This is a genomic window from Methylobacter sp. (assembly GCF_036845245.1).
Lineage (GTDB): Bacteria > Pseudomonadota > Gammaproteobacteria > Methylococcales > Methylomonadaceae > Methylobacter_A.
Genome location: NZ_DAIUEH010000046.1, coordinates 1 through 47,354, shown reverse-complemented (window position 1 = coordinate 47,354; position 47,354 = coordinate 1). Strand labels below are relative to the sequence as shown.

General features: G+C 49.1%; 36 protein-coding genes. 32 read left to right on the top strand and 4 right to left on the bottom strand.

All coding sequences use genetic code 11. The features are described from left to right. Positions 1-14: 14 nt before the first annotated feature. Positions 15-974 (bottom strand): tyrosine-type recombinase/integrase, encoded by a 960-nt coding sequence (locus tag V7051_RS18470; RefSeq protein WP_333877400.1) that lies wholly within the window; start codon positions 972-974, stop codon positions 15-17. Between the two features lie 481 nt (positions 975-1,455). Between V7051_RS18470 and V7051_RS18465 the strand changes: the two genes are divergently transcribed. From V7051_RS18465 to V7051_RS18370, 20 genes are all read left to right on the top strand, one after another. Continuing rightward, positions 1,456-4,425, top strand: a complete 2,970-nt coding sequence (locus V7051_RS18465) for a PAS domain S-box protein (protein ID WP_333877399.1) — start codon at positions 1,456-1,458, stop codon at positions 4,423-4,425. Then, complete coding sequence (locus tag V7051_RS18460) at positions 4,422-4,877, top strand: response regulator (protein ID WP_333877397.1); 456 nt, start codon at positions 4,422-4,424, stop codon at positions 4,875-4,877. The genes V7051_RS18465 and V7051_RS18460 overlap by 4 nt, the downstream gene beginning before the upstream one ends. 8 nt (positions 4,878-4,885) lie before the next feature. Continuing rightward, entirely contained in the window at positions 4,886-7,339 is a 2,454-nt protein-coding gene (locus tag V7051_RS18455; RefSeq protein WP_333877395.1) for an EAL domain-containing protein, read from the top strand. A gap of 884 nt (positions 7,340-8,223) precedes the next feature. After that, entirely contained in the window at positions 8,224-9,456 is a 1,233-nt protein-coding gene (locus tag V7051_RS18450) for an HD-GYP domain-containing protein (RefSeq protein WP_333877393.1), read from the top strand. A 47-nt stretch (positions 9,457-9,503) separates the two neighbouring features. After that, entirely contained in the window at positions 9,504-10,691 is a 1,188-nt protein-coding gene (locus V7051_RS18445) for an HD-GYP domain-containing protein (RefSeq protein WP_333877404.1), read from the top strand. Positions 10,692-10,867: 176 nt separating this feature from the next. After that, the gene (locus V7051_RS18440) at positions 10,868-11,065 is read left to right on the top strand and encodes a hypothetical protein (RefSeq protein ID WP_333877392.1); all 198 of its coding nucleotides are present in this window, start codon (positions 10,868-10,870) and stop codon (positions 11,063-11,065) included. A gap of 82 nt (positions 11,066-11,147) precedes the next feature. Then, positions 11,148-11,972, top strand: coding sequence for a PAS domain-containing protein (locus tag V7051_RS18435; RefSeq protein ID WP_333877390.1), 825 nt, complete (start codon positions 11,148-11,150; stop codon positions 11,970-11,972). A gap of 148 nt (positions 11,973-12,120) precedes the next feature. Continuing rightward, positions 12,121-13,062 carry an HD-GYP domain-containing protein gene (locus V7051_RS18430; RefSeq protein WP_334181166.1) on the top strand — a complete coding sequence of 314 codons (942 nt, stop codon included), beginning with the start codon at positions 12,121-12,123 and terminating at the stop codon, positions 13,060-13,062. Between the two features lie 204 nt (positions 13,063-13,266). Further along, positions 13,267-13,689 carry a GxxExxY protein gene (locus V7051_RS18425; protein ID WP_333877387.1) on the top strand — a complete coding sequence of 141 codons (423 nt, stop codon included), beginning with the start codon at positions 13,267-13,269 and terminating at the stop codon, positions 13,687-13,689. Between the two features lie 306 nt (positions 13,690-13,995). Then, complete coding sequence (locus V7051_RS18420; protein WP_333877385.1) at positions 13,996-16,296, top strand: methyl-accepting chemotaxis protein; 2,301 nt, start codon at positions 13,996-13,998, stop codon at positions 16,294-16,296. A gap of 85 nt (positions 16,297-16,381) precedes the next feature. Continuing rightward, the gene (locus V7051_RS18415; protein WP_333877383.1) at positions 16,382-16,675 is read left to right on the top strand and encodes a hypothetical protein; all 294 of its coding nucleotides are present in this window, start codon (positions 16,382-16,384) and stop codon (positions 16,673-16,675) included. Between the two features lie 62 nt (positions 16,676-16,737). Next, positions 16,738-17,106, top strand: a complete 369-nt coding sequence (locus tag V7051_RS18410; RefSeq protein ID WP_333877381.1) for a LysM peptidoglycan-binding domain-containing protein — start codon at positions 16,738-16,740, stop codon at positions 17,104-17,106. 996 nt (positions 17,107-18,102) lie between these two features. After that, positions 18,103-19,341 carry a chemotaxis protein CheA gene (locus V7051_RS18405; RefSeq protein WP_333877379.1) on the top strand — a complete coding sequence of 413 codons (1,239 nt, stop codon included), beginning with the start codon at positions 18,103-18,105 and terminating at the stop codon, positions 19,339-19,341. Beyond that, a complete protein-coding gene (locus tag V7051_RS18400) occupies positions 19,338-20,171 on the top strand; it encodes a CheR family methyltransferase (protein ID WP_333877378.1) in 834 nt (277 codons plus the stop codon). Before V7051_RS18405 ends, V7051_RS18400 begins: the two co-directional genes overlap by 4 nt. A gap of 3 nt (positions 20,172-20,174) precedes the next feature. After that, positions 20,175-21,227, top strand: coding sequence for a protein-glutamate methylesterase/protein-glutamine glutaminase (locus V7051_RS18395; RefSeq protein WP_333877376.1), 1,053 nt, complete (start codon positions 20,175-20,177; stop codon positions 21,225-21,227). A 378-nt stretch (positions 21,228-21,605) separates the two neighbouring features. Next, positions 21,606-22,154 carry a chemotaxis protein CheW gene (locus tag V7051_RS18390; protein ID WP_333877374.1) on the top strand — a complete coding sequence of 183 codons (549 nt, stop codon included), beginning with the start codon at positions 21,606-21,608 and terminating at the stop codon, positions 22,152-22,154. A gap of 93 nt (positions 22,155-22,247) precedes the next feature. Then, the gene (locus tag V7051_RS18385; protein WP_333877372.1) at positions 22,248-22,994 is read left to right on the top strand and encodes a ParA family protein; all 747 of its coding nucleotides are present in this window, start codon (positions 22,248-22,250) and stop codon (positions 22,992-22,994) included. A 56-nt stretch (positions 22,995-23,050) separates the two neighbouring features. Then, entirely contained in the window at positions 23,051-25,873 is a 2,823-nt protein-coding gene (locus V7051_RS18380) for a methyl-accepting chemotaxis protein (RefSeq protein WP_333877370.1), read from the top strand. Positions 25,874-26,450: 577 nt separating this feature from the next. Next, positions 26,451-26,858: a response regulator gene (locus V7051_RS18375; RefSeq protein ID WP_333877368.1), complete on the top strand. Its 408-nt coding sequence runs from the start codon at positions 26,451-26,453 to the stop codon at positions 26,856-26,858. A gap of 363 nt (positions 26,859-27,221) precedes the next feature. After that, entirely contained in the window at positions 27,222-30,611 is a 3,390-nt protein-coding gene (locus V7051_RS18370) for a chemotaxis protein CheW (protein WP_333877365.1), read from the top strand. A gap of 441 nt (positions 30,612-31,052) precedes the next feature. Here the strand turns inward: V7051_RS18370 and cydX are convergent, their stop codons facing one another. Genes cydX through V7051_RS18350 form a run of 3 tightly spaced genes read right to left on the bottom strand, consistent with a single transcriptional unit; the run spans position 31,053 to position 34,327 of the window. Next, positions 31,053-31,619, bottom strand: a complete 567-nt coding sequence (gene cydX / locus V7051_RS18365) for a cytochrome bd-I oxidase subunit CydX (protein WP_442919671.1) — start codon at positions 31,617-31,619, stop codon at positions 31,053-31,055. Between the two features lie 9 nt (positions 31,620-31,628). After that, entirely contained in the window at positions 31,629-32,768 is a 1,140-nt protein-coding gene (gene cydB, locus V7051_RS18355; protein ID WP_333877364.1) for a cytochrome d ubiquinol oxidase subunit II, read from the bottom strand. Beyond that, on the bottom strand, positions 32,765-34,327 hold the full coding sequence (locus V7051_RS18350) for a cytochrome ubiquinol oxidase subunit I (RefSeq protein ID WP_333877362.1): 1,563 nt from the start codon (positions 34,325-34,327) through the stop codon (positions 32,765-32,767). Before V7051_RS18350 ends, cydB begins: the two co-directional genes overlap by 4 nt. 361 nt (positions 34,328-34,688) lie before the next feature. Between V7051_RS18350 and V7051_RS18345 the strand changes: the two genes are divergently transcribed. The 12 genes from V7051_RS18345 to V7051_RS18290 all read left to right on the top strand — a co-directional run bounded on the left by V7051_RS18345 (position 34,689) and on the right by V7051_RS18290 (position 47,001). Continuing rightward, entirely contained in the window at positions 34,689-35,969 is a 1,281-nt protein-coding gene (locus tag V7051_RS18345; protein WP_333877360.1) for an NAD(P)/FAD-dependent oxidoreductase, read from the top strand. A gap of 1 nt (position 35,970) precedes the next feature. Beyond that, entirely contained in the window at positions 35,971-36,171 is a 201-nt protein-coding gene (locus V7051_RS18340; RefSeq protein ID WP_333877358.1) for a YgaP family membrane protein, read from the top strand. 218 nt (positions 36,172-36,389) lie between these two features. Further along, on the top strand, positions 36,390-37,784 hold the full coding sequence (locus V7051_RS18335; protein WP_333877356.1) for a TolC family protein: 1,395 nt from the start codon (positions 36,390-36,392) through the stop codon (positions 37,782-37,784). A gap of 225 nt (positions 37,785-38,009) precedes the next feature. Next, a complete protein-coding gene (locus V7051_RS18330) occupies positions 38,010-39,092 on the top strand; it encodes an efflux RND transporter periplasmic adaptor subunit (protein ID WP_333877353.1) in 1,083 nt (360 codons plus the stop codon). Continuing rightward, on the top strand, positions 39,092-42,337 hold the full coding sequence (locus tag V7051_RS18325) for an efflux RND transporter permease subunit (RefSeq protein ID WP_333877351.1): 3,246 nt from the start codon (positions 39,092-39,094) through the stop codon (positions 42,335-42,337). The genes V7051_RS18330 and V7051_RS18325 overlap by 1 nt, the downstream gene beginning before the upstream one ends. Positions 42,338-42,766: 429 nt before the next feature. Then, the gene (sdhC, locus tag V7051_RS18320) at positions 42,767-43,159 is read left to right on the top strand and encodes a succinate dehydrogenase, cytochrome b556 subunit (RefSeq protein ID WP_333877349.1); all 393 of its coding nucleotides are present in this window, start codon (positions 42,767-42,769) and stop codon (positions 43,157-43,159) included. Beyond that, entirely contained in the window at positions 43,149-43,529 is a 381-nt protein-coding gene (gene sdhD, locus V7051_RS18315) for a succinate dehydrogenase, hydrophobic membrane anchor protein (protein WP_333877347.1), read from the top strand. Before sdhC ends, sdhD begins: the two co-directional genes overlap by 11 nt. A gap of 3 nt (positions 43,530-43,532) precedes the next feature. Further along, positions 43,533-45,317 (top strand): succinate dehydrogenase flavoprotein subunit, encoded by a 1,785-nt coding sequence (sdhA, locus tag V7051_RS18310; protein ID WP_333877346.1) that lies wholly within the window; start codon positions 43,533-43,535, stop codon positions 45,315-45,317. Positions 45,318-45,338: 21 nt separating this feature from the next. Further along, positions 45,339-45,572, top strand: a complete 234-nt coding sequence (locus V7051_RS18305; RefSeq protein ID WP_333877344.1) for a hypothetical protein — start codon at positions 45,339-45,341, stop codon at positions 45,570-45,572. Beyond that, positions 45,559-45,945, top strand: coding sequence for a type II toxin-antitoxin system VapC family toxin (locus V7051_RS18300; protein ID WP_333877342.1), 387 nt, complete (start codon positions 45,559-45,561; stop codon positions 45,943-45,945). The genes V7051_RS18305 and V7051_RS18300 overlap by 14 nt, the downstream gene beginning before the upstream one ends. Before the next feature lie 37 nt (positions 45,946-45,982). Next, a complete protein-coding gene (locus V7051_RS18295) occupies positions 45,983-46,768 on the top strand; it encodes a succinate dehydrogenase iron-sulfur subunit (protein WP_333877340.1) in 786 nt (261 codons plus the stop codon). Further along, positions 46,768-47,001, top strand: coding sequence for an FAD assembly factor SdhE (locus V7051_RS18290; protein WP_333877338.1), 234 nt, complete (start codon positions 46,768-46,770; stop codon positions 46,999-47,001). The genes V7051_RS18295 and V7051_RS18290 overlap by 1 nt, the downstream gene beginning before the upstream one ends. Positions 47,002-47,354: the final 353 nt, after the last annotated feature.

Below are 47,354 nucleotides of genomic sequence, written 5' to 3'. Positions count from 1 at the left end.
ATAATTCCTAGTTATCACTCCATAAGCACTTTTCTCCTCGGATGCCCCTTACAAATCACCTCCTTCAAACTGTTATCACTCACCTGCGTATAAATCTCGGTAGTAGAAATATTGTTATGCCCAAGCAATTTCTGCACATGTCGGATGTCTACTCCGGCCTCCAGCAGATGAGTAGCTGTACTGTGTCTTAGCATATGCGGGGTGATATGACGCTCCATGCTGGCTTGTTTGGCGCTACGGGCAATGAGTTTACGCAAAAACTGCGGGGATGCCAGATTGCCGTGAGTGGTGATAAGCAAGTGTTTGTCTGTGGGGTTATAACGTGGTCGCAAATGGATGTAAGCTTCAATCAAGCGGGTTAGTTCGGGGTCGTTGATAAATACCCGCCGCTCGCGGTTGCCTTTGCCTGTGATTTTGATAATGGAATCCTGCAAGTCTATATCGTTCAGGAGAATTTGCGTTAGTTCGCCGATGCGCATGCCGGTGTAAAACAATAATTCGACGGTTAGCAAGCATGTGATGTGATTAAATTGTTTGCGACTTAAGTTATCGGTAATACTCTCCACTTCGCCGGGCGTTTTGATTCCCAGCTCGGCCAATGGGGCGATTAGCAAAGATCGCAATTCGTGGGCCGCTAGGCTGCGCGGTAATCGCTTGGGTAATTTGATCGGCGCTTTGAATTTGTGAAAAGGATTGTTCTCCATCAGCTCTTCGCTTTCCAGCCAATGAAACATGGCTTTCAAGCAGGCCATGCGTCGCTTGATGCTGGTTTCTTTAAGGTTCTTTTTGTCGAACAAGTAGGTTAAATAATTGCGCAGTAAATGGCGGTCGCATTCGCTTATGGTGGTTGTTTGTGAGCAAAATGCGGAAAACTCGTCTAGGTCGATGCGATAGGCGCGCAGAGTATGGTCGGAAAGGTTTTTACCGACGCGGCAGTGGGTAAGGAATTCTTCACAGGCACTAGTTATTTTCATTGTTGTTGCTCTTTTTATTAGGGGCATAAAAAACCACACTATGTGAGGTTCTCTGATGGAGTGAATATGAGGTGCTCAAGTATTATTGCTTGAGCGTATAGGACCAACTGAGGGTAATCCTGGGATATTCTTTAGATTAGTATTTTCTCCAAAATGTTGTAATTATAAACTTACGATTTCTTTATTGGTTCGTAATTTAAGGAAAAAGCCTGGTTCAAGTTTTGTTTTATGTCCTTTTTCTTTTTGAAATATATCGGCTTTTTTAATTTGATTCGACTTGCACATGGCAATTTGGCTGCATTTAGAAAACGAGCAATTGAATAAAATTCAGCCGGCCTGATTCTTCGATGAGCGGCATATCCACGACCGCAAAATTTGCAATAAAGGCCAATAAAGTATAAGTTCGATGAAGATATTGAAAAATTCCTGCACTGACTTAGCATGATGTAAAAAACGACAAATGGAAATGGTGGGGACCACTATGAAAGGTAAGTTTTTTAGCTCAAATACAGATCAGCAACATTGGTTGATAATCCGCCAGTTCATTCTGATATGGATGCTGTTGACTCTGGTCTTGGCCATCGCCTTTTGGAGCGTTTATAAAAATCAGGAAGAAGCAATACTGTCCTTCATAGGCGATGAAGAACGGCAGGGTATAAAGATGGCCAGTCAGTCCACCGTCGAAGAATTGCGCATATTGCACAGCGATTTGTTTTATCTAAGAGGTCAGCCGCTGCTGCATGACTGGCTTGAAAGAGAATCCCCCCAAGATCTGGCGCGCTTGAGCGACGATTTGCTTGCCTTCGTCAAATACCGGGAGCTTTATGATCAGGTCCGGTTTTTGGACGAAACAGGGCGGGAAAGGGTTCGTATTAAGTGGAACCAGGGGCAGCCTCTGATTGTACCGGCGAAAGAATTGCGAGATAGGTCCGATCTCTATTTTGTGCAGCAAACGTTGGCCCTGAACAGGGATGAGATCTATATATCCCCGTTCGATCTCAGTATCGAGAACAATGCGATCGAACAGCCGATAAAGCCGGTGATCCGGTTCGGTACGCCGGTGTTCGATCAACAGGGTCAAAAACGCGGCATGATCCTGCTTAACTATCGAGGGCAACGCCTGATTGATCGGCTTCAGGAAATTTCCAATCAAAGCGTCGGCAGCTTATGGTTGCTCAATTCTAAAGGCTATTGGCTGAGCGGCGCCCGCCCTGAAGACGAATGGGGCTTCCTGTATCCGGACCGCAAAAACAGGCTCTTTGCCAATGATTATGGCGAGGCCTGGTCTTCAATCATCGAATACCCCGAACGCTTGCAATTCATGACTAACGGCGATTTATTTACTTACAGCGCGATCTTGCCGAAAGCGGTGCTTGGAGATGTTCCGGAAGGCGTCATTAGCGGTGATGAACGCTGGCTATTAGTCGCTCGTGTACCGGCAGGAACATTGTCAGCAAAAAATGTGATGCAAGTTCGTGTGCTGGCATTCATTGCATTAGCCCTGTTATTAGGCGTGGTCAGCTGGATTATCGCTAACTATCGTGTGCAACGGAAACAGGCCGAAGAAGAGCTGAGCATCAGCGAAGCCCGCTTCCGCGGACTCATCGAATCAGCGCCCGATGCTATTGTCATCGTCAACGAGGATGGAGACATCGTATTGGTCAATGCGCAGGCCGAGAGGTGGTTCGGCTATAGGTGCGAGGAGCTGGTTGGTCAGCCGATCGAGCTGTTGATGCCCGAGCGTTTTCGGGTACTCCACCGGGATTATCGGCAAACTTATATGAATAATCCGATAGTCCGTCCGATGGGCGTCGGCCTGGATCTGTACGGCCGATGTAAGGATGGCGGCGAGTTCCCTGTGGAGATTAACCTAAGCCCGTTGGAAACAATGCACGAAAAGCTCGTGACCAGTATCATCCGTGACATTTCAGCGCGTAAACAAGCGGAAGAGGAGCTTCGTATCAGTGAAGCCCGCTTTCGAGGTTTACTCGAATCGGCGCCCGATGCGATCATTATCGTTAAAGAAGATGGATGCATCGCGTTAGTCAATGCCCAAGTAGAGAAGTGGTTCGGCTATACGCGCGATGAAATGCTCGGTCAGCCGGTTGAAATGTTGGTGCCCGAGCGTTTTCGGGGAAATCACAAGGATTATCGCCAAGCTTATACGTCTAATCCGGTAGTCCGCCCGATGGGCGTCGGCCTGGATTTATACGGCCGACGCAAGAACGGCAGCGAATTGCCGGTAGAGATCAACTTAAGTCCGATGAAGATAGGACAGGAACTTTTCGTCATTAGTATTATTCGGGATAGTACGGCCCGCAAGGAATCCGAGCAGGCGCAGCGCGAGGCGCAAGCCAAGTATCAAGAGTTGGTCAACAATCTACGGGTTGGGATTTATCGGCACACGTCAACGTCGGAAGGATGCTTCCTGGAAGTCAATCCGGCCATAGTTACGATGTTTGAAGCGGAGTCCGCCGAGCAGCTAAAAAGCTACCCAATCGATAATTTGTGTCGGGATCTGCACTGCTGGCGGGATTTTATCAATAAAGTCGAGCAGCAGGGTTTTGCCGATAATGAAGAGATATCGTTGGTTACTCTGAAAGGGCGCGAGTTTTCCGCATCCGTTACCGCCGTTATGAAAAAAGATAGCGCCGGTAATGTTTATTATGACGGCATCATCGAAGATATCAGTGAACGCAAGGAAAACGAACGCCGGATCCAGCAACTGAATTCGGCATTGCGTGATAGGGCCACGGTTCTCGAATCGGTCAACCACGAACTCGAAGCTTTCAGTTATTCTGTTTCCCATGACTTGCGTGCGCCTTTACGAGCAGTAGACGGTTTTAGTCGTATCTTGCTTGATGAATACTCCGACCGGCTGGATGACACGGGCCGTGACCGCTTACAACGGGTTCGCGCCGCCGCTCAGCGCATGGCGACGTTGATTGATGACATGCTTAAATTGTCACGGATCACCCGCTCTGAACTAAAACGTGAAGATATCGATTTGAGTGCGCTGGCCCATGAGGTTATTGATGAACTGCGTAAAGAGGAACCGGATCGAATCGTACAGTGTACGATACAGCCCAACATGACGGTCTGGGGCGATGCCCGGTTATTGCGTATCGTGCTGGATAATCTGCTGGGCAATGCCTGGAAATTTACCGGCAAACGGCCTGATGCGCAGATTGAGCTAGGCCTACAAAGACAGGACGATGAGGCAGTTTATTTCGTGCGCGACAATGGCGCTGGCTTCGATATGGCGTACGCCGAAAAACTGTTCGGCGCTTTCCAGCGCTTGCATGAAACCAGCGAATTTCCCGGTACAGGCATTGGGTTGGCTACCGCACAGCGGATTATTCACAAACATGGCGGGCGCATTTGGGCCGAAAGCGAGGTCGAAAAGGGAGCGACCTTTTATTTTACTGTGGAAGTTCGGGAGGGTTTATGAATAATAAAGTTATTCTTCTGGTAGAAGATAACCCTGATGATGAGGCGCTTACTCTGCATGCTCTTGAGAAGAATAATATCAAGAACGGCTTAGTCGTTGCGCACAACGGCGTTGAGGCGCTCGATTACCTGTTTGGCACGGGAATTTATCAGGGACGTGATGCCCACGATTTGCCGTTAGTGGTATTACTGGATCTGAAACTGCCCAAGATCGACGGTCTCGAAGTATTGCGTCGCATCCGGGACGATGAGCGTACCCAATTGCTGCCGGTTGTCCTGCTGACCTCATCCAATGAAGAGGAGGACCGGCTAAAAGGCTATATGCTCGGCGCCAACAGTTATGTCCGTAAGCCGGTCGACTTCGACGAATTCGTTCGGGCCGCCGGACAGCTCGGGCTTTACTGGATACTGCTCAATCAACCGCCACCCCATTCCTCGGATTTTAAAAAATAGGTGATGTTATGCTGAAGAGGAGCGATACAGAACAGCCATTAAATATACTGATTGTAGAAGACTCTGAAGACGATACGTTATTGTTAGTGGATCAATTGGAGATAGAAGGAGGAAGATCTGTCGATTGGCAGAGAGTGGAGACGGAAAAGGCCTTAATCGAAGCACTGAAACAGCATTGGGATATTGTGCTGTCGGATTATACGATGCCGCACTTAAGTGGTATGCGGGCTCTTGAAGTAGTCAGGCAACACGATCTTGATCTTCCTTTTATTTTTGTGTCGGGTACGATTGGAGAAATAACAGCCGTGAAAGCGATGAAATCCGGCGCCCAGGATTACGTTATGAAAGGAAATCTGTCGCGTCTAATGCCCGCCGTAGAGCGCGAACTTGAAGAAGCCCAGCAGCGCCGGGACCGCCGTCAGGCCGAACAGATGCTGCGCAAGCTGTCCCGGGTCGTGGAGCAGGCGGCCGACAGTGTCATCATTGCCGATCTCAGCGGCCGCATTGAATACGTCAATCCGGCTTTCGAGCGGCTGACCGGCTATGGACGAGCCGAAGCCGTGGGCGGTAAACCGTCCTTGCTGAAATCCGGCAGGCATGATCAGGCTTTTTATCAAGCTATCTGGAAAACGGTAACCAACGGCGAGATATTCAGCGGGACTTTAATCAACCGCAAGAAGGATGGTGAGCTGTTTTATGAGGAGAAAGTCATCACGCCGTTGAAGGACGAGCAGGGGCGGGTGAGCCATTTTGTTTCCACGGGCCGGGATGTCACAGAACGCGTAAAGGCAGAGCAATCGCGCGCTCAGCTGGTCGCTATTCTGGAAGCGACGACTGATTTGGTCGCGATTCTCGATCCCGACGGTTGCCTTCATTATCTCAATAATGCGGGATATCGTTTGCTTGGCCTTGATCCCAAGGTAGATATCAGCAAATTTTGTTTACCGGAACTGTTCCCCGAACGCATAACGCAGCAATTGCAGAGCGAAGCATGGCCTATCGCCTATAGTACGGGCAGCTGGACTGGGGAAACCGCATTGCGGCGTACCGACGAAATAGAAATCCCGGTATCGCAAGTTCTGTTGGTGCATCGCGATGCGGCAGGCAAGGTCGAATACTTGTCTACGATTGCTCGCGATATTTCCGAACGCAAACGTTTTGAAGCCGAATTGCAGCATCAGTCTACCCACGATATTCTGACCGGCCTGCCGAACCGGATCCTGATGATGGATAGATTGGCTGCCGAAATAGAGCGAGCCCGGCACGCCAATAATTCCGTTGCCGTATTGTTTCTGGACATGGATAACTTTAAACGGATCAATGACAGCATGGGGCATACCGTCGGCGATGCCTTGCTCCAGCAGATTGCCGGTAGGCTACAGGCCGCTTTGCGCCCTAACGATACGATTGCCCGCTATGGCGGTGATGAGTTTGTAGTCATAGCGGGTGATTTGCCGCGCTCGGAAAACGTATTAGCCGTATTGCGTAAGATTTATGCCGTTTTTGAGCGACCGATGCTACTCGGTGCGCAGGAAGCCTACATCACCTTTTGCACCGGCATCGCACTCTATCCGCATGATGGTGCCGGCGCCGAAGACTTAATGCGCAATGCGGGTACGGCCATGTACCGGGCCATTATAGCCGGCCATAACCAGTACCGTTTCTATGCGCCGGAGATGAATGCGCGCAGCCATGAATTGCTGACGCTGGAAACCGATCTGCGCCTGGCTTTTAAACGTAATGAGTTTATTGTCTATTACCAGCCTAAGGCGGAGCTTAGCACCGGCCGCATCATTGCGATGGAAGGCCTGATCCGTTGGCAGCATCCGCAACGCGGTCTGATATCACCGGCCGGTTTTGTGTCAATGCTGGAAGAGTCCGGGTTGATCATACCGGTGGGCGAGTGGATATTGAGTCAGGCTTGTGCCGAATTTAAGGAAATGAGTCTTCAAAGTATGCGTATTTCTGTTAATGTCTCGGCCTCCCAATTCAACGATCCGGAACTGCTGAGCAAAGTAAGTCGAATCATGCAGCGAGAAAATATGCCACCGAATACGCTGGAGTTGGAAGTAACCGAGAATATCGTCATGCAAGATCCGGCAGCCGCAGCCGAGACTCTTAAGAAATTACGGTCTCTGGGCGTTCGCATTGCCATCGACGATTTCGGCACCGGCTATTCATCGCTGTCCTATCTTAAGCGTTTCCCTCTGGATGCGCTTAAGATAGACCAGAGCTTTGTACGTGACCTGACCAGCGATACTAATGATGCGGCTATTGTCGAAGCCAGTATTACACTCGGTAAAAAGCTCGGACTCGAAGTCGTTGCTGAAGGCGTCGAAACTAAAGAACAGTTCGAATTCCTGCGCGCCCATGGCTGTGATCTGGCTCAGGGCTACTATGTCAGCCGTCCGTTGTGTAAGACTGAATTGATCGAGCTGTTACGGGAAGAACGGCGCTGGTGAGCTCTGTAGACAATGACATTCAACAACGTTATTCGGTCGGGTTATGGCGATTTTATTGGTTAATAAACGTCCTATTGATTATACGGAAATATCTGGTATATTAAGGCGCCTTAAGTTGATAGGGCTTATTCAGTTGCCGTTATCGGCACACGAATATAATTAGTGCCAAAGGGATGGCGCATACTACTGACCGGTCTTGGTCGTCTTCGGGAAAATGGTAGAGTATTCGTTTAGAAGCCAGCCATAACGCAAGCTTTTCCTCATCTTATGAAGATTCGCAGTAAATTTTCAGCAATTGTTGATTTGTCAATTTAAAACTTAGCATCAAAGACAGATTCTGATAACATCAAAATCATGAAAATCGTTAATGTTCGGAGTTTAATTTAAAGGCAAAGCAACTCTGTCTTATGAAGTTGATGATCTTCAGCCTAGAGCCAATAATCACTGCCCCGTTCAAGCAAACACACATACCAACGGTAAGGGTTTTTCATTGAATCCTCTGCATTTTTCAGCTGACAAAAGGCAGTCCATAACCGGTTTTGTAATATTCGGTTTCTCAAATCTGCGGTAACGGCATTTTTCAAGCCTCACAACAGACCACCACGCATGGCCTCCGTTTTGCTGCCTTTATAGAGTCAAGTCGCCATTGATTTGGATGGAACTTGATTTGCTCACCTGTTTAAAGTCCCGCTTCGCAACAGAATCTATTTGGTAATTATTTAAAGACGCGTGTGGTTTGTGTTCAGAAGCTATTTGTGCGAATTCCTTCATAGCTTGCCTATAGCTTTTTGAGTTAGTCGATATTTAAATAAATACAAAACCGTGATTCTAAATTATACAAATTTATAAACGCTTCTTATAAAGCGGAAGAGGAGGATATTGATATGCCAAAGAGAGAAAATGGAGCAATGAGAATTCATGTCTATGAGCTACGCATAGGTATGTGTGTTTGTCGATTGGAAATGCCCAAGGAGGAATCGCCTGTTCTGTTCTATCGATTTGATATTAAAACCCAAGCAGATATCCAAGCGATTCAATCGGTCTGCGATTATGTACTCATTGACGTTAGCCGACAGAGACAGAATGAATCCGATGTTGTTATCTCGACTGAGAAAAAGACCGTTCCTAAGAAAAGATTAAGCTTTGCTCTTTCGTTCGAGCAATCAGCGCTTACTTATCGGCATGCCGGCAATTTAATTAAATCCGTCATGGATGACATTCGCTTTGGCAACCCATTAAGGGTCAAAGAGATTAAGGAAGCCGCTTCCCAATGCGTTGAGAAGGTGTTGGAAAATTCGGATGCCATGCTATTGCTGACGCAACTTAAACATCAGGATCATTACACGGCGCAACATAGTTTGAATGTGTGTATTTTAGCCATTCTGTTAGGGCGCGAACTGAAGTTTTCTAGCGAAGATCTTAACAGTATTGGTTTGTGCGCTTTATTGCATGACATTGGCAAGACGAAAGTGCCTCTCGAAATACTGAATAAGCCTGGAAAACTGGATGACGACGAACTGGAGATCATGCGCAAACATCCTGAATTCGGCCGGGACATTTTGATGGCTGCTCAGAATATAGTTCATGATGCTGTTGATGTGGCCTATGGACATCACGAGAATTTGTCAGGCACCGGTTATCCCAGAGGTCTCAATAACAACAGGCTGTCAAGCTTTACTAAAATAGTTGCGGTTGTCGATGCTTATGATGCGATTACCAGCGACCGGGTGTACCAAAAAGGCAGGCCACATTTTATGGCGCTGGATATTTTGATTAAAGGTATGAATACCGAGTTTGACGCCGCTTTTGTTATCCAATTTATTAATTGTATTGGTTATTACCCGCAAGGCAATTTGGTTGAATTAAGCAATGGTGAAATTGGCATAGTGGCGGAGCAAAATAAAGACGATCGGCTTAAACCAAAAATCCTTTTAGTTCTTGATAAACATAAAAAAACTGTCAATGAACGAATACTCGATTTGGCATTGGATGTTTCTGACGTTAATGGCGTTCCTTATGAAATCAAAAAAATAGTTCGCCCGGAGGATTACGATTTTGATTTAGTCGGGTTTCATGAAGAAGGCAAATTTACTTGGAATTACCCGGTCATTGTATAAAAAATTAAAAATTAACGGTAACAGAGCTTAGTTTCTAAGTATTGAAAATGACTAAAAAAATTAATGTAAGGCAATTGCGAAAAGGTATGTTTGTTTGTGGTACGGATCGGAAATGGATTGAGATACCCTTTTTTCGCAGAAAATTTCTCATTACATCCGAGGACCAAATAAAGACATTACAAGCATATTGCCGATCCGTTGTTATTGATACTGGAAAAGGCGTTGATGTCATTATTCAACAGGAAGACAGCAAAATAATCGAGCAAGATAACGAAACACCTGTCGATTACGATAATTCCAATCATGGAGATGATTTATATCGAAAAAGCTACGAGCAAAGCCAAACGGTGTTAAATGAGGTTTTGAATGATGTCAGGCTCGGTCGTTGTGTTGATAATCCGAAAGTAAAGGACATAGTACAGGAACTAACAATCAACATTGTAAAAGATAGCCAAGCCATGATTGGACTGATCCGATCCAAAGACAAAAACGACACATTAGCGCGAAAATCAGTCAATGTTTGTATCTTAGCGTTGGCTTTCGGTAAGCATATAGGCGTTCCGAAAGAAAAAATGTATGTGCTGGGTTTGGGAGCGTTATTGCATGACATCGGCATGATACAAATTCCCAACAAAATTTTGTTAAAAAAACAGCCATTGATGCCTGCTGAGCGCGCGATCATGGAAAAGCATACCGAATACGGTCTCGCCGTATTGGCTAAAACGAAGGAAATTCCCGTGGATGTATTAAAAATCGTTCATTCCCATCATGAGCGAATGGATGGCAAGGGCTATCCGCAGAAACTACAAGCCAAGGAAATAGGCTTATTGGTTCGCATGGTAACGATTGTTTCCGTCTATGAAGCACTAACGCGGGAACGTTTTTATACTGAAACCCTGTCGCCTGTTGCGGCATTGAGATATTTATATACGTCAGGAAAAACAGTATTTGATGCCCATCTGGTGAAAAAATTTATCCAGGCACTCGGTATCTATCCATCGGGCTGTGTGGTGGAGCTTAATACCGGAGAACTTGGTATTGTCGTCAATGTCAATCAGGAAGACCGGTTGCGTCCGACATTACGTATGGTTACCAATGCTCAAAAAGAAATTTTTTTGCAAGAGTCTATTGTTGATCTTGCAGAGCCTGCAAATAAAGGCAAAGAAATTATTAAAACTTTGGAAATGGATAATCCTATTATCGAGATATTTATGAAACTTCACGAACAGACCTAAGACGGAGGACGAAGTGATGCCTCCAAATAAAGTGTAGCAGATCAAGCTTTTTTGGATGTCGGGTTGGTTCGAGCCATCACCCAAATAGACGGTATGAACCGACAAATGCCGCCGTGGTAAAACAAACGCAACATAGGCTGGACACATAGAGCAAATTTCAATTGATAGGTGATTTAATGAATACAGATTATTTTTCTTATGGAATGGCGGCACAAAAAGAAACAATGGATTCATCAGACGAATCTAAGGTTAATGTCACAAGAAAAAGCTCGGTAACGGCAATAACTGAATCGGAATTATCGTCGCCGCTTGCGGAGGATGGCGGTGAGTGGGAAGGATTTTATGACAATGGAGATGGTTGGAAAGAGTTTTAATGTTGGCACTATCAGGAATGATAAAAAATAATAATGCACATGCTGTAGCAAATGACGTGACAAACTTTAAATGGAAGTAAATATGCCGGTAACTACTCAGGAAATCAGGATGAATCAGGGAACGCTGTTGGTTAGTCGAACTGACTTGAAAGGAATTATTACTTACGTTAATGATGAATTTGTCAATATCAGCGGTTTTACCCGTGATGAGCTAATAGGCGAAAATCATAATATCGTCCGTCATCCCGATATGCCGCCGGTAGAGTTTAAAGATTTATGGTTGACTATAAAAGCGCTTAGACCCTGGCAGGGACTGATAAAGAATAGAACGAAATTCTCTGGCTATTACTGGGTGGAAACGAATGTAATGCCGGTTTTTAAGAATGGCAAAGTGCATGAATACCTTTCGATCCAGCGTGTTCCAAGCCGGACGAAAGTTGAAAAAGAAAAACTGTTACACGCTTTACTGAATACCGATACAGCGTTCATAAAACCTGCCGCTTTAGCTCCACTGGTTAAAGCAATTAAAAAAACGAGCGTCTGGAAAAGAATGGTAAAAGTATTCGGCAATGCATCCGGCTTAAACCTGAACGAAGCAGCCGGTAATTTTCAGTGTGTTTTATATTCAATAGAAATGGGATCGTATTTGGCCCAAGCCGAAGGCGATGTATCAAAAGCCATGAGGGTTAACCAGAAGCAGGATAAGGTTCATGCCGGAGTCATTGTGGCTAATAATCATTTTGAAATAATTTATATGAACAACAGTCTTTTGGAAACGATTAAGAAAGCATTGAGTAATGTCGATAGTTTCCATAAAGATCCGGCGGGTCAATATCGCCCGTTGACAATCTTAAAGGCACCGTATCCATTAGAACTTCATATTGCGGGTCAAGTCATCAAGTTATAGAGCTGTTTATGATGAAACCGACGGAGTTCAATTCAATAAAGCATCGCCATGATGCGGAGGTAAACGGATGACTGCTCAACAGTCAGAAAAAAGTATTATTCAACGCCGGAGAATGGGAACCGACGGAAATAACCTCTTAAATGAAGTCATGCCAAATAGTAAAAAAATTAATCGATATATCGAACGGTTCAAGGATGATATCAAGCATCTTGACCCGGCGGATCAACGTTTAAAAAAATTGAATATCGATTTTGTCCGAAAATTCTCACGTATTATCGATACGCACCCCGGCATTAAAAGCGGACAGTCGAAGTATATCACGGAAAAAGCCTTGCTGATTGCGACGGTATTAGACATGAGCGCTGACGAGAAGATAGATATTCTTTATGCCGGATTGCTGATACAACTCGGCAAGATAAATTTGTCCGGTAGATTGCTGACAACGCCTTTTTATTCAATGTCTATTGTCGACAAATACCGTTATTTAGGGCATGCGGTAGAGGGGGCGGTTTTATTGCATGGATTAACGCAGTTTAAAGGTGCAATTAGGTTAATCCGGCATCAACACGAACACTATAACGGCCAAGGCTTTCCCGACGGCCTGGCTGAACGCAATATTCCCTTAGGCTCCCGTATTCTCAGTGTGGTCAGTGACTATATCGGCTATCTTGAGGGCTCAATGACTGGTAAGGTCATGTACGCCGATGCCGCGCTCAGTCAATTAATGATCAAGAAAGAAAGTCATTACGATCCTAAAATAGTCGACGTTTTCGCTCATGTGCTCAGGGGCGCAACCGTTGAAGAACTCAAAGAAGCGCGTGAGAAATCTCAGTTACATGCTGTCGTTACTGAGCGATGGAGGAAAGGCCTTGTGCTTGATAGGAAAAATAAGCTCTCAGGTTCCTCCTCAATTGTGGAAATTGCATTGCCGCAACTGAAAGTGGACATGAAGGTCGATAGCATCTTTTTCGGCAGTAAGCCCTATATTAGAAATTGCATTGCGGATCAATCGATCATTGACAACGTCACACTATTAACAAAAAACAAAGGTGTAAATCCCATCATCAAAATTTTCCTGAGCGTGGAATGATGATGCCAATCCGTTCCAAGCAAATTCGTGTTGTTCGATGCATGCGAGGCTCAACCGGTCTACGGCGGAAAGCCCGGCGTATTCTCGCAGGTGAAAAGGGGCAAATCTTTGTTTCATGGACAGAGTCAAAAAAAATTATTAGTTACGCAAAAGATGAGTTTGTTGCTATTAAAGCGCTGCCGATCGTGCGGGAGTGACAGGTTAATGAGCTTTATCCAAGAAAATAATTCACGGCAAGAAAGAATGGGTAGATGGGAAGTGTGGTCTAGAAATGAGTGTAATCAGATACAACGTGCTGTGTTTGACGTGTATCGGCAAATGGGCTGTGGTTTGATGGAAGCTGTCTATCAAGAATGCCTGGAAAAAGAGTTATTAAAACGGGGGATTCCTTTTGTTGCACGCCAAGAATTCAAGCTCTTCTACAAAAACGAGGCCTTACTGCAAACCTATGTGGCCGATTTTATCTGCTATGAATCTATTGTTGTTGAAATTAAAGCACTTTCTACAACAACTGGAGCGCATAAAACCCAAGTATTGAACTATCTGGAAATAACTGGAATGCGTGTGGGATTGTTAATTAATTTTGGAAGTTGTCCGAAAGCTACCATCGAACGGATTGTGCTATGAAGTTTTTTCGTACTTTTTTGATACTTGTCGATTTCGGGCGCAATTGGGTATTTATTCCGTTCGACTTGCAACCATCCGTCAATACGATAGAACACAGATGAACGCAGGTCATTATAAGCATTCAAGAATCAAACTAATTTCCAAGCGTCTGCTGAGAGTACGGTTTTGCCTTCTTGATTATCAATCTGGGGTTTGATCCGCAAACGTAAGTAAATTTTACGCTCACTATTAATCTGGTTTTAATAATAATAAAAAAGAAGATAGCTCATGAAAATCAATATGCCCGTAACGAACCAAGAAATCCTAATGAAAAAAGGGCAATTCCTGGTCTCACGAACCGATTTAAAAGGAATTATTACTTACGTCAATTACGAATTTGTCGCCATCAGCGGTTTTACCCGTGATGAACTGATGGGCTCAAGTCATAATATTGTTCGTCACCCGGATATGCCGGCGGCCGCCTATGAAGATTTATGGCTAACCTTAAAAGCGCTTAGACCCTGGCAGGGGCTGGTAAAAAACAGGACTAAATCCGGCGATTATTACTGGGTCGATGCGAATGTGCTGCCGGTGTTTAAAAACGGCAAGGTCCATGAATATCTTTCGGTTAGACGTGTTCCCAAGCGAGAAAAAATTGAATGGGCGGAGCAGTTATATCTCCAGCTTAATGCGAATAAAGCAAGCCTAAGACCTACCGGTTTAGCCGCCATGTTTAAATCAATCAAGGAAATTGAGCCTTTGAAAAAGATGGCTTTTGCACAAACCGTGCAATTAGCCCCTCTTTTCTACTTGATGTACCAGTTGTTTTCAGCACAGGACTATCCGTTGTTAGCCGGTGTTGCGGCATCGGTCATGGTTTCGTCGCTGATAGGTTTTAAAGTACTCAAAAGCTTCGACGCATTATTAAATAAAACTATCGGTATCTTTTATCGTCTGGCTGAGAAAAGGTTCGGCAATGCGCATGATTTAACCCGGAATGACCTGGTCGGCGATTTTCAGCGCGCCTTGTATTCAATGGAAGTCAATTTGAACCTGGACTTGGCGCAAGCCAATGAAAATGCGGCAAATGCCATGCGGCTTAATCAGGCTTTGGATAAGGTTCATGCCGGCGTCATGGTCGCTAATAATGAGTTAGAAATTATTTATACGAATGACAGTGTTCAAAAAATGTTTAATGAAGCGGAACGCGATATTCATACGCAGTTGCCGAATTTCGTTGCCGATAAACTTCTGGGCGCAAATATCGACAGTTTTCATACGGATCCCGCGCATCAGCGTCGCTTGTTGGCAAACTTAAAAGAACCGTATCGTGCAGATCTTCGGATTGCGGGTCAATATATGACGGTTATTGCCAGCCCCGTTATTAACGCCGATGGCGAACGCATCGGTTTTGTTGCCGAGTGGCAAAATAAAACCCATGAGGTTTTAATCGAGCAGGAAATCGAACAATTAGTGCAGGATGTTAAAGCCGGCGATCTGAGCACCCGTATCGACATGGCCGATAAACAAGGCTTCGCCAAAATATTGTCATCCGGAATCAACGAATTAACCGATGTTATTGAAAGTGTATTTAGCGACGTTAACAGGGTGATGGAAAGCATGGCTGAAGGTGATTTAACGAGGCCCATCACTAATGACTATCAGGGTGTTTATGCTGAATGTAAAGATAATATCAACGGTACCCTGGCAAAGTTGAGCACATTTATTGTTCAAATCAGAGATGTGGCTGATTTTATAGCGACTTCATCAGAGGAAATGGCAACCGGCAATAACAATCTTTCCAGTCGTGCCGAGCAACAGGCGGCGAGTCTTGAACAAACCGCCGCCAGTATGGAAGAGCTGGCCAGCACTGTAAAAAACAATTCCCAGAAAACGATTCAAGCAACAGAGTTTGTTAATTTAGCGACGCAAATGGCTCAAAAAGGTAGCGGGGTTGTTAAATCGGCAATCGAGGCCATGTTGGACATTAATGCGAGCAGTAATAACATTGCTGAAATTATCGGGGTGATTGATGAAATCGCCTTTCAAACCAATCTGTTAGCATTAAACGCTGCAGTAGAAGCAGCCAGGGCGGGGGAGCATGGACGTGGATTTGCGGTGGTGGCAACGGAAGTGCGTAATCTGGCTCAACGGAGTTCTAATGCCGCGAAACAAAGTAGTGATTTGATCCAGAACAGTGTGGAGAAAGTGCGTACAGGCACAGCATTTGTCAATGAAACAGGCGCTGCGCTGGGCCAAATTGTCGAGAGTGTTGAAAAAGTCGGCGCTATCGTCACGCACATCGCCAGCGCCAGTTCACAGCAATCGGCGGGGATTGACCAGGTCAATCAGGCGGTTTCTCAAATGGACGATATTACTCAGCAAAATGCAGCTTTGGCGGAACAAGCGGCGGCAGGCAGTATCTCTATGAGCGAGCAGTCCACCCATATGGCTAAACTGGTTGGCTTCTTTAAGGTTAATTCAAGCGGTACTTCTGCTCCGGTTAAAGCAATCGAACGTGGTAAATCCTGGGTAGCGCCAGTACCAGCAAAAAAATCCGTAACCCCGCCCGCGTTGCCAGTAAGTAAGTTCAACATCGATAGCAGCGACGAATGGGAAGAGTTTTGACACTGAAGCGGAAAGGCGCGCGTATTAAAAAGCGCGCTGCGATTTTAATGCAATAGTTTTTTGTGGTGATTGAGAGGAATCAAAGATGACAATAATCGAGCAACTTGACGTTGAAATAAAGAACGCGACAAAAGAATTAAATGAAAGTTTAAAGACACAGACTTTGTTGCGAGAGAAACTGAAAAGCAACAATAAAAAGTTGCAAGAGATTTTAGAACAGCTAAAGGCTATCGAAGCCTATTTAGAAGATTCAAATGAATTAGTTTTTAAGCTAAAGCAGGAAAATTTGAGGCTTAAATTAACATGCGACGAATGGATGAAACGAGCTGTAAATCTTCAGTTAGAGGTTTTAAGTGCGCGTGTTGCCTCAAAAGAATGAATAGTTGTACGGAATTATTTACACACTGCAATAAAGATCATTAAAAAATCCTGGTCCTCTATATGATATCCACTAATTCAAAGTTTATTTTTGTTGTATTACTGTCAACTTTATCGAATGGCTGCGCTCACGATTCCGTCAGTCCGGATTGTGCTTCCGTTAGTGCAAACTATAGCCCTGTCAGTACTCATTATTCTGATACCGCTCAATATGAGCCGGAATATTATCTGGTAAAAAAAGACGATACTTTGTATGCAATATCCCGCTTGTTTGGTCTGGATTACCGGCAACTAGCCCGATGGAACCAGATTGATCCGCCTTCTTATTCGATAGAAGTAGGTCAAAAAATAAGACTTTCCGAGCCAACTCGACAAAACAATCCCGTGCAAAGTCATACGGAGCAAGAAGCAAAATTGCGACTGGAACAGTGATCCGGCGTAGTCTCTTTTGGAAATCACCGAACATACGGTTTACGGTTGCGCTTTTTCCGGCGACCGGCCTTGAATACAAATCTATGACTGAAGCCAAGTACAGTGCGCTTTTCGGTGCGTGAATCAAACTTATGCCGACAGGCAAAGGATTGTTCAATCGCCCTGATTCTATTGCTTATATGGAAATATTAGGTATAATGCTCCAAATCAATAAGGTTGATTTTAGTTGTTGTCATCGGAACAAGGATATAGTTAGTGCCAAAGGGATGGCGCGTACTGCATGACCTGTCGCGGGCGTATTCGCGAAAGCATTTCAGAGTATTTAAAGTCTGGATATAACTCAGGCTTTTCTTCAGTATCAAGTCTCATCAGATTCGCAGTGAGTTTTCAGCGATATTAAAGTCAATGAGCTTCAGCTCAGCAAACTTTAATTAAGCGTCTGCATAAACAGATGCACAATTTTTCGATTCCCCCCTACGTTTTCTAATTGACTAACGCTTTCGTTGTAAGTCGTTTGTCATGTTTGATTTTCCAATTTACTGAAACGCTATTTGATCAGTGGATTGCACATGCCCGGCCGCCTGCGTCATGCATCAATTGTTTCAAGGCACAGGCAGACTAAGTAGTCTAACGGACGCGATTAAACGGTTTCTTACAGTGAGCTTAACAAGTCTCCTGTTCCAATGTTTCCCAGGACTTTTTGTCCCCTCGGTTTTACAACTATATTCAACCCAAAAATAATGTTTTAGTAAGGAAATGAAGGGAAAAGCTTTCCCTTATGTTCCTGGTTAAACGGCAAGCCGACATAAGTTAAGACTTTTACAAAAAGCGTTAAACACTCTGTGGATTTTTAAATCGAATGAGCCGATTTAACCTGTTTAAAATCGATTAAATAAAATATTGACATGAATCTATGAATAATTTATCCCCCCCCCCCCGAAAAGCATGGGTCGAATGGGCTTGTCAAGAGCTTTTTCATTTATTTGAGGTGACGCTGTGAGTTTGACTGACTCCACACAATCTGGAGCGTCTGACTCATCAGAAACATTGGCGGCCAACACGCAAGGCGTTTTTTTGCGCGTACAGGCCGATAAGGTTGATCGACTGATGGATTTGGTCGGCGAGCTGAGTCTTGGCGTATCCGAAGTTATACATAGCCCCGATCTTGTAGGGCTGGAATTATCCGAATTTGAAAAGTCCGCGCACCGGTTGCGGATGATCGTGCGTGAGATACAGGATGCCGCCGCCGAGCTGCGGCAAGTATCGGTGGGCGACGTATTCCGCCGCATGCGCCGCATGGTGCGCGAACTAGAGCGCCAGACTGGGAAAAAAATAGAGTTGGCAATGGTCGGCGAGGACACCGAGATCGACAAAGTGGTAGCCGACCGCCTGTATGAGCCGTTAGTACATGTACTGCGTAACTCCGCCGATCATGGTTTGGAATCACCTGCGGAGCGGATTGCCGTGGGCAAGCCGGAGACTGGGCGCATAACACTTATTGCCGCACAATTGGGGGGCGATATCCAGATTACCGTGGCGGACGACGGGCGGGGCCTACATCGCGAAAAAATTTTGGCTCGTGCTAAAGAGCGAGGGTTAGTCGGTGTTAATGAAGAGCCTGAAGACTCGAATCTGTGGAAAGTTATTTTCCAACCGGGATTTTCGACGGCGGAAACCGTGACCAATTTATCCGGGCGCGGCGTGGGGATGGATGTGCTCAATGCGACAATGAAAGATTTGCGGGGACGCATTGCTGTTGATAGTAAAGCCGGGAAGGGTACGCGCGTCAATCTCTCGATTCCGCTGTCTCTTGCTTTTCTCGATAGCCTGGTTATGCGGATTGGTCGACGCTTGTACGCCACGCCGGTTGATGCTGTCAGTGAAGTATTCCGCCCGGAATCCGGGCAGATCAGCGCCGTTTCAGCCGGAAATGGCGCCGAGATGATTCAGGTGCGTGAACATATGGTGCCGGTTTGCCGTCTGCAACGGTTTTATGGCGAAGACTGCCGGACGTTAGAGCCGCTCGACACGTTGATTATCGTAGTATTCAAAACCAGTTTCGGCCAGATCGGTTTGCCGGTTGATGAAATGTACGATCAGCAGCAGGTGGTGATGAAGCCGCTGCAAGGGCAACTTGGATCTATCCGGGCCAGTCTCGGTTGCGCTCTGCTCGGTACCGGCGAGATCGCCGTCGTGCTCGATTGCGAAGAGCTGGCGCGGAGAAGTCGGCCATGAGCGGACATCAGGAATTATCCGGGGCGCATGCGCCTCACGAACAGGGCTATCAACGTATGCGTGACTGGCTGCATGATCGATGCGGCATGATTTACCCGGAAAAGAAAAAACAACTATTGATTTATCGCATGCAGAGAGTCTGCGAACGTTACGGCGTGTTGAATATCGAGGCACTGGTTGATAGATTGCAGTCAGGACGCTATCAAGACATGGAGTTTGCGGTAATACATGCGGCGTCTACCAATCACACCTATTTTTTCCGCGAGCCGCAGGTCCTTGATTTTTTTAAAGACGTCATACTGCCCACCTTACCGCAAGAGGGCGGACGCATCTGGAGTGCGGCCGCTTCCACCGGCGACGAGGCCTACACCCTGGCTATCATGGCGGCTGAAGCGCGCGGACTCGCCTGGACGCAACGCAAGCTGGCGATTCTGGGCACCGACATCAGCGATGTGGTGATTGCCCATGCCGAATCGGGTATTTACGGCGGTTCCCATATCGCTCAAATGCCTGCAAAGCTACTGGAGCGGTATTTTGATCCGGTAGGCATGGATCAATACCGTGTGCAGGATGATCTACGGCGTGTCTGCACATTTCGTCGTCTTAATCTAAAGACTAGCCCCTATCCATTCCAGAAGGACTTTCACGTCGTATTTTGCCGCAATGTGCTGTATTACTTCGACCGTGCGCAACAGCGGGCGGTCATCGATGCGATCTATGACGTTACCGAGCCGGGTGGTTGGTTGTTGACCAGCGTCACCGTGTCGTTACGCGAGCTTGGCTCATCGTGGATTCCCGTCCAGAGCGGCGTTTACCGAAAGGCAGGCTAAAGAATGATAAAGCCTAACCGTCCAATCCGCGTCCTGATCGTCGACGACTCCGCTCTGGTGCGCCGTATCCTGTCTGATGGTATGCGCCGCGATCCTGAGATGGCGGTGATAGGCGAAGCCTCTAACCCCTACATGGCGCGCGACCTAATGGTCGAATTGCAACCCGACGTTATCACCCTGGACGTGGAAATGCCGCGCATGGATGGGGTGACTTTTCTTAAACGCTTCATGCCGGTAATGCCGATTCCTACCGTAGTCATCAGCTCGCTTACCCGGCAAGGCGCGCGTATCAGCCTGGAAGCGCTTGAGTCCGGCGCGGTGGATGTCATAGCCAAGCCGCAAATCGGTGTGGTGGACGAGCTGCCCAAGATGATCGAAGACATCAACCGCCGGGTTAAGGCCGCCGCCGAGGTGAACGTCGCTTACTTTAAACGCGCCGGACGGCGGGATGTCGAAGCCGTCACCAGTTTAGGCGAAACCACCGACAAAGTGATTGCCATCGGTTCCTCCACCGGGGGCGTGGAAGCGTTGCTTCGTATCATGCCCGCGTTTCCCGCCAACGCGCCGGGCATCGTCATCGTTCAGCACATGCCGGGCGGTTTCACCGCCACTTTTGCCGAGCGTTTAAACAGTATTTGCATGATGCAAGTTAAGGAGGCTGAAGACGGCGACCGCGTTCTACCCGGTAGGGTGCTGCTCGCTCCAGGCGGCTTGAGGCATATGACCGTGGTGCGTTCAGGCGGTCAATACCGGGTCGCGCTGAGCGAAGGCGTGGCGGTCAACTACAGCCGGCCTTCGGTAGATGTGTTGTTTAAATCGGTGGCGCAAGTCGTCGGCGTGAACGCGGCGGCGGCCATCCTTACCGGCATGGGTAAGGATGGCGCCGAGGGCTTGCTCGACATTCGTCAAGCAGGCGGGGGCACCGTCGTTCAGGACGAAGCCACTTCGGTCGTGTTCGGCATGCCTCAGGCCGCCTATAAATTGGGCGGCGCGAACAGCATTGCGCCGCTTGAAAAAATACCGTCATTGCTGGTGCGCGCATTGCAGCGCGTTTGACAGGGGTAAAGAACTTGTAACTACTCGTATTTTTCTCATTCCCACGCGCTGCGGTTAAGCCGTTCGTGGTGAGTCGTGCTGGTTCCCAAGCTGGAGAGACTGTGAAAGTATTCATGTGGGAGGGGCTTTAGCCCCGAAGGTCGAGGCTAAAGCCCCTCCCACGATCAATAAAACAATGGCTTACAAGTCACTAAAATAGTATGTGTCATATTTTCAAGAATACTTTCACAGTCTCTGGAGCTTGGGAACCAGCCTATCTCTTAACTTGACGGTAGTGGTATAGCACATGGGAACGAGTGAAAACGGCTTAACAAAATCCGTACGGCAATAGTGCCTGACGGGGATGAATCAATAACCGCAACATGAGAGGAGGTTGAAATGTCGGATATGGCAGGCACCCAGGAGCGTCAATACGGCGCGGATAACGAAAACACCACATTGGTGTTCAATGACGAAGACAACATCGAGGATATGTACCTCACCTTTGGTTTAGGCGTCGAGGAGTACGGTATCGGCATCGGTTACGTGACCGAAGTGGTCGGCATGCAGCGCATTATGGAAGTGCCGGACGTACCGGCCTTTATCAAGGGCGTCATCAATCTGCGCGGCAAAGTGATCCCGGTGATGGATGTGCGCATTCGTTTTGGCATGAGTGTTAAAGATTACACCGAACGCACCGTGATTATCGTACTCGACATCGATAACGTACTGATCGGCCTGGTTGTCGACCATGTTAGCGAGGTGCTGGAAATTCCCGAAAGCCACATCGACCGCCCTACCCAGTTCGGCGGCGACAGCAATAGCGTAATCCGCGGTTTCGGAAAACAGGCTGACAAGGTGGCGATCATGCTCGACATTCAGCGAATGGTGTCGGATCAGGCCATCGATTTACGTAAGGCGCTTGAATCGGCGCGGAACAATGCTTGAGTGAGTTTTTAGCCATGAAAGGTAAAAAAATGCATGCATCGTTCCCGCGCCGGAGCGTGGGAACGATATGATTTTTTACTCGAAGGAACCGGAATGAAAATAATGATCTTCAACCAGAAAGGCGGAGTAGGCAAGACCACTACCGCACTCAATCTGGGCGCCGGGCTGGCGCGCTGGGGCGGCGAAGCGGTCACCCTGGTCGATCTCGATCCGCAAACGCATTTGAGCGCCGCCATGGGCTTTCGTGTCGAAACGCTGGCCTGGAACGTGAGTGATTGGCTGACCGGTTCGCCCGTGCCGACGGATGGACATGGCGCAAAGCGTATCGCTGACCGGCTCTACTTGGTGCCGGGGGATTGCAATCCGAAACCAGGACGCAAGATGGAACGGAACTTGGACGATTTGACCGGGCATCTGGTGATTGACGCGCCGCCGACCTGGAATGACGAAGTGGCGGCCCTGATGACAGTTTGCGACTACGTGCTGACGCCGATGGAGCCCGAGTTTTTGAGCATGCAAGGCATCAGTCGGCTGTTGCAACAGATGAAAACGGCCGGGATTCCCTGGTCTCGTTTGCGGCTGCTGTTATGCCGCTACGACAAGCGGCTGGCCGTACACCGTGAAGTGCGCGATCTCTTGACAGAGCGTTTCGGCGAACATCTGTTGTCGGTGGTGATTCGCAATAACGTGCGTCTGGCCGAAGCGCCGGGATACGGACAAAGCATTTTCGATTATGCGGCGGACAGTGCGGGCGCGGAAGATTATTTCGCATTGGTGGTAAATACGCTGCTGGCTGACGACACTTGGCTGGGAACGGGCGAAATTTCGCCTGCTTGTTGATTTTCACGCCGGGGCTTAGGGGCGGCGCATATTAAATTTAAGAACAGGAGAAGTAGATGACTACGAAAAAAACAGGAAGGCCCGGTCGTGGCCGGGTTCCTAACGATCCGCTGGACTGGGTGGAGGGTGTCGGCAAAACAAGCTCAGAGGAAAACGCCACAGTAACGCAGTCGGTTGCAACGGTTGCGGATGAACAGGAAAACGTCTCGGCGGCGCCGGTACAAACGCAAACTTTAATTGAACGCAAACAGGAGAAAACGATGTCGGAAACCAAGCATATTGAGCAAGCCGGTCGCTGCGAAGCGATAGGAGAAATCCGCCGTGTAGCGGAGGCCGTCAGGAACGGTAATTTGGAGGTAAGAGCCGATGTGTCGGAGATGAAAGGCGAATGCGCCGAAGTGGCTGAGACAGTGAATGATATGTTGGCACATTTTCAGCAGCAGCAGCAGCAGCAGCAGCAGCAGCAGCAGCAGCAGCAGCAGCAGCAGCATTATACATCTGTTTTGGCTGGCGTGTCAACCTGTATACAGCTTGTCGATGCGGACTTCAATATAACCCATATCAACCCCGCGCTGGAGGCCATGCTTGCTGCCGCAGAGTCGGATATTCGCAAACAGATGCCTCATTTCGACAGAACAAAACTGATCGGGATGAACATGGATGCTTTCCATAAAAACCCCGCCCATCAACGCAATCTGCTGGAAAAACTGACGACAAAACATAGCGCGGAAATCTGCCTGGGAGGGCGTACATTCACGTTGGTAACCACCGTACTGCGGGATACCGATGGGGTGCGCACCGGGGCGCTGGTTGAATGGGCGGATATTACGGCTTGGAATAGTGTGGCGACATTCTTGGAGGCATTGACCCGGGGGGAGCTAGAACGGCCTATTATTGCGGTTGAGCAATGCCAAGGTACAGCGCAGATTTTACAAAAAAACGCTGTATTGCTGCGCGACAATCTCAAGAATTTTACAAACGATATGCAGCACATGTCGAACGAACACGACCAAGGTGACATTGACGTCGTCATGGACGCCTCGAAATTTCAGGGCGGATTTGCGGAGATGGCGAATGGCGTCAACAACATGGTGTTAGGCCATATCGCCGTGAAGAAGAAAGCCATGGCCTGCATCAAGGCGTTTGGCGAGGGCGATTTCAACGCAGAGTTGGAGAAGTTTCCCGGCAAGAAAGTCTTTATCAACGATACCATTGAACAGGTGAGGACCAATCTCAAAGCATTAGTGACTGATGCCGGCCTACTGTCCCAGGCAGCAATAGAAGGCAGGCTAGTCACCCGCGCCGATGCGAACAAACACCAAGGCGACTTCCGCAAGATTGTCGAGGGTGTAAACGAGACGCTGGAAGCGATAGTTGGACCGTTGAACGTAGCGGCTGATTATGTCGATAACATTGCCAAAGGTGTGATTCCAGCGAAGATCACTGATACGTATAACGGCGACTTCAATATTTTGAAAAACAACTTGAACACCTGTATCGATGCGGTCAATGGTTTGGTAGCGGATGCCAATATCTTGGCGGCTGCGGCGGTGGACGGCAAGCTGGCGACCCGCGCCGATGCGAACAAACATCAGGGCGACTTCCGCAAGATTGTCGAGGGTGTGAACAACACGCTGGACGCGGTGATCGGACCGTTGAACGTGGCCGCCGATTATGTCGATAACATTGCCAAAGGTGCGATTCCGGCGAAGATCACTGATACGTATAACGGCGACTTCAATATTCTGAAAAATAATCTGAATATCTGTATTGATGCGGTCAACGGCATTATCGACGATGCGGCCTCTCTTTCTCAGGCTATTGTCGATGGTCAGCTCAATATTCGAGCCGATGCCTCTCGTCATCAAGGCGATTACGCAAAGATTATCGTTGCGTTCGAAAATGCTTTCGTCGGCCTCAATAATACTTTTTACCAGATTGTCGATACGGTCGATCAGGTCGGCCAGTCCGCCGAGCAGTTGAATGCCGCTTCGCAGAACATGGCTGCGAATTCGGAAGAGCAATCGTCTTCGGTGGAAGAGGTGACTTCCAGCCTGGAGGAAACCGATAGCCAGGTCAAAGCCAACACCGACAATGCCAACGCCGCCAACCAATTGGTGATGGATACCTCGCAGGCGGCTAATCAGGGACAGGTGAAGATGACCGGCATGATCGGCGCGATGGACGCGATCAATCAGTCTTCCCAGGATATTGCCAAGATCATCAAGGTGATTGACGAAATCGCTTTCCAGACCAATCTGCTGGCGCTTAACGCGGCGGTGGAAGCGGCGCGCGCCGGTCAGCACGGGCGCGGTTTTGCGGTAGTGGCGCAGGAAGTGCGCAACTTGGCGGGGCGTAGCGCCAAGGCGGCGCGCGAGACTGCCGATTTGATCGAGGACTCGTCCAAGCGGGTGAGAGAAGGGGTGGGAATCGCCAATGAAACCCGCGAGGCGCTCGACCAGATTGTCGGCAATGTCACTAAAGTCAAGGATTTGGTGGCCGAGATTGCCGCGGCCAGTACCGAACAATCGAGCGGGGTGTCGCAGATCAATGTGGCAATGAACCAAGTCGCCAAGGCGGCCCAGGAAGGCAGTCAGCAAGCGGAGGAGCTGGCTTCGTCTTCCGGCGAACTGACTAATGTCGCCAATCAGATGCGTATGGAAATCAGCCGTTTCAAGCTGCGCGAGCGCCCGCATCAAGCGGGCTGTACAGGATTGGAAGATATATCACCGGAGATGATCCGTCAAATCATGGCGATGATGAGGGCGGAACAGGCTGGTCAAGGTGTAGCCCAGAAAGCGGCAGGCCCTGTACGCGCCAAGTCGGCTAAGTCGGTGTTGCCTTTAGATGCCGATGAGCGGGGATTTGGCGGCTTTTAATGGGGCTGATGGGGCATCGTTCCCACGCCAATAGCCGGAGTGCAGGCAAAGCTTGCACTCCCGTTGGTCGGCGTGCGGGAACATGATCAAACACACGAACTTATACGATTTTTTTCTCGTTTCCACGTAGTACGTCACTGCCATTAAGTTAAGAAAAAAGCTCCCTCTCCTGCGCGCTGGTTCCCAAGCGGGAGAGACTGTGAAAGTATTCATGTGGGAGGGGCTTTAGCCCCGACTTTCGGGGCTAAAGCCCCTCCCACGATCAATAAAACAATGACCTAGAAGTCACTAAAATAGTATGTGTCATATGTTCAAAAATACTTTCACAGTCTCGGGAGCTTGGGAACCAGCGTATCTCTTAACTTAATGGCGTGACGTAGTATGTGGGAATGAGCCGGGTAGGCCGGGTTAGCGATAGCGTAACCCGACGTAGGGCGCTGATGTGTCGGGTTACGGCTAGCGCCTAACCTGACCTACGATACTTTTTATTCTCCTCCCCCAACCCTCTCCAGCAGGAGAGGGAGCTTTTACATGGGAACGAGGCCAATTTTTTAACTGTATGAAATAAGGAGTCAATATGGAACACAAGGTTTTGATAGTGGACGATTCGGTGATGATGCGCACGGTAATTCGCGGTTTCGTTACCAAGATGCCGGAATTTAAGGCAGTGGCCTTTGCCGAAAACGGTAAGAAGGCGCTGGAAGAATTGGACAATCATAAAGATCTGGCGCTGATTCTACTGGACATTGAAATGCCGGAAATGGACGGCTTGGAATTTTTGCGTTACGCCAAGCTCAAGAGCAAGGCCAAGATTGTAATCCTGTCGTCGGTGGCGCTTTCAGGTTCGCCCTATGCCGCGAAGGCTAGGGAGTTGGGGGCTGATGCCATTGTTACCAAGCCTTCTGGGGCGGTGTCTCTCGATTTGGTTGATAAGCGCGGCGATGAACTGAGTCAGGTGATGAGGCAATTGGTGGGATTGAGGTAAAAAGGCTAAGGGTTCGGTTAAAAATAACTTCCCGAAATCACTGTCTTCTATCGTCAAACCGTTCTTCGTACTGGGTGTAGCCGAAGGGGCGGGACGAGCGGAAAGATTTTATTCGATCCATATCGGAAGTTATTAATGACCGTATACAAGGTAAGGTGTTGGTTAAGCGCCGTTACTTAGGCGGGCATAAATATCGTGGGTATCTGTAGGAGCAAGTTCATCCGTCCCTACGCATCGCGGTTTTATGCGCGTCCCTTAAAAAATATCACGACGATCAACGTAAGAACGCGCTGCGTACCCTACGGTGAATTATAAAAACAAAAAACTTGACTGTTAACGTCAAAATTGACTGAGGGTTGTGGAATGTCCGATGAGTTGGATATAAATGAGGTTTGGGGGTTGTATGCTGAAGAAGGCGGTTGCTCGCTCGATGAAGTGGAAGAATGTCTGCTGATTCTTTCGGCATCGCTCAAGGCGGGGGGGGATACGCCTCTGGATATTGATGCGGTGGCTCGTCTGTTTCGTGCTATGCATACTTATAAAGGCAATGCCCGTATGTTGGGATTGTCGGTCATCGAATCGGTGGCGCATCTGGCGGAGGATATGATCGGGCTGGTGCGCGACGATGGGGTCGCGTTGGACGAGGAGATTGTTATTCTATTGTTGGAGGCGACGGATACCTTGCGCGCTATGCTGGAATCTTCTGTATCCACGCATCAGGATGCGCCTTCAACGATGGCAGGCGATCTTACGTTACGGATGAAGGAAAAATTCGCAGCCGTCCGTGACGTAATGACGGCATGGATGCAAGAGGAAGAGCACCTGAAAGCAGGAACCGTTGCCGACGACTGCACGGATGCAGGAGATAGAGCAATGCACGGAGCAATTGTCGACGACTGCACACGGATGGAGGAGGTAGAGGCCCCGCAGTCTATCGTATTCGAGCCCTTGGACACGGCTTCTCTGGCTAACGATCCGGTCTATCGCGAGATATTTTTCGGTATGGCGCATGACGTGTTGCATGAAATGCGTTCGGTGCTGGAGGGCGATGCTACCGGCGCAGCGGTATACGTTGTTATCGAAGAAGCCGAGCGTTTACGTCATGCGGCGGAGCAGATCGGTATGCTCGAATGGCTGCTGGTGTTGCAGGATTTTCTGGGGATCGTGGGAGCTACGCGCAGTCAGGCCGGGACGCTGCTTTCCCGCCTGCAAGCGCTTTATGAGCATAATTTCGCTCAGAAACCTAACCTTAACAGTGAGGCCGTTGTGTCCGACGACCCGGTACGCCGTTTTTTCGATGCGCTGGAACAGCCTCTCGGTAAATTGTCGCAACTGGGCAATCATATGTCTACTGACCAAGAGTTGTCGTTGGAAGCTGTCGTAACGGCGGCGGAAGAGGTGCGGGTGCTTGCCGGGGCGCATGGTTTCGTACGGATAATGGATGTGTTGGATAGGGTGATCGCCGATGCCCGCACCGGTGTTGAATCTTTGGATGCTCATTTCACCCGCCTTGAGTTCCTGCTCTACGAGGAGCTGGCCTCTGTGGCCGAGGTGATGCTCGAAGATCGTAGCGGATTGTCTGCCGATCCTCGCACTACTCTACGCGCCTGGTGTGCGAATCATGTGTTCGAAACCCTGCTCGAAATGCGCAACGTGATAGAACGCATCAAACGTCAGGAGGCTGTGCGTTTGCAGTGTACGCGCATGATCGAGTTGATGCGTCAGGTTTATCATGCCTGTCTGTTCTATGGCATGGAAACGGCGGCGCACTTGAGTATGTCGATAGTGGATTTGTTCGCGCGCGCGGAGATCGGGGTAGCTGATGAAATTTTTAAAAAGTTGATGGCGGATTTGTTCGCGCGCGCGGAGATCGGCGAGACGGCGCCGGATGTGCTGCTGCTGCTGCATATCGCCAAATCGTTCATCGGCGATATTGAAATTATCCTGGATGTCGCCGAACTTGGCGAAACACCGGATATGGCGCGGATTGAAAAGCTGTTGCAGCAAGCGTCCGAGGCTGCCTTTACCGCTAACGGCACCGTATCTTCCTCGCAGATTGAGGCGCGTTTGGGCTTGCCGAAAGCTTTCCACAAGGTGCTGACGCCGGAGAACGTTCAGGTTGTTTTGTCAGGCCTGGAAAACGGCCATCATTTCTATATTGTACGTTCCGATCTCAATAACGACGAGGAGTTGGCGGCGAACTTCCTAAGTTGGATGGACTCGGGTATTGCCCAGGCTATCAGTAACGTGACGGTATTTGACGGTGACCACACGTTATTCGATTTTTTACTGTCCAGTCCGCTGGGTGAGGCGGGTTTTAATGAGGCGCTGACGGTGCTTGATCCGAAAGGTCGGTGTCTGCATGTGGAAGCCGCATTGGCGGATCGCAAGGCGGGAGATCCTGCGAGCGGCAAAGCCGGTGCGGATCAGGCCGTGAATTCCGCCGAGGAGGACGTTATGCGGGCCATGGCGATGCGGGGTACGATGTCTGGCGATATGCTTGAGTCTATCGGCGAATTGGTCACCGGACAGGCCATGGTGCATCATTTGTTGACCCGATTATTCGAGTCCGATCTGGTGCGTTTGGTCGAATCGGAAATGGCCGATGCCGGGGATAATTGGCAGACGGCGCGCGGGGCGGTGCGTCAGACGTTGGAAAGTTGGCTGGAGAATGTGGAAAAGCTCATTCAGCTCGAATCGCAAAATACTGCATTGCTGAATCGTTTGCAGGATGAAGCGCTTGCCGTGCGCGTGCGTCCGGCCGCTTTGTTGCTTAAACCCTTGACCCCGTTCATTGAGGGGTTGGCGCGGCAGCACTCCCGGCAGGTATCGCTAGTGACTGTCGGCGATGAAATAGAGCTCGATTTTAGTATGCTTGATACTTTGAAGTCGGCGTTGCGTACCTTGGTGACCTTTTGCGTGAGCCAGAGCATTGAAGCGCCGGAGCATCGTGTCGGTGCAGGCAAGGTTGGGCGAGGGACTTGCCGGGTGTTGTTGGTTAAACACGAGGATCATGTGGCAATCACGGTAGAGGATGATGGCAACGGTATCGATCTCCAGCAGGTTATGCAACGGAGCCGCCGGCTGGGTTGGACTGAGGATCGTCCTGATGTTGCGCTGGTCTTGCGCGATGGTTTCGGGACGGTGTCGAACGGCGAGTGCGAGGGGGTCGATCTTGCGGCTGTCCGCAACCAGCTGCGCCATCTTGGCGGCGACTTGCGAGTGAACAATTTACTGACCGGCGGTACGCGCTTTTCCTTGACCATGCCGTTGGCGATGGTAGTGTTGGAAGGCATGGCGGTGCGCGTGGGCGAGGTGCAGTATGTGGTTCCTATTGATGCCATTCAACGCATCGTGCGTTCAGGCGCAGATGAGTTGATGCAGGTATCGGCCGACCGGGGGCGCTACATGCTGCGCCTGGAAGCCGATGATGTGCTGCCGATCCAGTTCCTGAGCGGTAACGGGCAAGCGGAAGGCGGCGCGGGGGCATCTCGGTTGACGACCCTGGGGCGAAATGCAGACAGTCGTGACGATGAACTCAAGCATTTGTTCGTGGTGGTGGGTAAAGATGGGCAGCGTACCGCGCTCTCGGTGGATGAGCTAATTGGCCAGCAGCAAGTGTTGATTCGTCCGTTGCATGGGTATTTGTCCGGCATTCGCGGGGTGACCGGGTGTGCTTTACTCGGTAGCGGGGATGTCGGCATGGTGCTTGATATGAGCTATGTGTTGAGCCGGGAAATGGGCGTGGAGTGATGCGTATGACCGGCGGGTTGGCAGAGATGCATTCGATGATTTTATTCAATCGCTTGCATCGTCTGTATGGTGAGTGGGTTGCAATGGCAGCGTCTGTCCAAATGCTGGAAGGTTTACAGCGGATTTACAGGCGGCGCTTGAATTTTAGATTAGTAGCTTGAAGGAGTTAGTTTCGGATTAATCTAACGTATTTTGGGGCATTAACGAGTTCGTTCTTTAGTTAGGTATACTTTAAGCGTCGTATTTTCTGTTTTTTTTAGGTGGGCTACGCTGTGCGTACCTTTATAAATAATCATAAAAATCAATGTAAAATGTACACACAGCGTACCCTACAGTGAATTGAAAAAGCTAAAAAACTGCCCATTACGCATTCAAAGATAGGTATGGAAAATAATCTTCTAAAAACGACTTTAATCCATCCTATCTTTATGGGGCTGAGACTTATAAGCCGCTCTTTGCTGTCGCAACTTTGATCAATTCATCCACTTCATTTGTTGTATTGGCGAAACTTTCGGTGGAGGCTGAGTATTCCGCAGCTCCTGTAGCCACTTCAACAACCAAATCGGGCGCTTTAACGCGTTCCATAATTTCGTTTTTAATCTGAACGGCGATTTGCTCGGCTTTTTTCAATGGCGAACCCGGCATCGCAATAAGAAAATCCTGTTCACCCATTCTTGCCGCAATATCGACGCCCGACCTGATGTCTTCTTGAAAACAGTCTGCCACGCTGCGTAATACCGCATCCATTTCAAAATCGGGTAAATTATTTTTGGCTTTGAAATCCTTTAAGCTGATAACAAGAATGGAAAAAGGAAAGCCGTTGCGTCTGGAGTTCTCAACTTTTTCCTTTAACCGGCCCAGCATCGTGTCTTTGGTCATTAACTGTGTCAATGGATCTAAGGGGATATGTTCCCTGTCCCATGTTTCCTGGGCTTCCAGCCGCAACACGTTGATAATGCCCAATGAGCAAGCCAGTAATAATCCCAGTATCCAAGTGAAATACCACATAATAATCTCCTAGTAAGCCGAATGATCGTTTTGTTGAATATGCTCCGGCGTTATCTTGCCGCGCAATACACGAAATACCCAAGTGGTATAAACAAGAACGATAGGCAGGAAAATCAGCGTAGCCACCAACATAAGTTTTAACGTCGTAAGGCTGGAACTGGCATCCCACACTGTCAACGAACTGTTCAAGGCCGAGCTTGAGGGCATCAGGAACGGGAACATCGACACGCCTGCGGTTAAGATAATTGAAGTCAGTGTTAATGAGCTGGTGATAAATGCCAGGCCCGGACGGTCAATTTTTGACAGCACGATGGTTAGCGCGCCGGCAACAAAAGCCAGGGTGGGAATAGTCCATAACACAGGGCAATGTTCATAGTTATCCAGCCATAATCCCGGCTCTTTGGAAACTATTTTTGCCAATGGGTTGGATGGCGCATTAGGGAAAATTTCGGTGGTGATATGGTAACCGTCAATATGGGTAACCCAAATGCCCGCCGCAGCAAAAAGGGCCAGCGTGATGATGGCAGCAACAAGAACCACTTTTTTACTGCGCTGATTAATATCGCCACCGGTCTTGATCTGTAAATAGACCGCTCCGTGCATAATCAGCATCGATAAGCTAACCAATCCCGCCGCCAATGCGAAAGGGTTTAATAATGCCCAGAATGAACCGGTATAAAAAATTCGCATATCGTTATCGAAGTGGAACGGTACGCCTTGCAATAAATTGCCGAATGCGACGCCGAAAATCAACGCCGGTACGAATCCTCCGACAAATAACGCAATATCCCAGTTGTTGCGCCATTTTTGGCTGGGTAGTTTACTGCGGTAATCGAAGCCTATCGGCCGCAAAAATAATGCAAACAAGGTCAGCAACAACGCAAAATAAAACCCTGAAAAGGCCACAGCATAAGCGATAGGCCAGGCAGCAAACAACGCGCCGCCCGCGGTGATAAACCAGACTTGGTTGCCTTCCCAGACAGAGCCTATCGAATTAATAATGATGCGGCGTTCGGTATCGTTTTTGCCTAAGAAGGGCAATAAAACCGCTACACCCAGGTCAAAGCCGTCGGTAATCGCAAAGCCGATCAATAAAGCACCTAAAAGGGCCCACCAGATCAAGCGCATGGTTTCATAATCGAAAATCATAGTGATGCTCCTGTGGCGATTTCAAAATGGTAACGGCCTTTATGCAGGCTGCTGGGGCCTAACTTGATGAACTTAAGCATCAAGAACATTTCTATGGTCAAAAATACCGTATATAAACCGATATAACCCGTTAAGCTCAGGTAGATATCCAGTTCGGTCAGAGAGGATGTGCTTAAAAATGTCGGTAAAATCTCCGCAATAGTCCACGGTTGACGGCCGAACTCGGCCACAAACCAACCCAGTTCAGAGGCGATCCAGGGTAAAGGCATCATGTACAGGCTTGCACGCAATAACCACTCCTGTCTGCACTTACGAATTGAACTGGCTATTACTGCAAAAATAAATATTGCCAGCATAATAAAGCCGCAAGCGACCATGATTCGGAAAGTCCAGAATAATGGCACAACTCTGGGGATTGAGTATTGGGTTGCCAATTCTATTTGTTGATCGGTCGCATCGACTACATTCTCGGTATAACGTTTAAGCAAAAGACCATAGCCCAGATCTTGCTTGTAGCTGTCGAACTCATCACGGATATTTGGGTCTTTATTGCCGGATCTTAAAGTCTGCAACAGGGCGTAAGCCTGCATGCCATTGCGAATACGCGAGCGGTTTTTATCCAGAATCTCCGATAATCCGGTAATCGGTTCATCGATGGAACGCGTCCCAATCAAGCCCAATACCCAGGGGATTTTGATTGCGTATTGCGTTTCCATGGTTTCCTGGTTCGGTATGCCGATGGCTGTGAATGCTGCGGGTGCCGGTTCGGTGTGCCATTCGGCTTCTATAGCGGCCAGTTTGGTTTTTTGTACTTCGCCGGCGGTATAGCCGCTTTCGTCGCCCAATACAATGACCGACAGGATGGCGGCCAGTCCAAAACCTGCTGCGATAGTGTAAGAGCGTTGTGCAAAAGCCGCATCACGGCCTTTCAACATGTAATAAGCGCTGATGCCCAACACGAAAACGGATGCGGTGGTATAACCGGCTGCAACGGTATGAACAAATTTAACTTGGGCGGCCGGATTAAATAACAGATCGCCGAAGCTGGTGATCTCCATACGCATGGTTTCATAGTTAAAGTTCGCTCCCGCCGGAAATTGCATCCAACCGTTGGCAACCAGAATCCATAATGCGGATAAATTGGTCCCGAACGCAACCAGCCAAGTCACCAGTAAATGCTGGCCTTTGCCCAGCTTATCCCAGCCGAAGAAAAACAGGCCGACAAAGGTGGATTCCAGGAAAAACGCCATCAAGCCTTCAATGGCAAGCGGCGCACCGAAAATATCGCCGACATAGTGAGAGAAATACGACCAGTTCATGCCGAACTGAAATTCCATGGTCAAGCCGGTAGTCACGCCCAGTGCGAAATTGATACCGAATAATTTGCCCCAGAACTGGGTCATATCCTTGTAAATTTCTTTGCCGGTCATGACATAGGTCGATTCCATAATCGCCAGTAAAAACGATAAACCTAATGTCAATGGAACAAACAGAAAATGGTATAGAGAAGTTGCTGCAAATTGCCAGCGAGATAGATTCACCACGGCTTCTGAAATCATAAATTCCCCTATGGGTTGAGTTCTGTATACCAGAACTTAAGATGAATGGCATTGAAAACAAGTAAACCAACACCGTTTGCGATTAAAACAAATTAAACTTACAGAAACAATACAAAAATTAAGTTTGTTTTAATCTAACAAGTAGCCTTGTGCGTTAAGAACGAACCGTGTTATTGTCTATTAATGTTTCCTAATATACCAATTTATTTTTAAGTTACTCGATACTTTCTGTTCGATCGGTCACAAGGGCTTTTTACTGTTCAGTGTTGGTATCGGTTTACTTTAATGGGATTTCAATTGACCCTAAGTTCAATTGGAAAATGCATGGCAGGCAATAATAACTACTAATGAGGAACGTATCATGGCTCGTATTGTAATTCTAGGCGCAGGCATCGGCGGCGTACCGATGGCGTATGAAATGAAGGAAACGGTAGGAAAAAATCACGATGTGATCGTGATTTCCGATAGCCCGACTTTTCATTTTGTCCCGTCAAACCCTTGGGTTCCACCCAAATGGCGCAAGCCGGAAGACCTGAAGATCGAGTTGGCGCCGGTGATGAAAAAGAAAGGCATCGAATTCATTCAAAAAGCCGCAGCAAAAGTTGACCCGGTTAATAATCAGGTGCTGCTGGATGACGGTTCGGCCGTCGCTTACGACTTCCTGGTAATTGCCACGGGTCCCCGTCTGGCGTTCGATGAAGTTCCCGGTTTGGGGCCGGATGGCTATACCTCATCGGTTTGCCATGTCGATCATGCCGAAGTTGCGATAAAAGATTGGGATAAATTTATGGAAGATCCGGGCCCGATTGTTATCGGTGCGGTTCAGGGCGCGTCCTGTTACGGTCCGGCCTACGAATATTTAATGATCATTGAAACCGAATTACGCAAACGGCAAATTCGTGACAAAGTGCCGATGACTTTCGTTACCGCAGAACCGTATATAGGCCACTTGGGCTTAGGCGGTGTCGGCGACACCAAAGGTCTGTTGGAAAGCGCTTTGCGTGACAAGACCGTCAAGTGGATAACCAACGCCAAGGTCGACAAAATCGAGCCCGGCATGATGTATGTCACGGAAGTCGATGATGAGGGCAAGGACAAGAAAAAACACGAGCTGCCTTTTAAGCATTCAATGATGTTACCTGCTTTTACCGGCGTTGACGCGGTGCGCAATGTCGGCGTTGAAGGCTTGGTTAACCCGCGCGGCTTTGTCTTGGTCGATGAGCATCAGCGCAATAAGACTTTTAAAAATATCTATTCCGTCGGCGTTTGTATTGCAATACCGCCGATTGAGCCGACGCCGGTACCGGTTGGCGCGCCAAAAACCGGCTATATGATCGAGTCAATGGTGACCGCTACCGCGCATAATATTGCCGATGAACTGGCCGGTAAAGAACCGAGCCACAAAGCCACGTTGAATGCTTTATGCCTGGCCGATTTTGGCGATTCCGGCGTGGCATTCCTGGCCAAGCCGCAAATTCCGCCGCGTAATGTCACCTGGTCTGCACAAGGTAAGTGGGTTCATCTGGCTAAAATCGGTTTCGAATTTTATTTCATGCGTAAAATCAAAAAAGGCATCAGCGAACCTTTTTATGAAAGGATGATGCTTAAATTGATAGGCGTGGTTCGTTTAAAGGGAAAATAAAATGACTATCGATCGCGTGGTTTTTGCGGTGGCTGGCAGCTTTATTTTGATCAGCCTATTGCTGGCTCATTATTATTCCGAGTTGTGGCTATGGTTTACCGCCTTTGTCGGTGCTAATTTGCTGCAATCGGCGTTTACCGGGTTTTGTCCGATGGCAATCATACTTAAAAAGTTGGGCGTTAAGCCGGGCAGTGCGTTTTGATTGCGTAACGCCGTAATCTTTTTTACTTCGTTCTCGCGTATCGCGTCATTGCTATTAAGTTAAGCATTGTAGGAGCGGGCCATGCCCGCGATGAAGGAGTTACAACGCGGTAATCGCGCCCCATATCGCGGGCGCGGCCCGCTCCTACAGTGTCGTTTTGTATAGTAGTCACGCGGCGCGTGGGAACGAGGGGAATTTCTAACAGGTACGTGAAGATTATGCTTAAAACAACAAGAAACAACTTGGCATTAAGTCTGTTACCGATACTCATGTTGTCGAACTTGTCGGCCGCAGCGGATCATAGTTCCCCAAATCCTGCCGGTAAAACGATGGCGGAAAAATCGGCCGGCCAATCTTTTACATTGGATCAGGCTATCGATTATGCATTAAGCAACAACCCCGACCTGCAAATCGCCACCGAACGTCTCGGTCAGGCTGAAGCCCAATTAGGCGTAGCGCTGTCCGCGTTTTATCCGCAAGTCACCGCCAAGGTTGGTTACGATCATTCCAATAATCCCGCACAAGTCTTTTCGATGATTGTGGCGCAACGGGATTTTGGACCCAACTCGATCAATAACATCAACAATCCCGGCTACCGGCAGAACTTTCGCCCCGAAATCATAGGCAAACTGTCCTTGTTTCGCGGCGGGCAGGATTATCAAAACAGTAAAGCCGCGGAGTTGGGCATCAGTGCGGCGGAGTTTGAACGCTCGTCGGTGCGTAATGCGTTGATTGAAGCGGTAACCGCTTCCTATTATGCCTATTTGGCTGCACAGGAAGCGCATAAAGTCGCCCAGGATTCCATTTCGGCAATTACCAGCGAATTAAAGCAAACGAAGCTGAGGTACGAAGAAGGAACTACTCTTAAATCCGATGTGCTATCGCTGGAAGTGAAATCGGCTGAAGCGCAGGAAGCCCAAATCAAGACCGCCAATGGCATCGAGCTGGCCAAAACCAGTATCGCTACCTTGCTCGGCCTGTCAGCGGATCAAACTTTTACTGTCGCGTCGTCATCGATGTTGCCAGAGCCCAAGTTAACAACATCGTTTAACGACCTGCTCGAACTTGCGATGACGCAACGCCCGGAAGTTAAGGCGGCCGCCAACCAAGTGGAAATCGCCCAGGCCAAGTTGAAAAGCGAGCAGGGCGCTTATTTACCTCGAGCCGATGCTTATGTCAGTTACGGCCAAAACAGCCAGTCTCCAGGTTTTTCCAGCAGCAAAGACAATGTTACGGCCGGAGTCAGTGTCGAAATGGATTTGTTTTCAGGCTTGGAAACCAAAAACCGCGTTAGTGCTGCTGAACGAAAAGCCGCCGAAACCCGTGAAACAGAACGCAAAACAAAATTGGCTATCGAACAGGAAGTCAAAATTGCCTTCCTGAAACTGGAAGAAGCCTTGGCGCGCATGCGCGTTACTGAAGCATCGGTGGCCGCTGCCGACGAAGCGTTGAGACTGGTTAATGAACAACGGCGCGCCGAGACAGAGACCATTACACGCTATATCGAAGCAGAAGTTGCCAGAAATAATGCTCACTCCAACACGATTGCAGCGCATTACGATGCGCTGAGTGCGGAAGCGGCATTGAAAAAGGCTGTCGGAGATTGGAAGTAAATAAAATTAACAGGGCGTTCATCGTGTAATGCAGACCTTCCAGGTTTTTAAAACCTGGAAGGTCTAATGCGCAACGTTCACGACAGATGTAGGCCGGAATAAGACCACCCGGTAGCGTTTCCGGCCTACCTCGAGATGTGTATAACGACGAATGCCGGAGCGTGGGAGCGATAGTTTTCGTGTCTTTCGTGGACCAAATGATTTATCTAAGATAAAGAGAATCTTATGTCAGCAACCGAACCCAAAAATAACAATAAAATCCTGGCTATATTCGCGGCCGTTCTAGCCTTGATCCTGTTACTGCTTTATATGCAGGGCAGTTTTGTCAGCAAAGTGCCGCCCGGATTAAGCCCGTTGGTTAAAGATTCAAAGACGCCAAGCGACACGGCTGTTGTCGAGAAAAAGCAGGTTGACGATATTCTGGCTTGGCCCGGTACGGTAAAGTCGAGGATCGTTGCCAATATCGCACCCAGAACAACTGCGAGGATTCTTGAGATTAAAGTCAACGCAGGCGACAAAGTCAAAAAAGGCGACCTGATTGCCCGTCTGGATGAGCGGGACATCAAAGCCCAGGAAAATGCAGCCCAGGCCGCACTCGCCAGTGCCAATGCCCAGGCAAGCCGCGCCCAGGCAGACGAACAGCGCACCCGCAGCTTGTTTAGTAAAGACGCGGCAACGCGTGAAAATTTCGATGCGGTCGTCGCCAGGGCAAAAGAGGCGCAAGCCGCTGTAAGCCAGGCAAACAGCGCGGTCGCTGAAATCAGGACCCATCTGGCTGATGCTCTGTTAGTCGCGCCTTTTGACGGCACCGTGGTTAAGCGTCTTAAAGAACCCGGCGACATGAGCTTACCCGGCATGCCTATAATATCTTTGCAAACCCCGCAAGGATTAAGACTTGAAGCCGATGTGCCGAGTACCTGTGCCGGGCGCTACAGCATCGGCATGAACGTCAATGTGCGCATTGATACCTTGGGACAAACCACCAGCGCGCAAATTGACGAGATCAGCCCGGAAGTCGATCCGCAAACCCGCACCCAGCTGATTAAAATCGCACTGCCTGCAATGGCTGGCTTGCAACCCGGATATTTCGGCTGGCTGGAACAAGCCTGCGATCGGCACGAAGCCTTATTGATTCCCGCCGCCGCGGTGCAGTATATCGGCCAACTGGAAGTCGTAAAAGTGCTATCGGAAGGCCGACATCTGATGCGGCATATCAGGACGGGCAAAACCTTCGGCGACCAAGTTGAAGTCATTTCCGGCCTGCATGAAGGAGAAACCGTGATAGCCCATCCAGAGCAGGCGCAATAATGGACAGCCTGGAAAACGAAAAACCCAAACGCGGACTGACGACCAAAATTGTTGAAGTTTTTACCACCTCGCAGCTTTCGATACTGTTCCTGATTATTTCGCTATTGGCCGGAGCTGCGGCGCTGGTATTAACGCCGCGCGAAGAAGATCCGCAAATCGTCGTGCCGGTCATGGACGTGCTGGTCGAGTTTCCGGGCGGGTCCAGCGAAGAAGTCGAAAAACTGGTCGCCACGCCGCTGGAGGTTTTGCTCAAGCAAATCGAAGGCGTCGAATATGTCTATTCGATCTCCAGGCCTGGCGCAGCCGTGGTTACCGTGCGTTATTTGGTCGGCCAGTCTTTTGAGGACAGTCTGGTCAAAACCTGGGACCGGCTGATGTCCAACCAGAATCTGATTCCGCCGGGCGTCACGCACTGGAAAGTGTCGCCGGTCGAAATCGATAACGTGCCTATCGTGTTGATGACGCTTTCCGCGCAGAACGATAATTACGATTCGATGGCCTTGCGTCGTATCGCCGACGAGCTGATTATCTCGCTCAGAAGCGTCGGCGATGTCGGCAAAAGCTGGGTTGTCGGCGGCGAACAGCGGCGTGTCTCTATTTATGCGAACCCCGCCTCACTGGCCGCGCATGGCACGACATTGCTTGAAATCACCCAGGCGCTGGCTAATGCGAATGTCAATCTGCAAGTCGGCAGCATCGAACGTGGCAATCGCGAAATATTGATTGAGGCCGGGCCGCATTTTGAGTCGTCAGCAGAAGTCGGCGCGACCGTCATTAAAAGCGTTGCCGGACGGCCTGTGTACCTGCGCGATGTGGCTCGCATCGAAGACGGTCCGGCCGATGTCGATCATTACACCCGCATCGGCTTTGGCCCTGCGGTCGATGAGATGCCGACGATAGGCCATGCCACCGGCAACAAGCCGCAAGTCGGGCAAGAGCGGCAGATGGTCACTATTGCCGTTGCCAAGCGTAAAGGCAGCAATGCGGTCAACGTTGCCGAAGCCGTTATCGCTACCGCGGAAAAACTGCACGGCACGCTGGTTCCGGAAGATGTTTTACTGACGATTACCCGCGATTACGGCGAAACCGCGAACCATAAAGTCAACGAGCTGGTTAAGCATTTAAGTTTCGCGATCGTGATTATCGTCGTGTTGCTGGCTTTTTCGCTGGGGCTCAAAGAGTCGTTTATCGTCTCTATCGCAGTGCCGATGACCTTGGCGCTGACTTTATTGCTGGATTATATCTCCGGCTACACGATCAACCGCGTCACCCTGTTCGCGTTGATCCTGTCGCTGGGTCTGCTGGTCGACGATCCGATCGTTGACGTCGAAAACATCCACCGGCATTATCAACTGCGCAAAGAATCGCCGCTGCAAGCCTTACTGACGGCGGTCGATGAAGTCAGGCCGCCGACCATTCTGGCGACTTTTACCGTAATCGTGTCGTTCCTGCCGATGTTTTTCATCACCGGCATGATGGGGCCGTACATGGCGCCGATGGCGTTCAACGTGCCGATTGCGATGATTGTGTCGCTGATTGTCGCGTTTACCGTGACGCCGTGGGCGAGTTTCAAACTGCTGCAAAGCGAATATCACAACCACAGCGAAGAAGCGCCGTTAGAGCTTAAACAGACTTTTATCTACCGGATTTACCGCTCGGCGCTTGGGCCATTGCTGGAAACTTCGGGGCGCGCCAAACTGTTTTTGCTGATCGTGCTGATCGCTTTCGTGGCTTCGACAATGTTGGCAATTACCCGCGCCGTGCCGCTTAAATTATTGCCGTTCGACAATAAAAACGAGCTGCAAATCATGATCGATATGCCGCGCGGTTCGACGCTCGAACAAACCGATGAAGTCGCGCGCGCCTTGGGCAGCTATCTTGCGACCGTCAATGAAGTCACCGATTACCAAACCTATACCGGCTTGGCCGCGCCGATGGATTTCAACGGTATGGTTCGCCATTATTATCTGCGTAGCGGCGGTTATGTCGGTGAAGTCAGGATCAATTTATTGGCTAAAGACCGGCGTGAACAACAGTCGCACGAAATCGCCTTGCGCATCCGGCCCGAAATAGAACGGCTCGGCAAACAATACGGCGCAAACCTTAAAATCGTAGAAATTCCGCCGGGGCCGCCGGTGTTGTCCGATCTGGTCGCCGAAGTCTACGGTCCGCCGGAAGCCGGTATTAATGATTTGGTCGCGGTATCCAAGCGCGTCAGGGCCGATATGGAAAAAACCGAAGGCGTGGTCGATGTTGATGATTATTCCGAAGCGCAGCATGACAAAGTGCATTTTCATTTGAACAGGGAGAAAGCCGCGTTGTCCGGCGTCAGCGTCGAACAGGTTGCCCAAACCCTGCGCATTGCCGCCGCAGGTCAAGCTGTCGGCATTGTGCATATTGACAGCGAACGCCAACCGCTGGAAATCACGCTGCAACTGCCTCGTGCGCTTCGCTCGTCGGTTGCCGATTTATTGGCCTTGCGCGTTAAAACCGGTCAGGGCGATTTGATACCGTTAAGCGAAATAGGCAGCGCCAGCATAGAAACCGAAGACCAGCCTATTTTTCACAAGAACCTGCAACGGGTGAATTATGTGATTGCCGGAATGGCGGGGCGCAGCCCTGTGGAAGCAGTGTTCGATTTGAATGACGTGCTGGACGAGCGCCCGTTGCCGGAAGGTTACAAGGCCGAATTGGCAGGCGAGGGCGAATGGAAAATCACCGTCGACGTGTTCCGCGACCTTGGTTTGGCTTTTGCGGCCGCGTTGGTGATGATCTATGTGTTGCTAGTTGGGCAAACCGGATCGTTGAGCGTGCCGCTGGTGATGATGATAGCGATTCCGCTGACCGTAATCGGCATCATGCCGGGCTTTTGGCTGCTTAACCTGTTTGCAGCGCCTGTTGCCGGTTATCCGAATCCGATTTATTTCACCGCCACCGCGATGATCGGCATGATTGCGTTGGCCGGTATTGTGGTGCGCAACTCGATTATCCTGATCGATTTTATCGAACGCATCCGCGCCCGTGCCGGTGTTACGCTTGCAGACGCGTTGATTGAAGCCGGTGCGATTCGCTTGCGGCCAATATTTTTGACTGCCGGGGCGGCGATGTTCGGCGCGTTTGTAATTATTCTGGACCCGATTTTTTCTGGGTTGGCATGGAGTTTTATCTTTGGCATTTTTGCATCGACGTTGTTTTCGTTACTGGTGATTCCGGTGGTTTATTTTTTGATTAATAAAGAAGAGTGATTTTTTCACCACGAAGACACGAAGAACACGAAGTTTATGTTTTTTCTTCGTGTTCTCGGCAACTGCTCCGTGCGCGCCTTGTAAGTCCAAGAAGGCGCGCACGGCACGTCCTACCACCTCATCCGTTACTATTACCCAATCATCTTTTCACAGTTTTCACCGACAATGCGTAACATCCGCTATTAACTGATGTTGAAAACGATAGTTGAGTTCGCCGTCTATAAATCCCGGTTTTACCTTAGCGGGCATTTGCAATATGTGGTACAACATCAATCAGCTGATGCAGGTAGTAATGTAGTTTATTATCCTGAACATGCCGTAAGGGCAACGAAGGGTAAAACAGGAGCTGGAGTCTCCTCAGCGCTACGGTTATTGCATCGAATTTTGATTTGGACGATCATTGGGTAAGCACAACAACCGGATAATATTATGGCGATAAATACTAACAGACGACCCACATCCCCGCATTTACAAGTCTATAAGCTGCCTTTGACAGGCATTATTTCCATCACCCATCGCATGACCGGCGTTATGCTCTCGGCCGGATTGATCCTGTTTGTTTATGTCATTTCGGCGCTGGCCGGCGGCGGAGATGCGTACGACACCATGCAGACGGTTATGAATCACTGGCTGCTCAAATTAATAGGCTGGGGTTTTATTTACGCGTTGTTTTTCCACCTGTGTCATGGCGTTCGACATTTGATTTGGGATGCAGGCAACAGCTTTGAACTTGAAACATTAAACCGGTACGCGATGATTGAACTGGCCGTTTCATTGGCTCTGACTTTGATGACTTTTGTCTGGGGGTATTATGGACTATAGAACGCCTTTATCCAGGGCCAAGGGTCTGGGTTCTGCAAAAAGCGGAACCGGTCACTGGTGGATGCAGCGCGTCACCGCCGTCGCGCTGGTTCCGTTGTCTTTTTGGCTGATCAAATTTCTGGGCTTGAGCTTGACCGCACCCTATCAACAAACCGTAGACTGGCTGACGTCGCCGATTAATACCGTCTGCATCGTCGCATGGACCATCGCGGCTTTTTATCACGCCGCGTTGGGTTTACAGGTGGTGATTGAAGATTATGTCGCCGCGGAAGGCCCTAAGATAATCTCAATCTGGGTCGTCAATCTGGCTTTCTTGTTTTTGGCGATAGCGGCTTTGCTGGCCGTGTTTCGCATTGTATCGATAGGGTGATTCATGGCAGCAGACTATAAAATTATTGAACATACTTACGATGTAGTGGTGGTCGGCGCTGGCGGAGGGGGGCTGCGAGCGACTTTGGGCATGGCGGAAAAAGGTCTGAAAACCGCCTGCATCACCAAAGTATTCCCGACTCGCAGTCATACTGTTGCAGCTCAAGGCGGCATCAGCGCGGCGCTGGGCAATATGGGCGAAGACGACTGGCGCTTTCATATGTACGACACCGTCAAAGGTTCCGATTGGCTGGGCGATCAGGACGCGATTGAATACATGTGCCGCGAAGCGATCCCGGCCGTGATCGAGCTTGAACATTACGGCGTACCGTTTTCAAGAACCGCCGACGGGAAAATATATCAACGTGCGTTCGGCGGCATGACCACGAATTACGGCACAGGCACCGCTCAACGCACTTGCGCGGCGGCCGACAAGACCGGTCACGCGATTTTGCATACCTTGTACCAGCAGTCGTTAAAACATAAAGCCGAATTCTTCGTCGAATACATCGCGCTGGATTTGATTATGGAAGATGGCGAGTGCCGCGGCATCCTGGCTTGGTGTCTTGATGACGGCTCGCTGCATTTGTTCAAATCGCAAATGACTGTATTAGCCACAGGCGGCTATGGGCGCACGTTTTTTTCCTGCACCTCTGCGCATACCGTGACCGGCGACGGCAACGCGATGGTGTTGCGCGCAGGTTTGCCGTTGCAGGATATGGAGTTCATCCAGTTTCACCCGACCGGCATTTACGGCGCGGGCTGTTTGATTACCGAAGGCGTGAGAGGCGAGGGCGGTTACCTGACCAATTCGCAAGGCGAACGCTTCATGGAACGCTATGCGCCGTCGGCCAAGGATTTGGCTTCGCGCGATGTGGTCAGCCGGGCGATGACCATTGAAATTGAAGAAGGCCGGGGCGTAGGGCCGCTGAAAGACCATATCTATCTGCATATCGAGCATCTTGATCCTGCGATCATTCACGAACGATTGCCGGGCATTTCCGAAACCTCGAAGATTTTTGCCGGTGTCGACGTAACCAAAGAGCCGATTCCTGTGCTGCCGACCGTGCATTACAACATGGGCGGCATTCCGACCAATTACAAAGCCGAAGTCGTGACCTTGAAAGACGGCGATCCCGATGCGGTGGTACCGGGCTTGATGGCAATCGGCGAGGCCGCCTGCGTTTCCGTGCATGGCGCGAACCGCTTGGGTTCAAACTCGCTGCTCGATCTGGTCGTATTCGGCCGCTCCGCCGCGATACGCTGCGCCGAACTGATCAAACCGGGCTCAAGACAAAAACCGCTGACGAGCAATGCTTGCGACAAAGCCATCGCCCGCTTCGATAAAATCCGCAATGCGAACGGCAGCCGCAGAACCTCCGATATTCGCCTGGACATGCAAAAAGTCATGCAAAGCAAAGCGGCGGTATTCAGGACCGGCGCCACGCTGACCGAAGGCGTCAACATGATGGCCGAAGTCAGGAAAACTTTTGCCGATGTCAAAGTGAGCGATAAATCGTTGATCTGGAATACCGACCTGGTTGAAACGCTGGAGCTGGATAACCTGCTGAGTCAAGCCAGCGTAGCGATCAACGCGGCAGGCAACCGCACCGAAAGCCGGGGCGGCCACGCACGGGAAGATTACCCGAACCGCGACGACGAAAACTGGCTAAAGCATACCCTGACCTGGCTAATCGACGACCAGGTCAAAATCGATTACCGGCCGGTGCACATGTACACATTAACCGACGATGTCGATGTAATTCCACCAAAAGAGAGAGTTTATTAAATACGCTTTGAGAAACATGACATGAAAACACTCACATTGGAAATAGACGACAGCATCTACAGCCAAGTTGTCGGTTTTTTAAATTTATTGCCGGAAAAACAATGTCACATTGTAGAAACATTGCCTCTTTCATCAAACGATGACAAAGAACTGACTATCAAGTCGGCATTTGGTTTAATAAAAACGCCTATTACTGCTACGTTAGCGGATATTGAACAAGGTATTATCGAGGGAGCAATAAGTGATAGCGATTGATACTAATGTGTTGGTTCGAGTCATTGTCGAAGATACCGGGCAGCCGGAGCAAACAAAAATCGCCCGCGACTTGGTTGAAAATGCGCAGAAAGTCTATCTCTCTCAAATCGTGCAAGTAGAATGCGCTTGGGTATTGGCAAAAGTTTATAAAATAGATAATGCCAGTTTATTGATGGTACTTGAACATTTTCTGATTAATTCCGCTTTTATTCTGCAACGTCCTGAACAATTTAAAACCGCTATCGATTTGTTTCGCCAAGGTCATGCGGATTTTGCCGATTATTTGATTTTGACTGAAAGTTCATGCCTTGACATGGTTTTATATACCTTTGATAAACGCTTAGGTCGGCATAGCAATACAAGATTGTTATGATGATTATCTTGGATTCCACTCAGAAGAGGATGTACTAATGGCTGAATTTACCCTGCCTAAAAACTCGGTTTTAACCAAAGGCAAAACCTTTACAGCGCCAAGCGGTGCAACCAATGTCCGCCGCTTTGAAGTATACCGCTGGGATCCCGAGTCCGGCGAAAACCCACGCATCGATGCGTTCGAATTGGACATGGATAAGTGCGGCCCGATGGTGCTGGACGCGATCCTGAAAATCAAGAACGAGATCGACAGCACCTTAACCTTCCGGCGTTCCTGCCGCGAAGGCGTGTGCGGTTCCTGCGCGATGACTATCAACGGTAAAAACTCCCTGGCCTGCACCAAAGCCATCGATTCTTATCCCGGCACGATCAAAATATTTCCGTTGCCGCATATGGATGTTGTTAAAGACCTGGTGCCGGACATGACCCATTTCTTTGCCCAATACGCCTCGATCAAACCCTGGATAGAAACCCAAACCCCGCCGCCGGCCGATTCCGAGCGTCTGCAAAGTAAAGAAGACCGGGAAAAACTGGATGGCCTATACGATTGCATCCTGTGCGCCTGTTGTTCGACCAGTTGCCCCAGTTACTGGTGGAACAGCGAGCGTTATTTGGGGCCTGCTGTGTTGTTGCAAGCCTACCGTTGGCTGGTTGATAGCCGAGATGAAAACACCGGCGAACGGCTGGACGAACTTGAAGACCCGTTTAAATTGTACCGCTGCCATACGATCATGAATTGCACCGATACCTGTCCTAAGGGCTTGAATCCGGCCAAGGCGATTGCCGAAACCAAGAAACTATTGGTACAGAGAAAGTTGGGCTGATGAACGAGCTGGCTCGGTTAAGGTGGCAGTGCCGAAGAGGGACTAAGGAGCTGGATTTTTTGTTGAATAGGTACTTGGATACGGGGTATTTGGCGGCGGATCAGCGGGAGAGGGAGTTGTTTGTAGAGTTGTTGGGATTTGAAGATGATGAGCTGCTCACTATTTTACTAGGTGAAATGGAAATACCGGAAGGAATGAAGATTTTGATTGGGAAGATACATGATTTTATATAGACTGAGATTATTGCTCATTCCCAAGCTTCATAGACTGTGAAAGTATTTTTGAAAATATGACGCATACTATTTAGTGACTTCTAAGTCATTGTTTTATTCATGTGGGAGGGGCTTTAGCCCCGACTTTCGGGGCTAAAGCCCCTCCCACATGAATACTTTCACAGTCTCTCCAGCTTGGGAATGTAGTGTAGGAAGCTCCAGCTTCCCGAAATATAGAAAGCTAGAGCCCTTCGACAACGCTCAGGACAGGCTTTCTGGACTGGGGTTCCCAAGCTGGAGAGACTGTGAAAGTATTATCAAAGTCAAAAACCTCCGGCAAAGCCGGAGGCTTGAAAATGTGAACCGCTCAAAGC

Bases quoted from the DNA above. Each gene is read 5' to 3' on its own strand.
- V7051_RS18420 (WP_333877385.1), top strand. From the start codon at position 13,996: ATGAAAAAAGGGCAATTCCTGGTCTCACGAACCGATTTAAAAGGAATT.
- V7051_RS18410 (WP_333877381.1), top strand. From the start codon at position 16,738: ATGATATCCACTAATTCAAAGTTTATTTTTGTTGTATTACTGTCAACT.
- V7051_RS18380 (WP_333877370.1), top strand. From the start codon at position 23,051: ATGACTACGAAAAAAACAGGAAGGCCCGGTCGTGGCCGGGTTCCTAAC.
- V7051_RS18385 (WP_333877372.1), top strand. From the start codon at position 22,248: ATGAAAATAATGATCTTCAACCAGAAAGGCGGAGTAGGCAAGACCACT.
- V7051_RS18325 (WP_333877351.1), top strand. From the start codon at position 39,092: ATGGACAGCCTGGAAAACGAAAAACCCAAACGCGGACTGACGACCAAA.
- V7051_RS18390 (WP_333877374.1), top strand. From the start codon at position 21,606: ATGTCGGATATGGCAGGCACCCAGGAGCGTCAATACGGCGCGGATAAC.
- sdhA (WP_333877346.1), top strand. From the start codon at position 43,533: ATGGCAGCAGACTATAAAATTATTGAACATACTTACGATGTAGTGGTG.
- V7051_RS18290 (WP_333877338.1), top strand. From the start codon at position 46,768: ATGAACGAGCTGGCTCGGTTAAGGTGGCAGTGCCGAAGAGGGACTAAG.
- V7051_RS18415 (WP_333877383.1), top strand. From the start codon at position 16,382: ATGACAATAATCGAGCAACTTGACGTTGAAATAAAGAACGCGACAAAA.
- sdhD (WP_333877347.1), top strand. From the start codon at position 43,149: ATGGACTATAGAACGCCTTTATCCAGGGCCAAGGGTCTGGGTTCTGCA.
- V7051_RS18470 (WP_333877400.1), bottom strand. From the start codon at position 974: ATGAAAATAACTAGTGCCTGTGAAGAATTCCTTACCCACTGCCGCGTC.
- sdhC (WP_333877349.1), top strand. From the start codon at position 42,767: ATGGCGATAAATACTAACAGACGACCCACATCCCCGCATTTACAAGTC.
- V7051_RS18455 (WP_333877395.1), top strand. From the start codon at position 4,886: ATGCTGAAGAGGAGCGATACAGAACAGCCATTAAATATACTGATTGTA.
- V7051_RS18395 (WP_333877376.1), top strand. From the start codon at position 20,175: ATGATAAAGCCTAACCGTCCAATCCGCGTCCTGATCGTCGACGACTCC.
- V7051_RS18435 (WP_333877390.1), top strand. From the start codon at position 11,148: ATGCCGGTAACTACTCAGGAAATCAGGATGAATCAGGGAACGCTGTTG.
- V7051_RS18305 (WP_333877344.1), top strand. From the start codon at position 45,339: ATGAAAACACTCACATTGGAAATAGACGACAGCATCTACAGCCAAGTT.
- V7051_RS18370 (WP_333877365.1), top strand. From the start codon at position 27,222: ATGTCCGATGAGTTGGATATAAATGAGGTTTGGGGGTTGTATGCTGAA.
- V7051_RS18430 (WP_334181166.1), top strand. From the start codon at position 12,121: ATGCCAAATAGTAAAAAAATTAATCGATATATCGAACGGTTCAAGGAT.
- V7051_RS18330 (WP_333877353.1), top strand. From the start codon at position 38,010: ATGTCAGCAACCGAACCCAAAAATAACAATAAAATCCTGGCTATATTC.
- V7051_RS18425 (WP_333877387.1), top strand. From the start codon at position 13,267: ATGAGCTTTATCCAAGAAAATAATTCACGGCAAGAAAGAATGGGTAGA.
- V7051_RS18460 (WP_333877397.1), top strand. From the start codon at position 4,422: ATGAATAATAAAGTTATTCTTCTGGTAGAAGATAACCCTGATGATGAG.
- V7051_RS18445 (WP_333877404.1), top strand. From the start codon at position 9,504: ATGACTAAAAAAATTAATGTAAGGCAATTGCGAAAAGGTATGTTTGTT.
- V7051_RS18440 (WP_333877392.1), top strand. From the start codon at position 10,868: ATGAATACAGATTATTTTTCTTATGGAATGGCGGCACAAAAAGAAACA.
- V7051_RS18335 (WP_333877356.1), top strand. From the start codon at position 36,390: ATGCTTAAAACAACAAGAAACAACTTGGCATTAAGTCTGTTACCGATA.
- V7051_RS18375 (WP_333877368.1), top strand. From the start codon at position 26,451: ATGGAACACAAGGTTTTGATAGTGGACGATTCGGTGATGATGCGCACG.
- V7051_RS18400 (WP_333877378.1), top strand. From the start codon at position 19,338: ATGAGCGGACATCAGGAATTATCCGGGGCGCATGCGCCTCACGAACAG.
- V7051_RS18450 (WP_333877393.1), top strand. From the start codon at position 8,224: ATGCCAAAGAGAGAAAATGGAGCAATGAGAATTCATGTCTATGAGCTA.
- cydB (WP_333877364.1), bottom strand. From the start codon at position 32,768: ATGATTTTCGATTATGAAACCATGCGCTTGATCTGGTGGGCCCTTTTA.
- V7051_RS18350 (WP_333877362.1), bottom strand. From the start codon at position 34,327: ATGATTTCAGAAGCCGTGGTGAATCTATCTCGCTGGCAATTTGCAGCA.
- V7051_RS18295 (WP_333877340.1), top strand. From the start codon at position 45,983: ATGGCTGAATTTACCCTGCCTAAAAACTCGGTTTTAACCAAAGGCAAA.
- cydX (WP_442919671.1), bottom strand. From the start codon at position 31,619: ATGTGGTATTTCACTTGGATACTGGGATTATTACTGGCTTGCTCATTG.
- V7051_RS18465 (WP_333877399.1), top strand. From the start codon at position 1,456: ATGAAAGGTAAGTTTTTTAGCTCAAATACAGATCAGCAACATTGGTTG.
- V7051_RS18340 (WP_333877358.1), top strand. From the start codon at position 35,971: ATGACTATCGATCGCGTGGTTTTTGCGGTGGCTGGCAGCTTTATTTTG.
- V7051_RS18345 (WP_333877360.1), top strand. From the start codon at position 34,689: ATGGCTCGTATTGTAATTCTAGGCGCAGGCATCGGCGGCGTACCGATG.